The 55,922-nt window shown below is 57.4% G+C and carries 59 protein-coding genes (2 of these 59 only partly in view); 45 read left to right on the top strand and 14 right to left on the bottom strand.

The genetic code is table 11. The features are described from left to right. Window positions 1–120, top strand: partial view of a hypothetical protein gene (locus ACZ5PA_RS07080; protein ID WP_464929642.1) — the 3' end only. It extends 330 nt beyond the left edge of the window; only the last 120 of its 450 coding nucleotides appear in the window; the start codon falls outside the window, past its left edge; the stop codon is at window positions 118–120. Here the strand turns inward: ACZ5PA_RS07080 and ACZ5PA_RS07075 are convergent. Together ACZ5PA_RS07075 and ACZ5PA_RS07070 are read right to left on the bottom strand one after the other, a co-directional pair. Beyond that, window positions 117–962, bottom strand: coding sequence for a methyltransferase domain-containing protein (locus ACZ5PA_RS07075; RefSeq protein ID WP_464929641.1), 846 nt, complete (start codon window positions 960–962; stop codon window positions 117–119). The two genes, ACZ5PA_RS07080 and ACZ5PA_RS07075, sit on opposite strands and share 4 nt — an antisense overlap. Continuing rightward, window positions 963–1,286, bottom strand: coding sequence for a hypothetical protein (locus tag ACZ5PA_RS07070; RefSeq protein WP_464929640.1), 324 nt, complete (start codon window positions 1,284–1,286; stop codon window positions 963–965). Between the two features lie 104 nt (window positions 1,287–1,390). Here ACZ5PA_RS07070 and ACZ5PA_RS07065 point away from each other — a divergent pair, with 104 nt between their 5' ends. Together ACZ5PA_RS07065 and ACZ5PA_RS07060 are read left to right on the top strand one after the other, a co-directional pair. Next, entirely contained in the window at window positions 1,391–2,521 is a 1,131-nt protein-coding gene (locus ACZ5PA_RS07065) for a radical SAM protein (RefSeq protein ID WP_464929639.1), read from the top strand. A 2-nt stretch (window positions 2,522–2,523) separates the two neighbouring features. Next, window positions 2,524–3,711 carry an MFS transporter gene (locus ACZ5PA_RS07060; RefSeq protein ID WP_464929638.1) on the top strand — a complete coding sequence of 396 codons (1,188 nt, stop codon included), beginning with the start codon at window positions 2,524–2,526 and terminating at the stop codon, window positions 3,709–3,711. On the opposite strand, the gene ACZ5PA_RS07055 is transcribed toward ACZ5PA_RS07060, so the two are convergent. Next, on the bottom strand, window positions 3,679–4,713 hold the full coding sequence (locus ACZ5PA_RS07055; protein ID WP_464929637.1) for a M20/M25/M40 family metallo-hydrolase: 1,035 nt from the start codon (window positions 4,711–4,713) through the stop codon (window positions 3,679–3,681). The two genes, ACZ5PA_RS07060 and ACZ5PA_RS07055, sit on opposite strands and share 33 nt — an antisense overlap. 116 nt (window positions 4,714–4,829) lie before the next feature. Here ACZ5PA_RS07055 and ACZ5PA_RS07050 point away from each other — a divergent pair, with 116 nt between their 5' ends. The 8 genes from ACZ5PA_RS07050 (at window position 4,830) to ACZ5PA_RS07015 (ending at window position 10,055) form a co-directional block, all read left to right on the top strand. Further along, complete coding sequence (locus tag ACZ5PA_RS07050; RefSeq protein ID WP_464929636.1) at window positions 4,830–5,078, top strand: hypothetical protein; 249 nt, start codon at window positions 4,830–4,832, stop codon at window positions 5,076–5,078. A gap of 204 nt (window positions 5,079–5,282) precedes the next feature. After that, the gene (locus ACZ5PA_RS07045) at window positions 5,283–5,816 is read left to right on the top strand and encodes a hypothetical protein (protein WP_464929635.1); all 534 of its coding nucleotides are present in this window, start codon (window positions 5,283–5,285) and stop codon (window positions 5,814–5,816) included. Further along, window positions 5,813–6,868, top strand: coding sequence for an N-acetyl-gamma-glutamyl-phosphate reductase (argC, locus tag ACZ5PA_RS07040; RefSeq protein ID WP_464929634.1), 1,056 nt, complete (start codon window positions 5,813–5,815; stop codon window positions 6,866–6,868). Before ACZ5PA_RS07045 ends, argC begins: the two co-directional genes overlap by 4 nt. Then, entirely contained in the window at window positions 6,865–7,644 is a 780-nt protein-coding gene (locus tag ACZ5PA_RS07035) for a [LysW]-aminoadipate/[LysW]-glutamate kinase (protein ID WP_464929633.1), read from the top strand. The genes argC and ACZ5PA_RS07035 overlap by 4 nt, the downstream gene beginning before the upstream one ends. A gap of 38 nt (window positions 7,645–7,682) precedes the next feature. After that, complete coding sequence (locus ACZ5PA_RS07030; protein ID WP_464929632.1) at window positions 7,683–7,868, top strand: alpha-aminoadipate/glutamate carrier protein LysW; 186 nt, start codon at window positions 7,683–7,685, stop codon at window positions 7,866–7,868. A gap of 69 nt (window positions 7,869–7,937) precedes the next feature. Beyond that, window positions 7,938–9,137 carry an argininosuccinate synthase gene (locus tag ACZ5PA_RS07025; protein ID WP_464931235.1) on the top strand — a complete coding sequence of 400 codons (1,200 nt, stop codon included), beginning with the start codon at window positions 7,938–7,940 and terminating at the stop codon, window positions 9,135–9,137. A gap of 125 nt (window positions 9,138–9,262) precedes the next feature. Then, a complete protein-coding gene (locus tag ACZ5PA_RS07020; RefSeq protein WP_464929631.1) occupies window positions 9,263–9,427 on the top strand; it encodes a hypothetical protein in 165 nt (54 codons plus the stop codon). Window positions 9,428–9,491: 64 nt separating this feature from the next. Continuing rightward, the gene (locus tag ACZ5PA_RS07015; RefSeq protein ID WP_464929630.1) at window positions 9,492–10,055 is read left to right on the top strand and encodes a sirohydrochlorin chelatase family protein; all 564 of its coding nucleotides are present in this window, start codon (window positions 9,492–9,494) and stop codon (window positions 10,053–10,055) included. Here the strand turns inward: ACZ5PA_RS07015 and ACZ5PA_RS07010 are convergent. The 5 genes from ACZ5PA_RS07010 to ACZ5PA_RS06990 all read right to left on the bottom strand — a co-directional run bounded on the left by ACZ5PA_RS07010 (window position 9,999) and on the right by ACZ5PA_RS06990 (window position 13,988). Continuing rightward, window positions 9,999–10,271 (bottom strand): hypothetical protein, encoded by a 273-nt coding sequence (locus ACZ5PA_RS07010; RefSeq protein ID WP_464929629.1) that lies wholly within the window; start codon window positions 10,269–10,271, stop codon window positions 9,999–10,001. The two genes, ACZ5PA_RS07015 and ACZ5PA_RS07010, sit on opposite strands and share 57 nt — an antisense overlap. Next, window positions 10,271–11,251, bottom strand: a complete 981-nt coding sequence (locus ACZ5PA_RS07005; protein WP_464929628.1) for an isocitrate/isopropylmalate dehydrogenase family protein — start codon at window positions 11,249–11,251, stop codon at window positions 10,271–10,273. The genes ACZ5PA_RS07010 and ACZ5PA_RS07005 overlap by 1 nt, the downstream gene beginning before the upstream one ends. Window positions 11,252–11,272: 21 nt before the next feature. Further along, entirely contained in the window at window positions 11,273–11,947 is a 675-nt protein-coding gene (locus ACZ5PA_RS07000; RefSeq protein WP_464929627.1) for a DUF6884 domain-containing protein, read from the bottom strand. Window positions 11,948–12,073: 126 nt separating this feature from the next. Next, the gene (gene lysS, locus ACZ5PA_RS06995; protein ID WP_464931234.1) at window positions 12,074–13,480 is read right to left on the bottom strand and encodes a homocitrate synthase; all 1,407 of its coding nucleotides are present in this window, start codon (window positions 13,478–13,480) and stop codon (window positions 12,074–12,076) included. 25 nt (window positions 13,481–13,505) lie between these two features. Continuing rightward, window positions 13,506–13,988, bottom strand: coding sequence for a 3-isopropylmalate dehydratase small subunit (locus ACZ5PA_RS06990; protein ID WP_464929626.1), 483 nt, complete (start codon window positions 13,986–13,988; stop codon window positions 13,506–13,508). 154 nt (window positions 13,989–14,142) lie between these two features. On the opposite strand from ACZ5PA_RS06990, the gene ilvB reads away from it, so the two are divergent. From ilvB to ACZ5PA_RS06965, 5 genes are all read left to right on the top strand, one after another. Continuing rightward, entirely contained in the window at window positions 14,143–15,855 is a 1,713-nt protein-coding gene (gene ilvB, locus ACZ5PA_RS06985; protein ID WP_464931233.1) for a biosynthetic-type acetolactate synthase large subunit, read from the top strand. Further along, window positions 15,842–16,105 (top strand): ACT domain-containing protein, encoded by a 264-nt coding sequence (locus ACZ5PA_RS06980; protein WP_464929625.1) that lies wholly within the window; start codon window positions 15,842–15,844, stop codon window positions 16,103–16,105. The genes ilvB and ACZ5PA_RS06980 overlap by 14 nt, the downstream gene beginning before the upstream one ends. A gap of 28 nt (window positions 16,106–16,133) precedes the next feature. Further along, the gene (gene ilvC, locus ACZ5PA_RS06975) at window positions 16,134–17,120 is read left to right on the top strand and encodes a ketol-acid reductoisomerase (protein WP_464929624.1); all 987 of its coding nucleotides are present in this window, start codon (window positions 16,134–16,136) and stop codon (window positions 17,118–17,120) included. Further along, complete coding sequence (locus ACZ5PA_RS06970; protein WP_464929623.1) at window positions 17,117–18,004, top strand: branched-chain amino acid transaminase; 888 nt, start codon at window positions 17,117–17,119, stop codon at window positions 18,002–18,004. Before ilvC ends, ACZ5PA_RS06970 begins: the two co-directional genes overlap by 4 nt. 165 nt (window positions 18,005–18,169) lie before the next feature. Then, the gene (locus ACZ5PA_RS06965; RefSeq protein WP_464929622.1) at window positions 18,170–19,147 is read left to right on the top strand and encodes a GH12 family glycosyl hydrolase domain-containing protein; all 978 of its coding nucleotides are present in this window, start codon (window positions 18,170–18,172) and stop codon (window positions 19,145–19,147) included. Between the two features lie 61 nt (window positions 19,148–19,208). Here ACZ5PA_RS06965 and bgaS read toward each other — a convergent pair whose 3' ends face one another. After that, complete coding sequence (gene bgaS / locus ACZ5PA_RS06960; RefSeq protein ID WP_464929621.1) at window positions 19,209–20,693, bottom strand: beta-galactosidase BgaS; 1,485 nt, start codon at window positions 20,691–20,693, stop codon at window positions 19,209–19,211. 220 nt (window positions 20,694–20,913) lie between these two features. On the opposite strand from bgaS, the gene ACZ5PA_RS06955 reads away from it, so the two are divergent. Genes ACZ5PA_RS06955 through ACZ5PA_RS06930 form a run of 6 tightly spaced genes read left to right on the top strand, consistent with a single transcriptional unit; the run spans window position 20,914 to window position 28,296 of the window. Next, on the top strand, window positions 20,914–23,418 hold the full coding sequence (locus ACZ5PA_RS06955) for an ABC transporter substrate-binding protein (RefSeq protein ID WP_464929620.1): 2,505 nt from the start codon (window positions 20,914–20,916) through the stop codon (window positions 23,416–23,418). A gap of 40 nt (window positions 23,419–23,458) precedes the next feature. Further along, entirely contained in the window at window positions 23,459–24,469 is a 1,011-nt protein-coding gene (locus ACZ5PA_RS06950) for an ABC transporter permease (protein WP_464929619.1), read from the top strand. After that, the gene (locus tag ACZ5PA_RS06945; RefSeq protein WP_464929618.1) at window positions 24,466–25,326 is read left to right on the top strand and encodes an ABC transporter permease; all 861 of its coding nucleotides are present in this window, start codon (window positions 24,466–24,468) and stop codon (window positions 25,324–25,326) included. The genes ACZ5PA_RS06950 and ACZ5PA_RS06945 overlap by 4 nt, the downstream gene beginning before the upstream one ends. A gap of 2 nt (window positions 25,327–25,328) precedes the next feature. After that, window positions 25,329–26,312 (top strand): ABC transporter ATP-binding protein, encoded by a 984-nt coding sequence (locus ACZ5PA_RS06940; protein ID WP_464929617.1) that lies wholly within the window; start codon window positions 25,329–25,331, stop codon window positions 26,310–26,312. Further along, the gene (locus ACZ5PA_RS06935) at window positions 26,270–27,259 is read left to right on the top strand and encodes an ABC transporter ATP-binding protein (protein ID WP_464929616.1); all 990 of its coding nucleotides are present in this window, start codon (window positions 26,270–26,272) and stop codon (window positions 27,257–27,259) included. Before ACZ5PA_RS06940 ends, ACZ5PA_RS06935 begins: the two co-directional genes overlap by 43 nt. Beyond that, entirely contained in the window at window positions 27,256–28,296 is a 1,041-nt protein-coding gene (locus ACZ5PA_RS06930) for a hypothetical protein (RefSeq protein ID WP_464929615.1), read from the top strand. Before ACZ5PA_RS06935 ends, ACZ5PA_RS06930 begins: the two co-directional genes overlap by 4 nt. Here ACZ5PA_RS06930 and ACZ5PA_RS06925 read toward each other — a convergent pair. Together ACZ5PA_RS06925 and folE are read right to left on the bottom strand one after the other, a co-directional pair. Further along, on the bottom strand, window positions 28,245–28,922 hold the full coding sequence (locus ACZ5PA_RS06925) for an SDR family NAD(P)-dependent oxidoreductase (protein WP_464929614.1): 678 nt from the start codon (window positions 28,920–28,922) through the stop codon (window positions 28,245–28,247). The two genes, ACZ5PA_RS06930 and ACZ5PA_RS06925, sit on opposite strands and share 52 nt — an antisense overlap. Beyond that, window positions 28,919–29,479, bottom strand: a complete 561-nt coding sequence (folE, locus tag ACZ5PA_RS06920) for a GTP cyclohydrolase I (protein ID WP_464929613.1) — start codon at window positions 29,477–29,479, stop codon at window positions 28,919–28,921. The genes ACZ5PA_RS06925 and folE overlap by 4 nt, the downstream gene beginning before the upstream one ends. A gap of 109 nt (window positions 29,480–29,588) precedes the next feature. Here folE and ACZ5PA_RS06915 point away from each other — a divergent pair, with 109 nt between their 5' ends. Both ACZ5PA_RS06915 and ACZ5PA_RS06910 read left to right on the top strand, forming a co-directional pair. Continuing rightward, on the top strand, window positions 29,589–30,719 hold the full coding sequence (locus ACZ5PA_RS06915) for a homocitrate synthase family protein (protein ID WP_464929612.1): 1,131 nt from the start codon (window positions 29,589–29,591) through the stop codon (window positions 30,717–30,719). 35 nt (window positions 30,720–30,754) lie between these two features. Beyond that, window positions 30,755–31,405, top strand: a complete 651-nt coding sequence (locus ACZ5PA_RS06910; protein ID WP_464931232.1) for a cyclase family protein — start codon at window positions 30,755–30,757, stop codon at window positions 31,403–31,405. On the opposite strand, the gene ACZ5PA_RS06905 is transcribed toward ACZ5PA_RS06910, so the two are convergent. Together ACZ5PA_RS06905 and ACZ5PA_RS06900 are read right to left on the bottom strand one after the other, a co-directional pair. Continuing rightward, window positions 31,406–32,647: a 3-isopropylmalate dehydratase large subunit gene (locus tag ACZ5PA_RS06905; protein WP_464929611.1), complete on the bottom strand. Its 1,242-nt coding sequence runs from the start codon at window positions 32,645–32,647 to the stop codon at window positions 31,406–31,408. A gap of 28 nt (window positions 32,648–32,675) precedes the next feature. Next, window positions 32,676–32,963, bottom strand: a complete 288-nt coding sequence (locus tag ACZ5PA_RS06900) for a hypothetical protein (RefSeq protein WP_464929610.1) — start codon at window positions 32,961–32,963, stop codon at window positions 32,676–32,678. A gap of 82 nt (window positions 32,964–33,045) precedes the next feature. Here ACZ5PA_RS06900 and ACZ5PA_RS06895 point away from each other — a divergent pair, with 82 nt between their 5' ends. From ACZ5PA_RS06895 to ACZ5PA_RS06835, 13 genes are all read left to right on the top strand, one after another. Further along, window positions 33,046–34,377, top strand: coding sequence for a CaiB/BaiF CoA transferase family protein (locus ACZ5PA_RS06895; RefSeq protein WP_464929609.1), 1,332 nt, complete (start codon window positions 33,046–33,048; stop codon window positions 34,375–34,377). Next, window positions 34,374–35,531, top strand: coding sequence for a CoA transferase (locus ACZ5PA_RS06890; RefSeq protein WP_464929608.1), 1,158 nt, complete (start codon window positions 34,374–34,376; stop codon window positions 35,529–35,531). Before ACZ5PA_RS06895 ends, ACZ5PA_RS06890 begins: the two co-directional genes overlap by 4 nt. Before the next feature lie 99 nt (window positions 35,532–35,630). Beyond that, window positions 35,631–37,262: an acyl CoA:acetate/3-ketoacid CoA transferase gene (locus ACZ5PA_RS06885; RefSeq protein WP_464929607.1), complete on the top strand. Its 1,632-nt coding sequence runs from the start codon at window positions 35,631–35,633 to the stop codon at window positions 37,260–37,262. Window positions 37,263–37,284: 22 nt separating this feature from the next. Then, entirely contained in the window at window positions 37,285–38,799 is a 1,515-nt protein-coding gene (locus tag ACZ5PA_RS06880; protein ID WP_464929606.1) for a hypothetical protein, read from the top strand. A gap of 23 nt (window positions 38,800–38,822) precedes the next feature. After that, on the top strand, window positions 38,823–39,773 hold the full coding sequence (locus ACZ5PA_RS06875) for an NAD-dependent epimerase/dehydratase family protein (protein ID WP_464929605.1): 951 nt from the start codon (window positions 38,823–38,825) through the stop codon (window positions 39,771–39,773). Then, a complete protein-coding gene (locus ACZ5PA_RS06870) occupies window positions 39,757–40,848 on the top strand; it encodes a pyridoxal-phosphate dependent enzyme (protein ID WP_464929604.1) in 1,092 nt (363 codons plus the stop codon). The genes ACZ5PA_RS06875 and ACZ5PA_RS06870 overlap by 17 nt, the downstream gene beginning before the upstream one ends. A gap of 165 nt (window positions 40,849–41,013) precedes the next feature. Beyond that, the gene (locus tag ACZ5PA_RS06865) at window positions 41,014–42,372 is read left to right on the top strand and encodes a cytochrome ubiquinol oxidase subunit I (protein WP_464929603.1); all 1,359 of its coding nucleotides are present in this window, start codon (window positions 41,014–41,016) and stop codon (window positions 42,370–42,372) included. A gap of 1 nt (window position 42,373) precedes the next feature. Then, window positions 42,374–43,642 (top strand): cytochrome ubiquinol oxidase subunit I, encoded by a 1,269-nt coding sequence (locus ACZ5PA_RS06860; protein WP_464929602.1) that lies wholly within the window; start codon window positions 42,374–42,376, stop codon window positions 43,640–43,642. Window positions 43,643–43,843: 201 nt separating this feature from the next. Further along, the gene (locus tag ACZ5PA_RS06855) at window positions 43,844–45,529 is read left to right on the top strand and encodes a thermopsin family protease (protein WP_464929601.1); all 1,686 of its coding nucleotides are present in this window, start codon (window positions 43,844–43,846) and stop codon (window positions 45,527–45,529) included. A 22-nt stretch (window positions 45,530–45,551) separates the two neighbouring features. Beyond that, window positions 45,552–46,190, top strand: coding sequence for a peroxiredoxin (locus ACZ5PA_RS06850; protein ID WP_464929600.1), 639 nt, complete (start codon window positions 45,552–45,554; stop codon window positions 46,188–46,190). A 70-nt stretch (window positions 46,191–46,260) separates the two neighbouring features. After that, window positions 46,261–47,172, top strand: coding sequence for a VIT1/CCC1 transporter family protein (locus ACZ5PA_RS06845; protein ID WP_464929599.1), 912 nt, complete (start codon window positions 46,261–46,263; stop codon window positions 47,170–47,172). Next, window positions 47,172–47,807 carry a hypothetical protein gene (locus ACZ5PA_RS06840; RefSeq protein ID WP_464929598.1) on the top strand — a complete coding sequence of 212 codons (636 nt, stop codon included), beginning with the start codon at window positions 47,172–47,174 and terminating at the stop codon, window positions 47,805–47,807. The genes ACZ5PA_RS06845 and ACZ5PA_RS06840 overlap by 1 nt, the downstream gene beginning before the upstream one ends. Window positions 47,808–47,813: 6 nt before the next feature. Continuing rightward, on the top strand, window positions 47,814–48,146 hold the full coding sequence (locus tag ACZ5PA_RS06835; protein WP_464929597.1) for a hypothetical protein: 333 nt from the start codon (window positions 47,814–47,816) through the stop codon (window positions 48,144–48,146). A gap of 1 nt (window position 48,147) precedes the next feature. Here the strand turns inward: ACZ5PA_RS06835 and ACZ5PA_RS06830 are convergent, their stop codons facing one another. Further along, a complete protein-coding gene (locus ACZ5PA_RS06830; RefSeq protein ID WP_464929596.1) occupies window positions 48,148–48,492 on the bottom strand; it encodes a hypothetical protein in 345 nt (114 codons plus the stop codon). Between the two features lie 75 nt (window positions 48,493–48,567). Here ACZ5PA_RS06830 and ACZ5PA_RS06825 point away from each other — a divergent pair, with 75 nt between their 5' ends. The 8 genes from ACZ5PA_RS06825 to ACZ5PA_RS06790 form a co-directional block, all read left to right on the top strand. Then, a complete protein-coding gene (locus ACZ5PA_RS06825) occupies window positions 48,568–48,735 on the top strand; it encodes a 30S ribosomal protein S30e (protein WP_464929595.1) in 168 nt (55 codons plus the stop codon). Beyond that, entirely contained in the window at window positions 48,732–48,959 is a 228-nt protein-coding gene (locus ACZ5PA_RS06820) for a hypothetical protein (RefSeq protein WP_464929594.1), read from the top strand. The genes ACZ5PA_RS06825 and ACZ5PA_RS06820 overlap by 4 nt, the downstream gene beginning before the upstream one ends. Before the next feature lie 69 nt (window positions 48,960–49,028). Beyond that, window positions 49,029–49,523, top strand: coding sequence for a hypothetical protein (locus ACZ5PA_RS06815; protein WP_464929593.1), 495 nt, complete (start codon window positions 49,029–49,031; stop codon window positions 49,521–49,523). A gap of 22 nt (window positions 49,524–49,545) precedes the next feature. After that, complete coding sequence (locus ACZ5PA_RS06810; RefSeq protein WP_464929592.1) at window positions 49,546–52,209, top strand: ABC transporter substrate-binding protein; 2,664 nt, start codon at window positions 49,546–49,548, stop codon at window positions 52,207–52,209. A gap of 39 nt (window positions 52,210–52,248) precedes the next feature. Next, entirely contained in the window at window positions 52,249–53,355 is a 1,107-nt protein-coding gene (locus ACZ5PA_RS06805; RefSeq protein ID WP_464929591.1) for an ABC transporter permease, read from the top strand. A gap of 2 nt (window positions 53,356–53,357) precedes the next feature. Further along, the gene (locus ACZ5PA_RS06800) at window positions 53,358–54,755 is read left to right on the top strand and encodes an ABC transporter permease (protein ID WP_464929590.1); all 1,398 of its coding nucleotides are present in this window, start codon (window positions 53,358–53,360) and stop codon (window positions 54,753–54,755) included. A gap of 2 nt (window positions 54,756–54,757) precedes the next feature. Beyond that, window positions 54,758–55,756, top strand: coding sequence for an ABC transporter ATP-binding protein (locus tag ACZ5PA_RS06795; RefSeq protein ID WP_464929589.1), 999 nt, complete (start codon window positions 54,758–54,760; stop codon window positions 55,754–55,756). Window positions 55,757–55,761: 5 nt separating this feature from the next. Beyond that, window positions 55,762–55,922 carry the 5' end (the start) of an ABC transporter ATP-binding protein gene (locus tag ACZ5PA_RS06790; RefSeq protein ID WP_464929588.1) on the top strand. It continues 856 nt past the right edge of the window, so 161 of the gene's 1,017 nt are visible here — the first part of the coding sequence; its start codon is at window positions 55,762–55,764; its stop codon lies off the right edge, out of view.

Genomic DNA, 55,922 nt, shown 5'->3' with positions numbered 1-55,922 from the left:
GAGGTGTTGGTAGTCGAGGTTTATTGTCCGGAAACAGATAGGACGATAACCGTGAAGCTCAGGGGCAACGGGGCACCGCTAGAGGCGTTGAGGTATTTCAGATACAGCCGTTGCCACTAGGCCCTCTCCCATATGGCGAGGTAATACGGCGATTTTAGGTATTGTCTAACTCTCATGAAGCCCGCTGATGCCAAGAGGTTGTCCACGTCCCTCGCCGTGTAGAAGTTATTGGCGCCGCTCCACAAGAACAACGCCGCCAACGACGGCAACGCCGCCGCGTCCACGTTGCCCACGACCACCTTGGCGCCCGGCTTGAGCCTCTCGGCGAGGCACAACAGCTCCTTGTAGGGGCTCGAGAACCAGTGCAACGACTCGAGCAGAGCCGCAGCATCGAAACGGGCCTTGACTGCGCTACAAGCATCGGGCGCCAGCTCTGCGTACACGACCCCCATCTCCGCCAAGTCCTCCAAGACGTCCCTGTTCTTGTCGTAGACGTATATCACGAGCCCCAGCTTGTTGAGAGCCTCTAAAACTGGATAGACCTCGCCCATGTAGGGCGCTACGACGATGCCCGACGCGGCCTTCCCGAGGACTTCGGCGTAGGTCTGGACTACGATAGAGTACCAGAGCGAGGACACGGCGGAGATCCTTAGGAGCTCCGCCATTTCTTCCATCCTCTGAAGGGATCTCGTCACGGCGTCGTGGAACTCCACGAATTGAGCTCCGATATAGGAGCTCAACACCGGCCTTTTCGTCGCTCTTCGCGGGCGCCCCCTCTCGTCCACGAAGCCTCCCGCCAACAAGACCCTGAACAGCAGATCTCTGTACCTCCCCTTGAGCTGGTCCAGCCACATCAAGGCGTAGCTCGCGCTCGTGTCGACGACGTCCTTCACGGGCCCTATCAATAACAGCTTCCTCAAAAACGCAGACGACCTCTCGTCTTGAGAGAACAGATCGGCCATTCAGTCCCCTAACGCCGATTTTATCTTGGCGGCGAGCTCCTTGGGGTTACGCACAGGGCCGCTGTGGACTAATTCGCCGTTAGCCAACACTAGCGGGATTCTGCCCGTCCTATGTTTTATCATTAGATAAAGCCCTCTCAAGGACATCGGGCTCGTGAACCTCACGGGGACGTCTCCCAACATGCTCAAGGCGGCCATTAACGACGCGAAGTCGCTCCCCTCTTGTAGCTCCTCGGTGAGCTCTATCCTGAAAGCCCTGGCCACCTCATCGCATGTCCTACACACGCCTATTCTGGCGGGGACGAATGCCACTATTTCTAGCACATATTTAAGTGTCCAGATAAATTTAAACATAATAGTACGAGCTACACGACGTCGACGAGCTCTAGTCGGCCGAGAAGTTAAATAATCGTAATGAGGCCTCTCCAATGATACCTATCTCCGTTATGGTCTCGGGATCCGGCACGACGTCGTTTAGGATTAAGGGCCGATACGGCGTCGATAAGCCGAGCGATTTCGCCGCGCCTTTGAGGCCGGCAGTCACTTGGAACATAACGAGGCGGTGCAACCTCAGGTGCCTCCATTGTTATGTGGACGCGGGACTGCGCGATCCCGCCGAGCTCACGACCGACGAGGCTATGGACGTGGTGGACCAAATGGCGGAGGTCGGCGTGCCCATGGTCATATTCTCAGGCGGCGAGCCCCTCCTTAGGGAGGACCTCTTCCAGATAGCGGAATACGCCGGGAGCAAGGGCATTAAGCTAGTGCTCTCGACTAACGGCACGCTCATAACCAAGGAAGTGGCCAAGAAGCTCAAGGACCTAGGCTTCTATTACGTCGGCATTAGCCTAGACTCGGCGGACGAGGACTACCACGACGCCTTCAGGGGCGTGAGGGGGGCCTTCGCCGCCGCCCTCGCAGGCGTGAGGAACGCCATAGAGGCGGGCCTCGACGTGGGCCTCCGCTTCACGGTCACCTCTAAGAATATAGAGGAGGCGCCGAGGTATATAGACTTCGCCGCCTCGTTGGGCGTGAGGAGGGTCACTTTCTACCACTTATCCGCGGCGGGCCGCGCGCAGAGGATGGAGAAGGGGTGGTACTACACGCCGGAGCAGTACAAGGCCTTTATAGAAGCGCTTATAGATTACGCGAGGAAATACGCGGGCAAGTTGGAGATAGAGACGACCCTGGCGCCTTACGACGGGATCTACATAGCCGAAAAACTAGGCGGCTCCGAGGCGTATTTCAAGTTCGTTGAAGCGGCCGGCGGCTGCGGCCGTAAGATGATATCGATATACCCCAACGGCGACGTGTACCCGTGCCAATTCCTCGATTTCTACAAGCTCGGCAACGTGAGGGAGAAGAGGCTACGCGAGATCTTGAGGCCCGAGGCGCTCGAGCCCTTCGTGAACACGGACAAGTACCTAAGAGGGCCCAAATGCGGCGCATGTCGATATAAACAATACTGCAAGGGGGGAGATCGCGCAAGGGCGTACTACTTAAGCGGCGATATGTGGGGCGACGACCCCTTGTGCCCAATACCGAGCCTTTTGGGTTGAATATGGGCAGGGAGAGGCTCATCGCGGTGCTTTCGGCGTATTTGGGCTGGGTCATGGACGGCTACGACGCGTTGCTCGTAACGCCGATAATCCCCTTGTTGGGCTCCGTCTTCTTCCCAGGCCCCTACAGCTATCTGGGCGGCCTCTCGACGTTGGTGGCGACGTTGGTCATGAGGCCTCTGGGCTCCGTCGTCATGGGGTATATAGGCGATCGAGCCGGCAGAAGGGTCGGGCTACTCGCGACGACTCTCGGCTACTCGCTATCGTCCTTGCTCATAGCCGTGATGCCTCCCTACGACGCCGTAGGCGTAGTCGCGCCGATAGCGGTGCTCGCGTTGAGGTCGGTACAAGGCATCTTCCTGGGAGGAGAGTGGGGTCCGGGGACGGCGATGATAATGGAGTGGAGCGGGTGGAGGGGCGAGTTGGCCTCGGCCTTCGCGCAGACGGGCTACCCCCTCGGCGCTTTGTTGGCTAATATCGTATACGCCGTCATGTCGACGTCCATGGGCCTGGACTTCTCTGAGCTCGGCTGGAGGATCTACGTGGCCACGGGCGCCCTAGCCGCGTTGTTGGCGTTCGCCTTGAGGCGCAAGTCCGTGGAATCCCCTCTGTGGAGAAGGCCGGTGAAGAACCCGTTAACGGCCCTCTTCCTCGGGAGGAGCGTCGAGCTGGCCTACGCGGTGGCCACGACCACCGGGCTATTCCTTGTGTACTACTCCACCTACCTCTTGTATTCCCAATATCTAAAATACATAGGGATGCCCTACTTGACGCCTACGGTCATGACGGCATCCACCGCAGCCGCTGCGTTGGCGGTCTTCCTCGGCGGCGTCCTCTCATTGCCGTTCGGCCACAGAGCCGTCTTCGTAGGAAGCATGATAGCCGCCGTTGTGCTCGCGCCTTACGTGTTGATCGCGAAGCCCGCGCCGGCTACTTTGACGTTGCTAGCCGCCGTGGAGAACTTAGCCATGGGACTCGTGCCGTACGTCTTGACGAGGAAATTCGGCGTCGAGCACAGAGCGACGGGCTTAGGCGTGTCCTACAACTGGGGACTACTCGTGGGCGGCTGGGCCCCATTGCTGGTCGGGCTCCTCGGCCCTATGCCTATAGGCATGACCGTCGTCGCGTCTATAGGCGCGCTTACCGCTATCGTGGGCTTATTGGCTCTTGAGAGGACCCCATCTGCCTAGCTCCTCCACGGCGTACTTCAACGCCATCGCCGCCAGCTCCACGTCCCTCACGCTTATAGCCTCGTCCTCTGTGTGGGCAAGCCTGGGGTCCCCGGGGCCGAACGCAGCCATGTTCTTGGTCAAGGCCATAAGCAAGTTGAAGTCAGCAGTGCCGTATTTTTTGCTCAATTTAGGTTCAATCCCCACTTTGAGGAGGCCCCTCACCAAGGCCCTCGCGGCCGGGTTGGTGGGGTCCACCTCGGCGGGATCCGTACAAGTCTTGACGCGCGCCGGCAGCCCTCTGAGCAGCTCCTCGAGCTCCTCGCATTTATGCCCGGGTGGGATCCTGACGTCCAAGACCACGACGCACTCCACCGGGACCTTGTTCGGCGCATCGCCGCACTTCACGATTGTGGGCATCACCGAGAAGTCCTCGTACCTATCGCCGGGTCTTAGAACCTCCTTGACCTTGAGGTAGGCCGCGTAAAGCTCCTCGAAGGGGTTGCCGTAGATGGGGCTTGATGCGTGCCCGCCTCTAGTGCTTAACTTGAGCTCGACCTTGCCGCCCCCTCTATAGGCGTAGGCTATGTGTAAATTCGTGGGCTCGCCCACGTAGACGTAGTCAGGCCTCGGCGGCCCTCCCCTAATGAGCTCCTCGGTGCCCTCGCTGTCGTCCTCCTCGGCCGTCACGAGGGCCAGGACCAAGGTGCCGCGGGCCTCGGCGGCGCGGAAGGCCTCGAGGTACGCCACGAGGGGGCCCTTATCGTCCACGGCGCCTCTGCCCCTCACCACATCGCCCTCGTCCCTCACCTCTAGGCGGCCGACCACGGTGTCCATATGGGCGTGGAGCCAGACGACAGGCGCTCCCTTGCCCTTAACCGCAACGACGTTCCCCGCCCCGTCGATCCAAGCGTCGTCGGCGTGTTCCTTAACGACGTTTAGCAAGAACTTCGCCAGCTCCTCCTCTTCGTGGGAAGGGCTATATATGGACAACGCGCGCACTAAGAGCTCTTTTATATCCATGACGTGCTGAATAGCCTCCCTTAAAAGTCTATGAAATCGCTAAATAAATTTTATATACGGGATGTGTTTCAACGGCGCTCCGTAAGTTAGATATACCTCGACTCCGCGTTATACACATGAACTGCGTTACTCAAGTAAAGGCCAAGATCGAGGACAAAACGTTGTTGAAGTTCTGGTACTCGTTGGAGAGCTCCTACAGAGCCGTAATCGACACGCGGATGAGGAGAACGTTCGGCGTATCGTTCGAGGAGCTGGCGCTTAAGCGGCCCGGCGATGTTTACGACGCGCTCGTAAAGGCCGTAGGGCCCCACAACGCAGATGTCTTCATGATAATGTACGCCAATTGGCTCAACAAGGCCGACTAGTTTTTTGTCCCTCTCCACGAAAAGCTTATATATAGGGCCCAGCCTGGCCTATATGGAATTTTCGGGGAAAACGGGGCCAGCGGGGCGAGGGCCGTTATACTATCGGATAGGCCCGAGCTAGGCGAGAGGTTATTAGCCAAGTACTTATCGGCCCGCGGCCTCCTCGCCGAGATCATCGACGTAACCCAAACGCCCATAGAGGGGTTGGACGGGTCCATCTTCATCCGCACGAGGAACCAGTACTTAGGCGCGGCCTACGCCTCCTTGTTCCGCAAGGCGATAAACCAATCCCACGCCATATACAACGCGCTCAATAGACTAACTTGGCTGCCCAAGTTCGGTCCTCCTTTCGTCGTCTTGTCAAGCGACGACGCGGTGGAGAGGGTGGACTTCAAGCCGCCTTGGCTGTTAGCCACGGCGTGGCGCCTCGGACTAGACGGCATAGTGACGAGCGTCGAGGGGGCCAAGAGCGTGGTGGAACACCGCAACTACATGAGGAATCCCCTCTCCAAGATAAGCGTGGTCATGCCTAAGCCCAAGGAGGTGAGGAAGGTGTTCGCCGCGGCCGGGATCGACGGCATGGCCGGCGAGGTGTTGAGGTATTTGGGGCTCAAATACGCCGAGGTGTCCATAGGCGTATACGACGACGGCGAGCGCGTGGTGGACGTGGACCCGATCCCCGAGCTCGACGAGGCCAGGGCCAAGTTGTTGGCAGACGTGGCGTTGGAGGAGGCATGAGGGCTTGCATAATAGGCGCTTCGGGCTTCACCGGCGGGGAGCTGTTGCGCATATTGCTCCAACACGGCGGCGTCGAGGTGGTCTGCGCGACTTCCAGGAAGTTCAAAGGGGAGTTCGTGTACAGAGTACATCCCAACTTGAGGGGCTTCACGAATCTCAAGTTCGTGGAGCCGAGCCTCGACGCGGCTCTGAAAGCCGACGTGGTCTTCTTGGCGTTGCCTCACGGCGAATCCGTCAAGTGGGTCCCCCAGCTCTACGAACACGGGCTGATGGTGGTCGATCTGGCGGCTGATTTCAGACTGAAGGACCCCAACGCGTACGTGGAGTGGTACAAGTGGCCTCAACCGCACCCGTATCCCGACCTCTTGAAGAAGGCGGTCTACGGCCTGCCCGAACTACACAAGGATGAGCTGCCGGGGGCTAAGCTCATAGCGTCTCCGGGGTGCACCGCGACCGCCTCCATATTGGCGTTGGCCCCTCTGGCCAAACACGGCCTCCTGGGCTCGATCCCGCCCGTGATAGACGTGAAGATGGGCTCCTCTGGCGCCGGGGCCGAGGGCTCTGTGCTCGACATGCATAGCCACCGCACTTACGTCATAAGGCCCTACGAGCCCGTACATCACAGACATGCGGCCGAGGTGGAGCAAGAGCTCTCCAGACTCGCCGGGAGGGAGATCAAGGTGGCGTATACGCCCCACGCCGTCGACGCGGTGAGGGGGATATTGTCCACGGCTCACGTGTTCGTGGACAAGGACGTGGACGAGCCGACTTTGTGGAAAACGTATAGGTCTATGTACGGCGACGCCAAGTTCGTCAGAATAGTCAAGGACAAGCTCGGCCTAGCGCGTTACCCCAATATAAAATATGTATTGGGCACGAACCTCGCCGACGTCGGCTTCGAGATAGATACGAGGATGAGGAGGGTGGTCGCCTTCTCGGCAATAGACAACTTGGTCAGAGGCGCGGCCGGGCAGGCCGTACAAGCCTTCAACATAGCGGCAGGCTTCCCGGAGGACCAAGGGCTTAGGCACATACCCCCGCACCCCATATGATCGTGGTCAAGATCGGCGGCTCTGTCATCTGCAAGGACCCCTCCCGCGCTATCGAGGACTTGGCGAAATACGCCGGGGAGGCCGTGGCTGTGCACGGAGGCGGTTGCGCCGTCAACGAGCTGATGAGGGCGCTCGGCATTCAGCCGAAGTTCTTGACGCATCCTGGAGGCGTCGTGAGCAGATACACAGACGGCGAGACGTTGAGGGCCTTCGTGATGGCCATGAGCTGGATCAACAAGACGCTGGTGGCCTCCCTCATCGCTAAGGGCGTAATCGCGGTGGGACTCACGGGAGCCGATGGACTAGTCGTCAAGGCCAAGAGGAAGGAGAGGGTGTTGGTCGTGGACGAACGGGGCAGGCAGAGGGTCGTGGACGGCGGCTACAGCGGGAAAATTGTCGACGTCGACGTCAAGGCTCTGGCGCCGCCTCCCCTCAAGGTCTTGGCGCCCATAGCTGTGTCCGAGAAGGGGGAGCTCCTCAACGTCGACGGGGACCAGATAGCGTTCGAAGTGGCGACAAGGCTAGGCGCTAAGTTGGTCATATTGAGCGACGTCGACGGGCTCATAATAGGCGGCAGAGTCGTCGAGAGGTTGACCCCCGACGAGGCGGAGGAGTTGGCCAAGACTGAGGAGGTAAAAGGCGGAATGAAACGCAAGCTCTTGGCCGCCGCCGAGGCCGCGAGGAGGGGAGTCGAGACCGTCATATACAACGGCCTCGTCGAGTCCCCCGTAACCAAGGCCTTGTCGGGCGCCGGCACTCATATCGTTCCAAAATAGGAGAGAAAAATTTAAATATTAAGTAAAAATCCAAATTTATGGCAAAGATTAAACTAACTGCAATATGTAAAGTTTGCGGCAGCGAGATAGAGTTGCCTGAGGACGTCATGGACGGGGAGATAACCTCGTGTCCCACCTGTGGGACTAGATACGTGGTGCGGTTGAAGGACGGAAAAGTGGACTTGGAGGAGTTCAGAGGCGACGTGGAGGACTACGGAGAGTAACCCCGTTCTTTTTTAGAAAATTTTTATAAAGCTCCCCGATAGGGGACGTATGCCCTCGGGGCGAGGAAGATAAGCAGAATAGTTCTTGCCTATTCAGGCGGGCTCGACACGACCGTCGCCATAAGATGGCTCGCTGAGAAGTACAACGCCGAGGTCGTGACGGTCACAGTGGATGTAGGACAAGAGGAGGACTTCGCCGAGATCGAGTCGAGGGCCTATAAAGCCGGCGCCGTGAGGCATTACACGGTGGACGCCAAGAGGGAATTCGCCGAGGAGTACGTGGGCAGGGCCATTATGATGAACGGCATGTACGAAGGCAGATACCCCTTAGGCACCGCGTTGGCCAGGCCGCTGATAGTCGAGAAAACCGTCGAGGTGGCAAGGCGGGAGGGGGCCGACGCAATAGCCCACGGTAGTACCAGCAAGGGCAACGACCAGGTCAGATTCGACGTGACGGCCAAGGCGCTTGCGCCCGACTTGGAGATCTTGGCGCCCGCCAGGGTCTGGGGCATGGGCAGAGACGAGGAGGTCGAGTACGCCAGAAAGCGCGGGATACCGGTCCCGGAAGCCCACAAGAAGTACAGCATAGACGAGAACTTGTGGAGCCGCTCCATCGAGGGCGGGCCCGTGGACGACCAAAGGGCCGAGCCTCCCGAGGACGCCTTCAAGTGGACCGTGCAGCCCGAGAAGGCCCCGGACCAGCCCACATACGTCGAGATAGAGTTCTCCGGCGGCTTGCCCAAGTCGATCAACGGCGAGAGGCTCGACATGGTGTCGCTGGTGAAGTCCTTGAACCAGATAGGCGGCGCCGCCGGCGTCGGGAGGATAGACCACATAGAGAGCAGGCTCGTGGGCTTTAAGAGCAGGGAGGTCTACGAGGCGCCCGCCGCGGTGATATTATACGAGGCGCATAGAGATCTCGAGAAACTGGTGTTGACGCCCAGGGAGCTGAGGTTCAAACACTTCGTGTTGGATCCGCAATGGGCAGACCTCGTCTACCAAGGCCTATGGGTGGAGCCCCTGAGGCACTCGATAGAGGCGGCGGCGAGGGAGATGGAGAGGTGGGTCGAGGGATGGGTCAAGGTGAAGCTCTACAAGGGGTCCGTCCAAGTCGTAGCAAGGGACTCCAAATACGGGACCTATAACAAGGAGCTCGCCGATTATTCCAAAGGCTGGTATCCTAGCGACGAGGAGGCCAGAGGGTTCATAGAGATGTGGTCCCTACATAGCCTTACGGCTCTAGAGAGAAGAAAAATAAATAACTATTAATTCCATATTATATTTTTATTAAAACAAATGAAAATACATTAAATATGCTGTTACATTTGTATATATATTGGTAATATCTTGGAAGGAGCATAAAAATTATATAAAGGGAGGATAAACGCATTGCGATGGGGCAACGCAAGCTCTCCTCGGTCGTCTGTCCGAACTGCAAACGCCCAGTCAAACCACAAGAATGTAGTAGAAAGGCTCTCTCGAAGAGGTACGTGTTAGTGACCTATTGTTGTCCTCGTTGCGGCGCGGAGCTCCTCGCCGAGCATATAGAGATCGTTTAAAATATATAGATCATCGCGGCTTTTATGTAGTAGGCAGTTTTTTACTCCAAAACGGCGTTTGGTCGTGATCGCCTTGTTGTTGCACGGCTCCCGGGACCCCGGATACCTCGACTCGGTCGAGAAGTTCGCCAAGAGGCTGGGAGTCGGCTACGCTTTCCTCGAGAACTTCGAGAAGAGGCCGGGCGTCGTGTACGTGCCGGTCTTCGTGGCGAGGGGAGAGGATTACCGAAGAGCGGTCTACCTCTCGGGCTCGTCGACGCCTCCGCTCGCGAGGTGGCCAGGCTTCGGGGATTATCTGAGGTCCTTGAACGCCGATATATATATATTTCACGGAAGCTACGACGAGGAGTACATATCGGACGTGAGGTCGTTGGGGCTCCCCTACGTGTTCCTAGAGGGGATGCCCTCGATAACCCCCGAGTCGTGCGGCGATGTGGGGGCGCCCGTGGTTTTGACCAAGGGGGTGATCTACGAGAGGATCAAGTCGGCGTGGAGGGGCGCGGGGTGCAAAGGCATTCTCCTCCCGCCTTTGTTCGAGCAAGAGGGGTTTATCTCGTATTTCTCCAACGCCCTAAAACGCCTTCTGTCCGCTGCTGGCGGCAATTCTGATGAGCTCAGATCTATATAGATCGGCGACTTTGGGATACCTCTTCACGAACTCCTTAAACGCGGCTCTACAATCGCCCAGAGAGGCGCAGAGCTTGTCCAATGTTCTGCAAAGGACGTAGCACGCGCCCGGCGGGCCGAGGTGGGTTGAGGCCGAGTACAAGGCCCTCAAGAGGTCGACCTCGTCTTCGGCCACTTCGATGGGGAAGGAGGCGCCGCAGATAGAGGCGCAGTCCATTAAAGGCTCTCGACGAGCGTTGCTATATACTTACCCACCTCGTCGGTTGTGGCGCGCCCGCCGATATCGGGCGTGGCGACGCCGCGGCGTAGGGCCTCCTCGACGGCCCTCCTAATGGCCGAGGCCGCATCTTGGCGGCCCATCCACTCGAACATCATCGCCGCTGACAATATAGTGGCCACGGGGTTGGCCACGTTCTTCCCCGCTATATCGAACGCTGCGCCGTGCACGGGCTCGAACATGGCCTTGGAGTCGCCTATGTTGGCCGAGGGCGCCAGCCCCAAGCTCCCGGCCACCTGCGCGGCCAAGTCCGTGAGTATATCGCCGTACTGGTTAGTGGTCAAGACAACGTCGAAACGCGCCGGGTTGCGCACCAGCTCCATCGCCGCGGCGTCTACGTACATCTCCTCGACCTCCAAACCTTTCAACTCCTCTTTGGCGACGTCTCTGAAGAACGCGTCGACGATCCTCAACACGTTGGACTTGGTCACTATCGTCACCTTCCTCCTCCTCATCTCCGCGTATTTCCTCGCCATCTTGGCGACTCTTCTAGTCCCTTGTCCTGTTATCACCTTCAACGCTATGGCCACGTCGCCCACCTTATACTCGGCGCCCACGTAGACGTCCTCGACGTTCTCCCTGACGAAGACGCAGTCTATGGGCTTTATGGACGGGACTCCGGGCATGCTCTTAGCGGGCCTTATATTGGCGTAGAGTACGTACTTCATCCTAATGGCCGAGGTTACGTCGTATGCGGTCTCGCCGACCGGCCCCTTGAGCACTGCGTCCGCGGAGTCCACAACGCGCCACGCCTCGTCGGGCATCGCCTTGCCGTATTTCCTCAACGCGCCGTCGCCAGCCTCGACGAACTTCATCTCGATGGGTATCGAGAACTTCCTAGCGGCCGCCTCGACGACCCTCACGGCGGCCGACACCACCTCCGGCCCTATCCCGTCGCCCGGTATTACCGCTAGGCGCATATCGCATCAATATGGCCGTTTTTAATATTGCGCGCAGAAGGCCTCAGCCAACAAGCGCCGAGCGTTGGCCGCGTCGCGGCGCCTGGAGATCACGCCCTTATTCCTCACCACGAGGGCCCGAGGGGCCGGCCCCGCCAACCGCGTCGGCATAATCAACAAGGCGTTTTCGGCCGAGAGTAGACGTTCGAGGGCCGCGCCGAGCGCCTTGGCGTAGTTGCCTGGGAGAAACACGACTACGAATCCGTAACCCCTCTCTAGAAGTCCTAGGAACTTCTCCGGCACCCTCCTCGCCCTCGCCCATGTCCTCAACTCCTCATCGCCCATGCCGTTGAGCGTGGCCTCATACGGCACTATGGGCTCATTCGCTGATATTAGCCCATACCTGGCGCTGAGCACGAAGAGATCGACGTCGACGCACCTCCTCAAGTCCTCCGCCAACTCGTTGATCCACTTGAAAGACCCTCCGTAAATCTCAGCGGCGGGCTTAACGAATTCGGCCAAAGCCTCCCTATAAACGGCCTCCCGCTCTAGGTCAAAGCCGGGGACGCCTAAGCCGGCCGAGGCCAAGGCGGCCTTCACGACGCCCCAATCAACGTTCTTGGACTTAGTGCAATGCGTGATGACTAAAAGCCCTCCGTCCCGACGCCTCCGCAATATCTCCGAGGCCGGGATATCCTCCCAGGAGACGACCGGCACGTTCGTGGTGGGCTTCTAGTATATCAGCATTTGGCGCGCTCGCCGAATCGACGGCGTGTCCGGACGTCGCGGCCAACGCATAAGACCGGGCACCTATAGCGGGTGAAACAAGCCGTGTGTAGGCGGCTATCCCAGTTGTTTCAAAACGATGTTGGTCAACGTCGACTTGACCCCCTTCACCGCCCTCACGTCCTCTATTATTCTGTTGAGCTCCTCGGCGTTCTCTGCATATATTCTGGCGACTATGTCGTACTCGCCCGTTATTTCGCCGACTCCCAGCACGCCCTTTATCGCCGATATCCTCCTGGCCACGGACGTCGTGTATACGTTCTCGTCTACTTTGACCCATATATACGCCTCTATATGCTTATTCACTTGGGCCTTATACCTAACGCCGGTTATCCTCTCGAGGATCTCCAATAGGTCCTCGTCGCGTAGCCTACGCGCGTTCGTTGATTTCAACTCCTCCACTAGCTTGCCCAAGACCTCCTCGTCGACCTTAACGCCGAGCCTCTCCAGCCTGTGAGCCACGGCCTTCCTCCCGCTGTATTTGTCCAAGGAGAAGTCCCTCGTACGGCCCACGACCTCGGGCGGGAAGGGCTCGTAGGTCTCAGGGTTTGCCAAGACGCCAGCTTGGTGGACGCCGGCCTTGTGCGTGAACGCGTTGTCGCCGGTTATGGGGAAAGTGGGCATCTGGGCTATGCCGCTGGCCGCCTCTACCAAGGACGCCAGATAGGGCAACTTCGTGAGGTCGATCAACTTAACCCCCTTGTGGTAATAATAGGCGGCCGCGAAGACTTGGAGAGGCGTTATGCCAGCCCTCTCGCCTAGGCCGTTGACCGTCGTGTGGACCACGTCGGCTCCCCCCTCCACCGCCGCGAGGGAGTTCGCCACGGCCATGCCCAAGTCGTTGTGCGCGTGTATGTCGAGGCCTACGTCGGGCACGGCCTCCCTCAACTTCGAGAACAACGTCTTAGCCCTCTCCGGGGTCAACACGCCAACCGTGTCGGCTACGCTGATCCTATCGGCGCCGGCCTCCTTGGCCGTCTTCACCACTTGGACGAGGTAGTCGAAGTCGGCGCGCGTGGCGTCCTCGGCCGTGAACCTGACCCTTACGCCGTGGCTCTTGGCGAACTCCACGTGCTCGGCTATTATGGATAGGGCCTCCTCCCGCGATTTCTTGTGCTTGTGCTTCAAGTGTATGTCGCTGACGCCGTAGAATATGGCGACTCTATCGGGCTCGAGAGACGCCGCGTTCTCTATATCGGCCTTGACCGATCTGCTGTGGGCCACCACCTCGCTCTTGATCTCGCCATCTCTCTTCATGGCCACTATTTTCTTTATAGCGGATCTTATGTCGGGGGCCACATTGGGATCGCCCACCTCCACCATGTGGACGCCGGCGTCTGAGAGGGCCTTCGCGATCCTAATACGCCAATCCTCGGAGAACACAACGCCGGGCGTTTGCTCGCCCTCCCTCAACGTGGAGTCGAGAATCCTTACGCTTTCCCCGAACGCATAGCAGCAAAATATGGCGTCTATTTAAGCCTAGCGCTCGCTATTTAGACCTCTTGAGGTACTCCGTTAAGCCCCCCGCCCTTATTATATCTAGGACGAGCCCCGAGAGGGGCCTCCCCTTTATCACCTCGCCCGTGGTGAGGTTCACCACTTCGCCCACGTCGAGTTTGACCAACAACTCGTCGCCCTCCCTAACTCTGCCCCTCGCCGGCGCTTGGAGGACGGGCAAGCCCACGTTCACGGCGTTTCTGAAGAATATCCTGGCGAAGGACTCGGCGACTACGGCCTGGACCCCCGCTCCCTTTAGGGCTATGGCCGCTTGCTCGCGGCTACTGCCCATGCCGAAGGCTCTGCCGGCCACTAGGATGGCCCCTTTGGCCTTCTTCGGGAACTCAGGGTCCAACGGCTCCATGGCGTGTTCGCCTAAGATCTTGGGGTCCGTGTACACCAAGTAGCGCGCCGGTATTATGATATCCGTGTCTATCTTATCGCCGTAGACTATGGCCTTGCCTCGTATCTCCATAGGCGCTCTATCTATATAGTTTTTTAAACGTTCCCTCCTTCGGCGTCCTCTCCAGGAAGACAATGTTTAAATATAGGCTAAATAGCGCCTTTATGGATTCGGGGGTCGGTTCGGGGCTCGAGGGGATCGGCCAAATAGAGTCGTCGACAAAATAATAGACGCGCTGAGGGGGCTAGGGGTTAGGCATATCCTGGGCATAACCGGCGGCTCCATAATGGCGTTATTCGACGCGGCGTATTTCGTAGACGACATAGAGGTGGTGATGTTCAGGCACGAGCAAGGTGCCCTCCACGCCGCTGAGGGGTACGCGAGAGTCGCCGGGAGGCCCGCCGTCGTGGCGGCGACTAGCGGGCCCGGCGCCACTAACTTGGTCACGGGGCTGGCCGACGCCTACATGGACTCAGTGCCGGTGGCGGCCATAACGGGACAAGTGGCCACTTGGGTCTTCGGGAGGGATGGGTTCCAAGAGACCGACATACTCGGCGTGGTCACGCCGATAACTAAATGGGTGTATCAAGTCAAGAAGCCCGAGGAGGCAGTGCCGGCCGTCAGAATAGCCTACGAGATCTCGCGGCTGGGCAGGCCGGGGCCCACGTTGGTGGATTTGCCGAGGGATCTACAGCTGATGACGCCGCAAGGCGAGGCCAAGATACCGATCAATATATCCAAGTTCATACCCCCCAAGCCGAGGGAGGAGGACGTGGCCAAGGCGTTGAAGATCGTGCTGGAGGCCGAGAGGCCGGTGATATTGGTCGGCGGAGGGGTTCTCTGGTCGGGGGCCACCAAGGAAGTCTTGGAGCTGGCCGAGAGGCTTAACGCGCCCATAGTGTCTACTCTGCCGGGCAAGGCGGCTATACCGCACAACCACCCGCTCTACATGGGGCCGGCGGGCATGCACGGACGCGCCGAGGCCGACGCCGCCTTGGCCAACGCCGACGTGGTCATCGCCGTGGGCACCAGGTTCAGCGACAGAACGTGGGGGAGGTTCAAGGAGCTACAAGAGATGATAAAATCGGGGGAAATGAAAGTAATACATATAGACATCGACAAGAGCGAGATAGGCAAGAACGTAAAGCCTACTATCGGCATAGTGGCCGACGCCAAGTCGGCCTTGAGGGCCGTGTTGGACATGCTCCCGGCCGCCGCGGCGAGGAGCCCTAAGTTCTTGGCTTGGCTGTACTACATAAGGCGCCGCTACGAGGAGGCTATGGAGAAGGCCGCGTCGGAGTTCAAGTACTTCGCGCCCTGGAAGGTGTTGAAAGCCGTTAGGAGGGCGGCACCGCCCAACGCCGTAACCGTTACGGGAGTCGGCGGGCATCAGATGTGGGCCGAGATATGGTGGGAGGTCTACGAGCCCGGGACTTTCATCACCTCGGCAGGCTTGGGCACCATGGGCTTCGGCATACCCGCCTCGTTGGGCGCAAAGTTGGCCGATCGGTCGAGGCCTGTGATCTGTATAGACGGCGACGGCTCGTTCCAGATGACGTTCAACAACTTGGCGCTTGTGAGGGAGTACGACCTCCCGTTCGTGGAGATAATCTTGAACAACTCGTCGTTACAGTTGGTGAAACAATGGCAAGTGTATATGTACGGCAATAGGCAAATAGCTACTCGGTTCGTCAGGAATCCCGATTTCTTGAAGATAGGGGAGGCGTACGGGATAGAGGGGATAAGGCCTTCGACGTACGAGGAGCTGGAGAGGGCTGTGTCTTGGGCCGTCAGGAACAACGAGCCGTTGATAATAGACGTCACAGTGGACGAGGACAAGGACATAGTGTTGCCGTGGGTCAAGCCTGGGGATTGGTTGACGCAAGCCATACTGCCCAAGGGCATGGAGGACGTCTCGTTGAGGTATGAGCGCCATTAGCATCAAAATACCCCTGTCTGTGGACTACGTCGGGAGGGTAGTCAGCATAGTCAGAAGGGCCAAAGTGTTCGTGAGGCGTATGGAGATAGAGGCGAGGGACTCCGCGTATCAAGTGATGATAGAGGTGGAAGGGCCCGCGGACGAGATAAGCTGGCTTGTGGCAAAGTTGGACAAACTGCCCGAGGTGCTCGAGATAAAAGGACTACAAGCCGCGCATATCTCGGCCATAGCCGTCAGGGAGAGGCCATGAGGCTTAAAAACGCGACGTATTGAGAGCCATGGCGAGGATATACACAGATAAGGACGCCTCGCTCGAGCCGCTGAGGGGGAAGACCATCGCCGTCTTGGGCTACGGAATACAAGGCAGGGCGCAAGCGCTAAACCTAAGGGACTCGGGCTTGAGGGTCGTAGTGGGCGTGAGAAGGGGGAAGTCTTGGGACCAAGCGGCGGCCGACGGCTTCGAGGTGTACGAAGTCGGCGAGGCCGTGAGGAGGGCCGAAGTGGTCATGGTGCTTTTGCCGGATATGGAGCAGCCGAAGGTCTGGAGGGACCAAATAGAGCCTAACCTAAAGCCTGGCGCCGTCGTGGACTTCGCCCACGGCTTCAACATACACTTCGGCCTCATAAAGCCGCCTCCTAACGTGGACGTCGTCATGGTAGCCCCTAAAGGGCCGGGGAGGCTCGTCAGGGAGGAGTTCTTGGCCGGCCGCGGCGTCCCTGCGCTCGTGGCGGTGCACCAGAACTACTCCGGGCGCGCCATTGAGTACGCCTTGGCCATAGCCAAGGGCATAGGCGCTACGAGGGCCGGCGTGATAGAGACAACGTTCAAGGAGGAGACAGAGACCGACCTAATAGGGGAGCAGAACGTGCTTGTGGGAGGCCTTCTGGAGCTCTTGAAAAAGGGCTTCGAGGTCTTGGTGGAGCTGGGGTATCAGCCAGAGGTGGCCTACTTCGAGGCCATAAACGAGGCCAAGCTGATAATGGACTTGATATGGCAGAGGGGGTTCTACGGCATGTTGACTGGGGTCAGCGAGACTGCCAGATACGGCGGGCTGACCGTGGGGCCCAAGATCATAGACGACTCGGTTAAACAGAGGATGAAGGAGGCCGCGGCTAGGGTGAGGAGCGGCGAGTTCGCCAAGGAGTGGGTCGAGGAGTACTCGAGAGGCGCGCCGCGCTTGAGGGAGATGCTCGAGGAGATCAAGGGCCATCCGGCTGAAAAAGTCGGCGAGGAGATAAGGAAGTTGATGTTCGGCAGGACATGAAGGTCTGGCTAGACGGAAGGCTTGTGGACGAAGAGGAGGCCAAGGTGTCTGTGTTGTCCCCGAGCCTCAATTACGGCTTTGGGGTCTTCGAGGGCATAAGGGCATACTGGAACGGCGAAAATCTGCTCGTTTTCAGGCTCAAGGACCACATGGACAGATTGTTGAGGTCCGCGAAGATAATAGGGCTGGACGTGCCCTACTCCGCCGAGGAGCTCGCCAAGGCCGTCGTGGAGGTCGTTAGGGCCAACGGCTTCAAGGAGGACTTATACATAAGGCCCGTGGCGTATATATCGAGGCCTCAGATCAGCTTAGACGTAAGGGGGCTACAAGCGTCGGTCGCCATAGCCGCTATACCGTTCGGCAAATACCTCAAGGTGGAGGGCGTGAGGGCGACGGTGGTCAGCTGGAGGAGAGTGCACACGTCCATGATGCCGGTCATGGCCAAGGCCACGGGGATATACCTAAATTCCATAATGGCGGCCGTGGAGGCGAGGGCCAAGGGCTACGACGAGGCCATAATGCTCAACGCCGAGGGGAAAGTGGTCGAGGGCTCCGGGGAGAACATATTCGTGGTAAGGCGGGGCGTGTTGATGACGCCTCCAGTCGAGGACGGCATACTCGAGGGCATAACGCGGGACACGGTGATAACACTCGCGAACGACTTGGGAGTGCCGGTGCTCGAGAAGAGCATAACCAGAGAGGAGCTGTACTCGGCCGACGAGGCCTTCTTCGTGGGGACTGCGGCGGAGATCACGCCGATAATAGAAGTCGACGGGAGGGCCCTGCCCAAGGGGCCCATAACGCAGAGAATAGCGGAGGCGTATAGGAGGGTCGTCACGGGCAAGGAGGAGAAATACGCGCACTGGCTAACTCCCGTATACTAGATTCAAGGGTCCGTCAACAACGCCGTTGGTAGAGGTAACGTCGAGCGCGAAGCAGACAAGTGCGGCCCTCGTTCTTGAACGCGCGCCGAGAAGGGCGTTTACGATATAAGTAAAATTCGACTGCGCTAATACATAAAAAATAAAAATATGTGTTGTGTAAAACTCGTGCGTACGAGTCTATTAACAGGCATAATCGTAGTGGTTGTGGTAATAGCTGTAATAGCCGCTATCTCGACCATATGGCCTTTCGCCCTCGTGGCGATCCGCATCACGACCTCGGAGACTGCTACGGTTCAGACTGTCGCGGCGACTGCGCCCACGACGGCTGGGCCGGTATCTACTACGCACGCCACAAACCATATAAGCCCCGGCGGTGCCGAGACCGTGGGCTGCACGACGGTGAAATGGCCCGACCAGAGCCCAGTTCAAGTTGACCGTTATATTATGCAAATAAATATGTGGAACTTGAAAAACGCCTCGGGGAGGGCCGAGATGAGCTACTGCAACGGCGCCTTCGCCTATTCCCAAGACTTTACTGGCATAGTCGAGAAAAACCCGAACTCCTGGGTCGCTGGATATCCCGAGGTCTGGATCGGCTACAAGCCCTGGGCAGGGCTAAGCACGCCTGGGACCTCCTTCCCTTTGGTCGTCTCCGACGTCCTTAAATCGAACATAACTATAGAGGTCGAATACGAGGTGACCGTCCCTGACCAAACATTGCCGTTCGATTTCGCCTTCGATATATGGGTTACAAAGACCCCCTACCAGCGCAGTGTGGGATCAGGCGAGCAGGAGATCATGATATGGCTTTATCATCAACAGCTAAACCCCGCTGGATCGCAAATAGGCGTAGTGACTATCCCGATCTTCATAAACGGCAGCTTGGTCAACGCCACGTTCAAGGTCTTCAAACAACAGTCCATGCCTTGGGAGTACGTGGCCTTCGTCTTGGACCCGCCGCTGAGATCCGCCTCGATGGCTTTCAAGCTAGCCGACTTCGTGAGAGCCGCGTCTAGCATCACGGCGTTGCAAAACTACAATAACATGTGGGTCGACGACGTCGAGATAGGCTCTGAGTTCGGAAGCCCCTCGACGACTGAGGCCTCCTTCAAATGGACGTTAAAGTTCGATGTTAAGAGCTGAACTTACCCGCGCGGGACCTCGAGCGATAAAAGAAACGGGTTTTTCTCGATTTTGTCGAGAATTAGAGTAAAGTCCTAAGCGCTCTCTGGATCTCGGGCAACGCGGTCGGCACTCTCTCCAAGTGCTCCAGCTCGTCCGGTATGCCGTTGCTCGTCGCTATTTCTCTATAAATGTAGGCGCTCGGCCTCCAGTAGTGGCGCTTGGTGGAGAGGTCCACGTATATTAGGCCGAACTTCTTCGAGAAGCCCGAGGCCCACTCGTAGTTGTCCGTCAACGACCAATGGAGATAGCCCCTCACGTCTACTCCGTCTTGAATAGCGCGGTGTAGTTGGGATAGGTGGGATACTAAGTAGTAGGGCCTCCACCTATCGTACTGGTCCGCTATGCCGTTCTCGGTCACGTAGAGGGGAATACCGTAGCGCCTCCAAGCCCACGTCAATATGTCGTAGAGCCCCTCCGGGTATATCTCCCAGCCGAAATCGCTCACAGGTCTGCCGTCTCTGCTTATGGAGTTAGGCTCGCAGGCGAAACCGTAGCCGGGAACGCCGGCGTATCCGTCCCCCCTCTTGGCCACCACGCTCCTGCTGTAGTAGTTTATGCCGAGCCAGTCCAACCTGCCCTTTAAATCGCCTTGGGGCGCTCCGTCCAACACGCCCTTGGCCACGGCGTCTAGGAAGAACCACAAGGAGTCATGGGCCGCCCTCTCTGCAGCGGCCTTGTCGGCCTCGGTGAGCGGATACACCGGCGTGGCCGCGTAGATGATCCCCACGGGCTTTTTAACTACTAACTTTATAGCGTCGTAGGCCCGCGCGTGCGCCGTGATGAGGTTCAAGGCGGCTCTTCTGGCGTGTTGGAGGCTGAGATAGCCGGGAGGGAAGCCGGCCTTGACTGTTATATAGCCCAGGCTATATGTGACGTTCGGCTCGTTGAACGTCGAGAACTCGTCTGCGAGATCCCCGAACTTCCAAGCCACATATGCGGCGTATTTGGCGAACTCAACCACGGTCAACCCGGAGAGCCAGCCGACGTTCGTCCCGGAAAGGTCGCCGCGTCTGACCTTTATCGGGTCGTGGATCCAGAGAGGCATCGGCCAGTGGTATAAGTTCAGTATGAAGTACAGCCCCCTGGACTTTATATCGGAGAAGATCTCCCTGTAGTGGGATACGGCGTCCTTGTTGGCCAATCTATCGAGCTCCTCGAGCGTCCTCTCGGTTATGTCGATAGACACGACGCGGCCGTCCTTGATGTCGTAGTGGACCTTGACGTCGAAAGTAGGCTTGGGGAATATGCGCGACCACTCCGTGTTGAAGCGAATGGCGTTGAGCCCCATCTTGACAGTGTCGTCATGGAACTGCTTATAGAGATGCCAGTAGGCCACGCCGTTTTCTGGCAGATCGCCGCTCACTAGGCCGGCCGCTATGTTCTCGGGGTCGTGCACCCAAACGTACCAGTCCGTGTTGGGGTCCTCAGAGCCTGGCAAGCCCATCTCGAACTGGAAGCCGGCACCTGACCAGCCCCACTTGAAGCCGCCGGGAAACTTCTTCATAGGCTATAAAGGTAGCCCGGTTTTAAACGTTAATTATGAATATACTATTATGGGAATAATCGATCAATTGTATACAATATTTAATTATATTTATTTAAATAATATTATTTTTTATTAAAGGAAATAGTTTCTTTAGTTACAAAAATTTCTTTATAAAATTAGATTAATAATTTTACGAAAATAAATAGTAAAGCTTATATCTACGAGAGTTAATAGTTCTATGTCTCAACGATACGTAATAATTCTGTTACTAATAGGTATACTCGCTATCGCCGAGGCGTTTGCGCAGACGACCACTACCGCTATATCGCTTCCGAGAAACGAGACCCTCTATGCGGGCGGTGCGATGTGGTGGACGCCGACTAACTGGAACCCGTTGGCGCAGATTTGGGGCGGCGGCGCGGCCTACTCGGTCTTCGGCTTCGTGTACTGGCCGTTGTTCTTCTGGGATCCCTACGACGGCCTCCTATTGCCCGCGTTGGGTAAGTGGTACGGCTGGCAACTCTCTTCGTACTCGGTCAACGTCCCCTTAAGGATATCGGTGAGCGGAGGCACTGCTACTATAACCGTCAACGCGACCAATGTACAAGTATATACAACTACAATAAATCTGGCTAATATACCCACGGTCAATTGGCCGGCTTATATGTACATAGGTAATATAAGAGGGGGAACGCCTCAGTTCATAGGCATAACGGCCAGCGGCCAGGTCAAGGTCACCGTCGTCAATATCACAGTTGTGGTCGGCGCGACGAGCCAGAAGACCGTGACCGTGAGTAGCTCTACGCCTGTGTTCTTCAACGTGACCGTGGTATACCCCACTACGCTCCAGGTAAGCAACGAGTACACCCTATTGGCCTACTACGCGCCCGGCGATGTCTTCAAGATAACGTCGGTGCCTCGTAGCGGCCTTCCTGTATTCACGGCGCCCTTCAACGTTACGGCTTCCAAGTTCATAGTCATGAACTTAACTGGAGTGACCCAGACCACTTTGCCGGTCAAGTTAGATTTTGATAGGGCGTTCCTAGTGGTCACGCTATGGCCCGGCGAGTACTGGCAAGACGGACAGCCCATAACGAGCGAGGACGTGGTGTTCTCCTTCTACTACCCGTTACAGCACCCCGAGCTCGGCAACTCTTGGATATGGGGCCCGGCCGCCTACGGGGGCAACCTGATATCCGTAGTGCCCTACAACACCACGACGACGATCTTCGTATTCAACGGAACGCCCAACATGGAGGCCGTTTATACCGGCAACTTCTTGAGATACTACCCCATATTGCCCAAGCATATTTGGTACAACGTCACTAGCCCATTGACTTGGACAAACCCCAACCCGATCGGCAGCGGTCCCTATAAGGGGTACTATTTGGGCCAGACGGAGGCCGTATATGTGAGATGGGACGACTGGTGGGGATGGAGGGTATTCGGCATAGACCCCAAGAACGTGCCCAAGTACTTCGTTCAGCTCTACGTGACCTCCAACGCGCTGGTCCCGACGATGATCCAACAGAAGATGTTGGACTGGAATAGCTTCTTTGTGCCTAAAATAGAGACTTTCAGACAATACCAGCACTACACGTATCTGCCAAACCCGCCGTATTTCCTGCAGTTCCCGGCGGTCGGATTGCTGATAGCCAACAACACCTATCCGTGGAACATGTGCGCCGTGCGCCGCGCGGTGGCGATGGTAATCAACGCCACGCCGTTGTCGCAAGTAGCCGAGTTCGGATACGAGCTGCCGTGCAAGGATCCATTATGTATAACCGGGACTATCTTCGAAAGCGCTTGGGCGCCTTATATAAACTGGACGGCAGTTCAGCAATACGGCTGGAAGTACGATCCACAAGGCGCGGCCAAGTTGTTGCAAAGCCTAGGTTTCTACAAGGGGCCTGACGGCTACTGGCGTACGCCCAACGGCACAGTGCTCAGCTTGACCATAGCAGTGCCTTACGGCTGGACCGACTGGATGCAGATGGCCCAAATGATAGCGGACCAGCTGAACAAGTTCGGCATAAAGGCCGATGTAGCCACGCCGCAATACAGCGTGTGGTGGACTAGCATACAACAAGGCACTTTCTCGGCGGTGATATTCAACATGTTCTGGATGGGCCTCTCGCCCCTCCCCTACTTCCAAGTCGTGATGTACCCGACCGGCACCGGCGGCACGTTGGTGCCGCCCGGCACGGCCACGTGGGGCGATTACGAGAGGTTCTATAAGACGGGCATATACGACGTGTTCCAGAAAATAATGACCACGCCCATTACGGACTACAACACCTTACAGAAATACTACACCCAGCTCATAAAGGCGTATCTGGAGTGCGCCCCGGCGATACCCTTACTGTCGTCGGCTTATTGGTACGCCTACACTCCAGCCTATTGGGTCGGCTGGCCCAACGCGAGCAATCCGGCGCCTACGTTCGTGCCGGCATGGTCGCCGCCTGATGACGTATTGATAGTATTACACCTCAAGCCGGCCTCAGCGGCGGTCCAGACCGTGACCTATTCGACTACTGTGACTACTACCTACGCCACCACGATAATCTCGGGCACCACCACCACGGTACCCGTCACGGTGACCACACAAGTGCCCATAACCACCACTGTCACCACTGCGTCGACGGTAGTGATGTCCGTGGTCCCGGGCTGGGTATGGGGAGTTGTAGGAGTCTTAGTCGTGATTATAATAGTTGTAGCCGTATTAGCGTTAAGGCGCAAGTAGACACGAAAAATTTTTAAATATAAATTCCTTTTTTCTATCAATGTCAGTTTGGAAATACATTAGAAGAAGGGCTATTGAATACTTCATAGCGTGGTATATAGCGGTGAGCCTCGATTTCATATTACCTAGACTTCTCCCCATAGATCCCGTCAGAGTCATGATCACCAGGATAACGTCAGCTGGAGGGGCCTACATGACGCCAGAAGCCTTGCAGACGCTCGTCAACAGAATCGAGGAGATGTTCGGCTACAATCAACCGCTCTACATGCAGTATCTCCTCTTCATATGGAACGCCTTACACTTGAACTTGGGGATATCCGTATATCTCTTCGGAACGCCCGTCTCCTATATAATACTCCGCGCCTTGCCTTATGATATAATTCTACTTGTCCCCGCGATTCTCTTGTCTTGGTACGTCGGGAATAAACTCGGAGCCTATCTGGGCTTCGATAAAAGAGGCACGTTGACGGATAAGGTGGCATTGCCGGCGTTTTATACGCTGAGCAACGCGCCGTTCTTTTGGTTCGCCCTTCTGCTGGTTATGATCTTCTCGGCATACTTGCGCATCTTCCCGCCAACGGGCACGCCGTATTCTAAGATACCGTCGTTGACGTGGTCCTATATATCAGATCTTCTGTTGCACATGACCTTGCCCCTCTTAGCGCTTTTCGTGGTCTCCCTAGGCAGTTGGGCCATAGGCATGAGGCAAAACATGCTCGGCGAAGTCAGGAGCAACTACATGGCGTACGGGGAAGCCCTCGGTCTAACCCGAGGTATTTTGAGGCGTTATGCGTATAAAAACGCGATATTGCCGCAGATCACAGGCCTTGCGATTACTCTAGGCTATATAGTGGCGGGTAACTCGGTGCTCGAGTTCACCTTCCAGTACCCCGGCGTTGGCCTGCTCCTCGGCAATGCTATATATAATTATGATTATTTCTTGATACAAGGTATATTCTTCTTCGTAGTTACTATGGTAATAGTAGCGAATTTCTTAATAGAAATAATTTATGCATTCATAGATCCTAGAATAAGGGCGGCGGTGTCATGAGCGTCCCGCTATACGAGGAGCTCTTCACGAGCCTCTTCAGGGAGGGTTATTTTAGAGTAGGCCTAGCCATATTGGCGGCGTTAATAGCGCTGGCGGTGGTAGGCCACTTTACTGCTAAATACAAGCCCTTCGATGTAGTTGGACCATCGTATAGTCCTCCCGACCTTCAATACTGGCTAGGCACCGATGCGTTCGGACGCGACGTATATTCACAACTCGTGTACGGCCTCGGAAACAGCCTCTACATAGCCCTCATAGCGGCGCTCATAGCTACAGCTATAGGAGTGAGCATAGGCCTTATAGCGGGGTATTTCGGAGGTCTCACCGACGCTGTCTTGAACTTATTAACAAATACTATATTGACAATACCCAATGTAGTAATAATTCTACTAATAGCGATCTATATACCCAAACAATGGGTGACCACGACATTGCTTGGAGAATTGATAGGACTATTCTCTTGGCCTTGGTCTGCCAGAGCAGTGAGGGCCATAGCGATGAGCATAAGGGGAAGGGAGTTCATACTAGTGGCAAAACTCAGCGGCGAGTCGCCTATGGAGATCGCCTTCACCGAGGTCATGCCCCAAATGTTGGCATATGTATTCCTAGTGTTCGTCATCCAGTTCAGCGGAGCCATAGTCGCCGATATAGGCGTTGAGGCGTTGGGCCTTTTGCCGTATAATACAATGACTGTAGGCTTTATGCTATTCTGGGCGGTCCAGTTCAGCGCCCCCAGCTATGGCGCGTGGTGGTGGTTCCTGCCGCCGGGCTTGATAGTGATGTTGACGACGACCGCCCTCTCGATGATAGCGGTGTCGATGGACAAGGCGTTTAACCCGAGGCTTAGAGAGGAATAACTATGTTGGCCGCGAGAAATCTCAAGGCTTACTATTTCACGAGGAGAGGCGCCGTCAGAGCAGTAGACGGAATTAACTTAGAAGTTGATAGAGGCAGAATATTGGGAGTAGTAGGCGAGTCGGGTAGCGGCAAGTCGACGTTGGGCATAGCGTTGACGGCGATGGCGAAGCCCCCATTGAGAGTTCAAGGGTCCGTGTTGTTTAAGGGCAAGGACATATACTCGATGACGCCGGAGGAGCTGAGGGCTATTAGGGGCATCGGCATCTCGATAATACCGCAGTTCGCCATGGACGCCTTGAACCCAACGGCTAGAATCAAGGACCTAATAAGGGACCTCGTGGACTCGCATAAAGATTCGGTAAAATTCCACCCAGACGATATGCTTAGAAGAGCGCAAGAAAGGGCGTTGCAGATAGGGCTGCCTAAATGGGTGTTGGACAGATACTCCGTGGAGCTCTCGGGCGGTATGAGGCAAAGGGTTACTATATTATTGAGCACGTTGCTCGACCCCGAGGTGCTGATAGCCGATGAGCCCACGTCGGCGCTCGACGTAGTGATACAACGGTTGGTTATACAATATTTGCAGAACTTGTTCGAAGAAGGCGCCGTTAAGTCGATGGTCTTCATAACCCACGACATAGCCACGGCCTACCAGATAGCCACAGACATGGCTGTCATGTACGCCGGCCAGATAGTCGAGAGGGGCCCGGCGGAGAAGGTCGTCCACGAGCCCCTACACCCGTATACTAAGGGCTTGATGTCGTCCCTAGTGGAGCCCGGAATGAACATCAAGAAAATAAGGCTCGAGGGCCTCACCGGGGAGCCGCCTGATCTGTTAAATCCGCCCAAAGGTTGTAGGTTCTATCCCCGTTGTCGTTATAGAATGGATATATGTAAAGAAGAGGATCCGCCCGAAACTGATCTAGGAGGAATTAAGGTTAAATGTTGGCTCTATATAGGGAAAAAGGAGGCGGCGAGGCCATGAACCCGGGCGAGCTCATCTATGAGGTGAAGGGCCTCACGAAGGTCTTCACGTCGGGCTTCTTGCGCACAGTGAAGATATTAGCGCTGGACGGAGTCTACTTCGACGTAAAGGAAGGGGAAATCTTGTCGATAGTGGGCGAGTCGGGCAGCGGCAAGACCACGTTGTTGAGGATACTGCTCAAGGCGCTTGAGCCCACATCGGGCGAGGTGAAATACAGAGGGCGCCCCCTAAGGGAGTGGAAGCCGAAGGAGTATTGGCGAGAAGTCCAAGCCGTCCTCCAAGACCCCTACTCTTCCTTTAACCCATTCTATAGAGTAGACCGCATAATGCATAAGACTTTGCAGAAGTTCAAACCAGAGCTCTCAGAAGCCGATAGGATAAAGCTCATAGAACAAGCGTTGTCCTTCGTTGGGCTATCGCCCAGAGACGTGATCGGCAAATATCCCCATCAGCTATCGGGAGGTCAGCTACAAAGGGCGTCGATAGCTAGGGCGTTGTTGATACAGCCCAAGGTGTTGTTGGCAGACGAGCCGGTCTCAATGATAGACGCATCGCTCCGCGTATCCGTCCTCAACTTGTTGCACGAGATAAGGGAGAAAATGGGGCTTACCGTGCTCTTCGTAACTCACGACATGGGCCTTGCGTCCTATATAGGCGACAACGTCCTAGTGCTCTACAAAGGGCTCATGGTGGAGTACGGCCCCGTCGATGCGATCTTCAGCAAGCCGCTCCACCCGTACACGCAGTTATTGCTATCGTCGGTGCCCAAGGTCAAGGAGCGCTGGAGCAGCAAGATAACGAGCGTGACGATAGAGTTCTCGTTGGCGGGCAAGGGATGTCCATTCGCCGATAGATGCCCGTACGCGACCGAGACTTGTAGGAACGTGAAGCCGAGGCTGATCGAAGCAGAGAAGAACCACTTAGTCGCTTGCCATCTTTATGGATGACCGCGAGGACATTATTAGCCATCGTTGCGGTGCTAGTAGCCCTCATCGCAGCCGTATATGCGGGTCTACACGTCCGAATGCCCGGAAACCCCTCGGCGAACGCGACAACGCCTAACGCCATGTCGACGCCCTCATCGACACGGACTGTGGCCAACGCAACTACGACCTCGCGGCCTTGCGGCTCCAAGATCATATTTTGGCTAGTCCCTTGGGGGAGAGTAGACGTAGCCGAGTTGCCTGAGTGTTCTATCCCCGGCGTGGTCGTGGTCATACCTTGTACGCCCAACTACGGCGCCGATTTCAACCAGTTCGAGCTCTCCTTGAGCTTTATCCGACAGTACAAGCCCAGGGGCGTTCTCTTCGTGAACCTCTTCTGCGCGGCGCCTGACTGGAGGGGCAACTTGAAGAGCATAGATATCTCCTACGCCTCAACGTTCCTCAACGCTTTGAGGTATTATCTCGGGGAGGGCTCAGGCATCTATATAGGCTTCAGCGAGATGACAGCTTGCGTGGCCAACGCAACGTGTAGGTCTCAACTAGCGGCGGCCTACGGTCAGTTGAAGTCGCTCTTCCCGAGAGCCAAGCTCTACTACTACGGCACGTCGTCCGAGAAACCCTCCGACATCTTGGAATTGGCCAAGAGTGCCGGGCTGGACTTGGTGGGCGAGGACATATACGACTATGTGTATAACGGGACGTTGGCGGTCCCGGGCTACTTTTTGGAGAACCTAATGGCCTTGAAGTCGTCGGGGCTCCCCGTGATGGTGGGCGAGGTGGGGTTCAGATTATGCGACGCTCAGGGATACGTCCAGCCTTGGAATTGGAAACTGCCCATAAGGGAGCGGAACTGCACAGCCACAGTTCAATTCTACGAGGAGGCCTTATCGCAATTGGCCCCGTGCGCGGAATACGTGGGCATATGGGCTTGGAACGACCCCACATACGGCGTAGCCCTCTCCAAGGAGGTCCTCGGGTTCTTCGAGAACTACTTGAGGGCCTCGCCCCCGTCGACGACCAACACTTGCCCAGTTACGTAGCTCGAGGCAGGCGACAAGAGCCAATAGATCGCCTCGGCGGCCTCCTCGGGGCGCCCGAGCCTTCCCAGAATAGTCCTCTCCTCAAAACCCCTTAGCTCCTCCTCGGATATCCACGAGGTCCACCTCGTAGCTATGGGGCCGAGGGCTACGGCGTTTACCCTAACGCCTCTCAACGCCTTGGCGAGGCTCTTGGCCAACGCCACCAAAGCGCCCTTGGCTACTGCGTAGGGTATTCCGTACGTATCGCCGATAAGCGCCGGCGTGGAGGCCGCGAGGACTATCGAGGAGCCGGGCTTTAAATTCCCCAGAAATACCTTCACGACGTTGAAGGAGCCCACGACGTCTGTCTTGAAGACCTCCACGAAGTCCTCCTCGTCTAAGCTTGAGACGTTCTTGTTCCAGATGGAGGGATCGCCGTGTCCGTGGAGGAGCGCCAAGCCGTCGACAAGGCCGACCTCGCGCGCCGCGCCCTCGAGACATCCCAAGTCCAAGACGTCGCATGGATAATGCGCGTCGGCCTCGGACGGCCTTCTGGAAATCCCGATCACGAAATCGCCCTTGGCTTTGGCCAAACGCACCAACGCGCTCCCGATGCCGCCGCTGGCCCCCGTGACGATCAGCCTCATCTACAGGCCAACGGCCTCTTGCAGTCGAGCTCGACCCCTATATCGCCTCTGACGGCCTCCGTGATCATTGTGTGGTGCTCGTCCTTAACTCCTCTTATGAAGGAGCACATATGGACGCCGCACACCTTGACCTTGACCGACTTGGCTTTCAGCTTCTCCAACAAGAGGTCCGCGAGCCACTCGGTGAACCTCTCCTGCATTATGGGCCTCGCGGCCGCCCACTTCACTAGACGGATCACCTTGCTGAGGCCCGGCACGGCCTCTCCGGGCGTGTACGCGACCGATATGTTCAAGATTATGGGCAAGAGGTGGTGCTCGCACAACGAGACGGCCCTTATGTTCTCCACCACGACCGGCCCCACCTCGGCCTCGTACTCCAACGGGAAGAAGACGACCTCGGGAGGCGGCTCCCTCAAGCCCCTCGTCAGCTCCTCCATGGCCTTGACGAATCGCTTAGGCGTATTGGCCAGGCCCGGCCTGGAGACGTTCTCGCCAAGATATGAGAGAAGCGCTTCCGCCGCTGCCTCGGGCTTGATCTCGATTCTAGTTCTCTGCATACTACCCTCTACGATATGCTTATTTAAAACATGCAAGCACTCCGGATATATAGGTGGAAAAGCTTATATATAGGCTATTTCGCGGGTACATGAGTTCGGGGCTCGTCGAGTGAAGTTCTTCGACACGACTCTACGCGACGGCGAGCAGATGCCGGGCGTTTCTCTAACAATCGACGAAAAGGTCCAGATAGCCATGGCCTTGGACGATCTGAAAGTCGACTATATAGAGGCGGGCTTCGCCGCGGTCTCTAAGGACGAGGCGGAGGCCGTCTACAGAATAGCCCACGATGTGGCATATGCCGAGGTGGCGAGCTTGGCCAGGGCCAATAAATCGGACATAGACGCGGCCGTCGACGCGGGCGTGGACATGGTGCACGTCTTCATAGCCACGAGCGATATCCACATGAAGTATAAGCTGAGGATGACTCGCGACGAGGTTCTCGAAAGGATAGCCGAGTCCGTGGAGTACGCCAAGTCGAGGGGCGTGAGGGTCTTGTTCAGCGCCGAGGACGCCACCAGGAGCGATCTGGAGTTCTTGGTCGAGGCGTTCAAGACAGCCATAGACGCAGGCGCCGACGAGATAAACGTGCCCGATACGGTGGGCGTGGCGACGCCGAGCAGGATGAAGTACTTGGTGGAGTACTTGAAGGCGAGGCTCCCGCCCGTCCCCATGCACGTCCACTGCCACGACGACTTCGGGATGGCCGTCGCCAACACCGTCGCGGCGTTGGAGGCCGGGGCCGAGGTGGCCCAAGTGACCGTGAACGGCTTCGGCGAGAGGGGCGGCAACGCGGCGCTCGAGGAGGTCGCCGCGGCGGCCCGTTTCTTGTTGGGCTTCCAGACCGGCATAAAGATGGAGCGCCTCTACGAGACGTCGCGGCTGGTGGCTAGGCTATTCGGGATACAACTCCAGCCCAACAAGGCCGTGGTCGGCGACAACGCATTCAGCCACGAATCCGGCATACACGTACACGGCGTTTTGAACAACCCGTTCACATACGAGCCCATGATGCCCGAAGCCGTCGGCAACAGGAGGAGGATAGTGTTGGGGAAACACTCCGGGAGGCACTCGATAGAGTGGGCCTTGAAGCAGATAGGGGTTGAGCCGAGCCCGGAGCTGGTGGACTACGTGTTGAGGATGGTGAAGGAATACGCCGTTAGGAAGAGGCCGGTGGACGAGGTCGCCCTTAAGTCCTTCGTGAGCGAGTTTCAAAAATCGACGATCTACAACTTTTCGTGAAGTTAATAGACCTCTCGAGGGAGCTCCACAACGGGATGCAGATTTTCCCCGGCGATCCGCCCTATAGGCACGAGTACATATCGAGGGCCGAGAAGTACGGAGACGTCGCCTTGTCTAGGCTCGAGATGGGGAGCCATACGGGGACCCACATCGACGTGCCCGCCCACTTCGTGCCCGGCGGCGACACCATAGAGAGGATCCCCTTGGAGAGGTTCGTCGCGCGGGGACATGTGTTGGACCTCAGCTGGAAGAAACCCGGCGAGGCCATAACTGCATCCGATCTGCGCAAGTTCTCGGACAAAATATCGCGGGGGAAGGCCGTCATGATATACACGGGGTTCTCGTCCAAATACGGCACAGAGGAGTTCCTCTACAACTGGCCCTACTTGGACAGAAGCGCCGCGGACTATTTAGCCGAGGCGGGCGTGGCAGCCGTCGGCGTGGAGGGCATGTCCGTGGCGGGGTATTCGGGCGGAAGGGGGTTCCCCTACCCGCCCCGGGTCCCCAGAGAGGACGTAGTGTACGTGCACTACAAGTTGTTGTCCAGCGGCGTGATAATCATAGAGAACTTGACCAACCTAGACGCCGTGTTGAGGGAATGCGGAGGGGAGGCGCTCTTCGTCTTCGCGCCCCTCAAGATAAGAGGAGGGGAGGGCGGGCCCGCCCGGGTCTTCGCTATTTGTTAATCACAAATACTTCCTGGGATCCACGATTTTCCCCTCGAGCGCAGCGGCGGCGGCCGTGTAGGCGTTGGCCAAGTAGACCTTGGAGTCGTTGGCGCCCATCCTGCCCACGAAATTGCGGTTGCTCGTAGAGACCGCCACCTCGCCGGGGCCCAACACGCCGAAATGTCCGCCTATGCACGGGCCGCAGGTGCCGTATGTCACGACGCAGCCGGCCTTGGTGAGCACGTCCACGTAGCCTGCCTCAAGCGCTTGTCTGAACACGGAGTAGGACGCAGGTATTGCTATGCACCTGGCCTTGGCCTTGCCCCTCCTCAAGATCTTTGCCGCTGCCTCTATATCGCTAAGGCGGCCGTTGGTGCAACTGCCTATGAACACTTGGTCCACCTCGACCCCCTCCACCTCTGAGACGGCCTTCACGTTGTCCACGCTGTGGGGGGCGGCGACTAGGGGCTCCAGCTCGCCGAGCTCCACGACGTATTCATCTGCGTATTTGCCGCCCGGGGCGAAGTCTATCTTGGGCGCGGCGCCCCTGGTCCTCTCCAGATACGCCGTGGTCTCCGAGTCGGGCACGAACATCAAGGCGTCGGCGCCGAGCTCGGTGGACATGTTAGCCACCGTGGCTCTGTAGTCCATGGGGAACGCCGATGGACGCTCCACGTAGACGTCCACCGAGTAGCCGTTGAGGCCCTCGGCCTTGTACACGGAAAGGAGGTGCAAGACGACGTCCTTGCCGGTCACGGCCTTAGGCGGCTCCCCTCTCACGTCCACTCTCATGGGCTGCGGGACTACGAGCCAAGTCTTGCCCATCTTCAACATGGCCGCTATATCGGAGGCGCCCATGCCTTGCGCGAAGGCCCCGACCGCGCCGGCCGTGTTCGTGTGGGAGTCAGCGCCGAAGACGAACTGGGCGGGCAACGCGTACTTCTCGAGTATCAGCTGGTGCATTATGCCCTCGCCCACGTCGTGGAAGTTCTTGAGGCCGAGGGAGCGCACGTGTCTACGTATATAGACTTGTAGCTCGGCCGCCCTCACCGTCGGCGGCGGGGCCAAGTGGTCGAAGGCCACGACGAGTTTGTCCTTGTCGAAGACTTGGACGCCGCCCATCTTCTCCATCATCTCCAAGACGTGATACCCCGTGAGGTCGTGGAAGGCCACGAGGTCGGGCGCCACCTCGACTATATCGCCGGGCGAGGGGATCTTCCCTAGCTTCTTGGCGAAGACGTGCTCCGTCCAAGTAGGCATACGACGCCTCTATTTAGCATATATAAGTTTACCTCCCGCCGCCTAGGAGCCTCACTCCCAGCTCGGCGATTTTCGCTCCAGCGGACATCACGAACGCCGCGAGCAGAGCCCAGAAGGATAGATCCGCCATTTTGCTCAGCTGGCCCCCGTCTATTATCTTGACGTGGGCTGAGCCGTAGTCCAAGACGACGTCGTTTAGGGAGAAGATGTGGGGCGGCGACACGAGGCCTACCAACGAGGCGTAGACCATGTACACCGAGAGGAGTATCAACGCCATGCCAGAGCCGAGCAACGAGTAGCCGAGCGCCTTAGCCATGAGCGCGGATATAGCCGTGTATATATGGTTTTTCTACGGCTATAGATAACGATATTTTAATACCCTAGAAGTTCTCTATTATATGAACTATTTCAGAATAATAGAAGAGATTTTATCAAATGCAAGGGGATCTCCCCCTCTTGAGGGGATCAAGGTCGTGGAGTTCGCCCACTATATACTTGGGCCCAATATACCGAGACTGCTCGCCCAGCTCGGCGCCGAGGTCGTCAAAATAGAGCCGCCGCCTAGAGGCGATCGTTGGAAATACGCCTCTATGTGGGGAGGCAAGGGGTTCTACAAGGGCATGAGGATAGATTATCTCTACCTCAACTCGAACAAGTACTTCGTAGGCATAGACTTCAGGAAGGAGGAGGGAAGAAAGCTGGTGGTGGAGCTCGCGAAGAGGGCCGACGTGTTCGTGGAGAACATGGAGCCGGGCACGTTGGATAAGTACGGGCTTGGCTATCTACAGCTGAGGGAGGTGAACCCCCGCCTCATATACGTGAGCGCGAGCGGGTACGGCAATTGGGGCCCTCTGTCCAAGCTGCCGAGCTACGACATAATAGGCCAAGCCGAGTCGGGCATTATGGATATCACAGGCTGGGAGGACGGCGTTAACGAGGTGTACAGGTTGCCGGATTACCCGGGCGATTGGCTGCCCTCCACCATGGCGGTTTCGGCGATAATAGCTGCGTTGATTTATAGAGAAAGGACCGGGAGGGGCCAATATATCGATTTGTCCCAAGCCGCCTCTATGCAGAGGTTCATGTACCATTTCACGTATATGTCCCTAGTAGGGTCGAGGCTCAAGAGGAGCGGGTTCATAGACCCCTCGGCCTACGCCTCGGGCGTCTTCAAGACTGCCGACGGCAAGTTCGTCGCCATCGCTGCGATGACTCGGCGCCAATACGACGCGTTGGCCGAGGCCGTGCCGGGGCTTAGAGAGCTTAGAGAGGCCCGGGATCCCGAATCGCTCTGGAGGAAATACGAGATATTAAGGACGTGGGCCGCGACGAAGACGCTCGACGAGCTCTTGGAGTTCGGCAAGAGGGCAGGGGTCCCGATACAGCCCGTGCTCAACGACAAGGAGGTACTCGAGGATCCTTGGAGGGCTGAGAGGGGGTCCGTCTTGAGGATACGCGATAGGCTTTACGGCGAGATAGTGGTGCCGGGCCCCATAGTGAAGATGAGCGGAACTCCCCTATCTGTCAAGTGGGTGGCCAGGCCTGTCGGCTATCACAACAGGCTAGTGCTCACCAAGAAGCTGGGGTTGTCCGTGGGCGAGGTGGAGAGGCTCGAGAGGGAGGGCGTAATAGGCTATTGGGACGGCCAGCTGGGCAACACGCCGCCGCCGGGCTGGAGGGCCGAGGACGACCCGGTGTTCAGAGGCGAGGAGGACGAGGCGGGGCCATGAGCGACAGAGAGGAGGCCCTCATCAAGCTGTTCGGCGACAGAGACGCGAAGCCCTCGGCCCTCGAGGGGGTCAAGGCCTTGGAGATCTGCGGCGCCAACTTCGGTTGTAGGATAGCCGGCTCCATACTCGCGGAGCTAGGCGCCGACGTGTACACGGTGCCGGACGAGGACGCCAAGAGGATAACGCCGCACGGCGTTGCGATAGAGGGGATCGGCATACCGTATCTCCTGGAGAGTAGAGGCAAAAGAGAGGTATCGCTCGAGGAGGTCGATGGGCTGTTGCCCGAGTTGGACGTGCTCTTCGACGGCTTGGGGCCTGGCAAGCTGTACTCGATGGGCAAAGGGTATCCCCAACTCGCCGAGAGGTACCCGCGGCTTATATACGTAGCAATATCGCAGTTCGGCCATTTCGGGAGGAAGGCCGAGGAGTACGCCAACATGCCCGATTCTGATCTGACGGGCCAGGCCTACAACGGCTATATGGCCATGCTGGGCAACCCCAACCTCCCCGAGCCCTACTCCTACCCCATAAGGGCCGGGATATGGCTAGCGTGGGCGTTCGCCGGCGCCGCGGCCGCCCTATCCGCCCTAGCGGCGTACTGGGCGCGTATGAGGACCGGCAAGGGCCAATTCATCGACGTGGCCGTGAACGAGGTGCTCTCGGTGGTCCACCCGTACCAAATAGGCGCCCCGTTCGTGTTAGGCGCGCCGCGCCAGAGGTCGCCCACAATAGACGCCAATTTGCTCGTGACGTACACCACAGCCAAGGCGAAGGACTCCTTCGTGGCCCTCGCGACGGTCATATGGCCGGAGGTAGAGGCGTTTTTCGAGATAATCGGAAGGCCCGACCTAGCCGAGAGGTGGAGGAAGGCGCTCGAGGCGTGGGAGAGGGATCCTGCCCAGTTGAAGGAGTTGGAGAAGGAGGTCTTCGCCGAGGTGGCGAAGTTCAGAGGCGAGGACTTGGTCAAGGCCAGTAGGGAGAAAGGAAGGCCGCCTATAGCGGTTATAAAATCCATCGAGCAAGTGGCCGCCCAGCCCCATTGGCGCATGAGGGACGCAATAGTGGAGCTGGAGTGCCGCGGCAAAAGAATCCTGGCGCCGGGCACGCCGTTTATGATGTCTGAGACTCCGGGCAAGATAAGGCTTAAGTGTTAGCTATTAGCGATGCTTATGAAATAAACTTTTTATTTTAGTCGAAGAATTTTTCATTAAAAAACGAGAAAGAAAATATAAAATAACGATTCTTTTAGACACATGAATAAATTCACGACGCCGGCCACGGCCTTTGAGAAGATAAAGGACGGCTCCGTCCTGGCCATATCGGGCTTCAACGCCGCCACGGCGCCTTTCTACTTAATAGAGGCGTTGATCAAGTACTACCAAGAGGCAGGGAGGCCGAGGGATTTGTTCATAATATCGGACGCCTTGCCGGCAGTGCCGGGCTTTGGGCTCGACTCGCTCGGTCGTTTTATACTCGAGAACCCGGACCAGAGGCTGGTCAAGGGCTTTTTGCTCCCGTTTTATGGATGGGCCCCGTCGCTTCAAGCCGCGGTCTTGAAGAACCTGGTCGAGGCGTATACTTGGCCCATAGGCATAGTGACGAGGTGGTTCAGGGACGTGGCCGCTGGGGCGCCCGGCGTGATCACGAGGGTGGGCCTAGGCACTTTCATCGACCCGAGACAAGACGGCGGGATGCTCAACGATTTGGCCAAGGAGAGGAGGACCGCCGAGATCGAGGTGGTGACCATCGACGGGCGGGAGTACTTGTTCTACAAAGCGCCTAAGCCCAACGCGGCCTTGGTGAGGGCCACAACAGCCGACGAGCTCGGCAACTTGAGCATGGAGCGGGAGGCGATGTACGGATCCGTACTGGCCATAGTCCAAGCCACAAAGGCGCACCCAAGCGGCGTAGTCGTGGCCCAAGTCTTGCGCGTCGTGGCGATGGGCGAAATACATCCTAGGCACGTCTTCGTGCCCGGCCCTCTGGTGGACTACGTGGTCGTGTCGCGTAAGGGCAACGAGGCCGAGAGGTACCATTGGCAGACTTACAGCTTCGACTACAACCCGATAATAAGCGGCGAAGCCCCCTACCGAGTGACCTATGAGCCGCGCCCGCTAGACGTGGATAAGGTCATAGCCAGAAGGGTAGTCCTCGAGCTGGCGCGCTTGGTCGAAAAACTCGGCAGACCTATAGTAGTGAACTTGGGCATAGGCATACCGGCAGTTGCCGCCGACGTGATAAGGGAGGAGGGCATAGAGGAGTTCGTCCACATCACGGTGGAGTCCGGCCAATGGGGCGGCTACGCGCTCACCGGCGCCGACTTCGGCGCAGTGCTCGGACATTACGCCGTGGTGCCCATGCCGGACCAGTTCCTCCTCTACGAGGGGGGAGCCATAGACGCGACCTCGTTGGGCTTCCTCGAGGTCGACGAAAGGGGCGACGTGAATCCCGCGTTCATTCCGGGCCGCATGACGGGCCCAGGCGGGTTTCCCGTCATAGCCATAGGCTCCCCCAGAGTGTACTTCGCCGGCGAGTTCACGGCAGGTAAAAGAGCTATAGAGGTGTCGAATGGTTCCTTGAAAATTATAAAAGATGGAGATATAACAAAATTTGTAAAGTCTGTATACAAAGTAGTCTTCAGCGGCAAATACGCCGCCGAGGAGGGGAAGGAGGTGTTGTACATAACGGAACGCGTCGTGTTCAGGCTAGTGCGGGACGGCCTCATGTTAATGGAGGTGGCGCCCGGCATCGACCTAGAGCGCCAAATTCTGGCCAAAATGGGCTTTAAGCCCGTGATGGGGAAACTAGACGAGATGGACGAGAGGATATTCCGTCCCGGGAAGATGGGCTTACGGGAGGAGCTCGTAAGGACGTTGAAAAAATAATTAAGAGGGGCTCCCCCACCGCGTGGCTCGGCACTTGAGGCTACTCGGCGTGTTGACGTCTCTGGCTACCCTCGCGACCAGCTTCCTCTACAACCTCGCGATAACGCGTAAACTGCCCGTGGAGGACTTGGGCCTGGTGACTCTGCTCAACGCATCGACGGCGTTTTCCCTATTGCCCAACGCCGTGTTGGGCTTCGCGTTGCCCAGGATAACGGCTAGAGACGGCGGCCTCGACTTGAGGGCCGTCTTGGGCGCGACCACGGCGCTCTTCGCCGCGTCGGCCGGGCTCACTCTAGTCTACTTGGCGGCTGTGTGGGGGAGGCTGGGGGGCTACGGGCCGCTCGTGGCGTCGACGGCCTTGGCGACGGAGCTCTTCACGTACATCTCGTCCGTGTCCTCCTCGGTGCTCATGGTGAAGGACAGAGGCCGTTTCCTCTACTCCAGCTTGCTCCAAGCGTTGACGAAATTAGCAGTTATAGGGGGCATATACGCGGCCAAGTGGTCGGTGGCAGCGGTCTTGTGGGGCTCCGTCATCGTGACAGCCGCGCCCGCGTTGTACGGGCTCTATTACGCGTCGGCGTATCGCGCGCGGTCATCTCTGAGGCGCTATTTGAGGGAGATAGCCCACGCCTCCTGGGTGCCGCTCATGGGATATGCCTTGAACTCCTTTAGGTCCCTAGACGCGGCCCTCATAGGCGTATTCGGCACCTTGGAGCAGATAGGCCTATGGTACGTCTTCTTCATGTTGTCGAAGCCCTACGCCTTCTCCTCCATCATATCCAACGTGACCTACGGCGAGTTGCTAGAGGGCAGAGAGAGGGGCCTCTACAAGGACCTCTTGATGGTCATGTCCTTGAGCACCGCCATCTCGATGACCTATATATTCTTCGGGCCGTATTACGTCAACTTCCTCAGGCCGGGGCAACCCCAGTATATCGACCAATTGTTCTTCTCCCTCGTCCTTTGGTCCATCGCCAACGTTCTAGGCAATCTCAACTACTTCTTGACCAACATAATGCAAGGGGTAGATAAGAGGGATATCCAAGCCGGGGAGATAAGGGCTAGGTCCTACATCGGCAGCTTGGTCCTCTACGCGCATTTGGCCGAGTTAGTGTTCACGGCCGTGTACCTCGGCTCCTTGATCCCGTTGGTAGAGCTCTTCAAGGCTGCCGGGGCAGCGTACTACGCAATATCGGGCGTCGTGGCGGCCTCGTTGTCGGCCAATGCGGCCGCTTTGGCCTTCAGATTAGCGGTAATCGACAAGAGGTCGAAGGTAGTCGACTGGAGGCTCTTCCTCGCCGACTATCTCCCGCCGCTCGCCGCGTCCTCGGCCTTGTTGTATTTAATTTCCGGACTCCTGCGCATGCCTCTGAGCAGCTCCGTGTTGATCTCATTGGCGGAGGCGGCGATAGCCTTCTTGATAACGGCGGCGACGTACGTGGGGCTCTCCGCGGCCCTCTCGAGGAACTTCAGGGATTTGTTGACGGCCGCGTTGAGGGGGCTCTCTTCTATCCTCGGGAAGCTCGGCGAAAGGTAAATAACTAGTGCGCATTCCGTCTCATGAGGATCCTCGTCACGGGCGGAGCCGGTTTTATCGGAAGCCATTTGGTGGACAAGCTGGTCGAGATGGGCCACGAAGTGGTCGTCGTCGACAACCTATCGACTGGGAGGAGGGAGTACGTGAACCCGAAAGCCCGCTTGTTGGTCAGAGATCTTAAGGACGGCGGATGGGGCGAGGGCGTCGGGCGGGTGGACTCCGTCTTCCACTTCGCGGCTAACCCCGAGGTTAGAGTCAGCGCGGTGGAGCCCAGAGTCCATTTCGACGAGAACGTCTTGGCCACGTTCAACGTCCTCGAGTGGGCCAGGAAAAACGACGTGGGCGTCGTGGTCTTCGCGTCCTCCTCCACAGTCTACGGGGACGCGGCCGTCCTCCCCACGCCTGAGGAGGCCCCCATAGCCCCGATATCCGTCTACGGAGCCGCGAAAGCCTTCGGCGAGATTCTCTGCGGGACGTACGGGAGGTTGTACGGAGTCCGGTGCCTCGCCCTCAGGTACGCCAACGTCGTAGGCCCCCGCCTCAGACACGGCGTGATATACGACTTCATAATGAAGTTGAGGAGGAGCCCCGAGGTCCTCGAGGTGTTGGGGGATGGGACCCAGACTAAGTCCTATCTACACGTCTCCGACGCCGTGGAGGCCACCGTGGCCGCTTGGAGGAGGTTCTTGGATGACCGCTCGCCCTTCTTGGCCCTCAACGTCGGCAACAAGGACGCGGCGTCTGTTAAGGACATAGCGGCGGCCGTGGCCAAGGCCATGGGGCTATCCCCCAAGCTGGTCTTCAAGCCCGCTACTCCAGACGGCAGGGGATGGCCCGGCGACGTCAAGACCATGCTCTTGAGCATAAGAAAACTAGAGGAGTACGCCTCCTGGGCGCCGAGGATGGGGTCGAGGGAGGCCGTGGAGCGCGCCGCCCTCGAGCTGGTCAAGGAGCTGGATGTTCCGATGCCCTAGGTGCGGGTATAGAGGAGGCGGGAGGAGTTGTCCTAGATGCGGCTTCCCCTTGTTGCCGGAGCCGCCGAGGAGGCTAGAGGTGGACAAATCGGAGCCAACCTTGTGGAGGTACTCCTCGGCTATAGGAGTTAGGAAGGGCGTCTCGCTGGGTGAGGGCCTCACGCCGCTCAAGAGGATAGACGGCGTCTTGGTCAAGGACGAGTCGAGGAACCCGACGGGGTCCTTCATGGATAGAGGATCGGCGGTCTTGGCCTCAGCGTATGAGGGCGAAAAGGCGTCGTTGGGATTTCTCGAGGACTTCACGTTGTCTATAGCCACGTACCTCTCGGCGAAAGGGGTGAAGGTGGACGTCTACATAGACCCGGCTGCGGCCGCCTACGGGGAGTTCATACTGCTCGCCAGCTTGCCGCGCGTGGACGTGCACTTCGGCGAGGGCGCGATGTCTGACGTGGCCTACGGGGATCCCCTGTTCCTGGCCGGCGTGAAGACCATAGCCTACGAGCTCTACGAACAGCTGGGCGAGGTGGAAGCCGTCGCGATGCCCCTGGAGAGGGGCTTCCTGGCTCTTGCTATATATCAAGGCTTTAGGGACCTAGAGGAATGGGGCCTCGCGCAGATGCCCGAGCTGTTGCTCGCGGCCCACAAGGGCGCGTCCGCGTCGGATATAGCCTATTGGCTCGCGTCCAGAGGGGCCAAGATCGTCGAGGTGGAGGACTCGGAGGCCGTCGCCGCCTCGATAAGGCTCGCCAAACGAGGCTTGTACGCGAAGCCGCTCTCGGCCATGGCCTACGTCGTCGCGGCCGCCGAGAAGAACGCCGTGGCGATCGTGACGGGCACAGGCTTGAGGAGGCCTTATCTCAATAGACGTAAGCTCGGCGGTCTTCAGGCCCAGATATTGGAGTTGTTGAAGAACAAGGAGATGACCGCCTACGAGATATGGGACGCATTAGGGAGGCAGCCCACTCTACGCGGAGTCTACAAGGCGCTGGATTCCCTTAGAGCTAGAGGTCTCGTGACTTCCGATTTGAGAGTCATAGGTAGGAGAAAATTGAGGACATATAGGAGAAACGTCTAATCGCGGAGGCCTTGTTCCTCTACCTATTCTTCCGATTTGAGTAGAGAGAAAAATAAGAATATACAGGAGAAAAATCTAAAACTATTGATGTCATCGAATTGAGTTGTAGTACGGAATCTATTCCCTAATAAGTAAAATTTAAAAATGCAAAAGGTTCGTTCTAGTATGTCTCTCGAACTAGATCTTGCAAGATTAGTAAGCGCTATAGGAGTATTGGCGCACCTATCCTTGGCCTCGTCCTTCCTGGGCGCGATAGCCCTCGCGGTGATCGGAGAGTATTTCTGGTTGAGAAGACGCGATCAAGATTGGCTCAACTTAGCCAAGAAGTTCAACATAGTTGCCACCATCTTCTTCGGAGTCGGCGCTGCCTTCGGGACCCTCGTGGAGTTCGGCTTGGTCACGCTCTGGTCCAATTTCATAGCCATAATAGGAAGCGCCATAGCGTTGCCCTTCTTCCTAGAGCTGTTCGCCTTCTTGTTCGAAGTGATCTTCTTGCCCATATACACCTTCACTTGGAACCGTTTCTCTAACCAGTGGGTCCACTGGATTATAGGCGTATTGGCGGCGATAGGCGGCTACTACTCAGCATATAACATATTGGCGGTCATGTCAGCGCTCAGCGTGGCCCCGCCTGGCCTACAGCTTGTGAACTTGGCAAGTCAAGGCAAGAACATAGCGGGCGCCATCAATTGGCTGGCTGTTTTCCAGAACCCGACCGACGCGTGGAACATATTCTGGTGGGGCGCAAACGTCTTTATATTCCACGGCATACTCGCCGCTGTTATATTGAGCTGGTCGGGCGTAGCCGGAGTCGTCTTATACCTCTACTTGAAGGAGAAGAAGGACTGGCAGCTCAAGTTGCTCAAGGTCGTGGTCCCCACCATAGCCGTGTTGACGCTCATAGAGGGTGCCGTGCTCGGCCACCTCCAAGGCGAGCTCGTGTTGGAGCATGATCCTCTAAAACTCGCGGCGCTTGAGGGCATGTTCTGGTCCGGGCTTCGGGCCGATCCGTTGACCAGCCTCGTGGCGTACGGAACGCTGAATCACCAATTCTGGGGCTATTATTCTTGGCCTGCCGATATAAGGCCGCCGGACTGGGTGTACATATTCTACTTAGGCTTCATGGTAGGAGGCGGCGTACTGTTGGGTATATTAACCGCAGGCATAGGGCTCTATTTATTGTTCGGCTGGTTCAAACGCATAGTGCAGCCGTTGCTCAAGCCCAGCGTATACTTAATACCCATCCTCGCGGCTCTTGCAGCGATAGGCGGGGCCGTCTCGGCGGAGTCGGGCAGATATCCGTTTATATTAGTCCAATCGGTCCCGAGCGCCGACGGCCCGCCCGAAATAATCGGCGTGCCCGTGGGTCCCGGCGGCCTCTTCAACCCGACCTTGCAGCTATCGCCGTGGTTGGCCGCTTTGATAATAATAGTAGAAATCGCTATGCCCTTGTTGGCCGGCTATATGGTGTATTTGGCGTTGGCCAGGCCGCCCAAGATATTGAAGAGAGTAATAGAGTATTGATATGGACGCGGTAACCGCCATCACGGTCGGGCTGATCGCGTGGGCGTTCTCGGTGCACTTGCCGTTGGTCCACACCGTCTTGGGCCTCACGTGGCTTCTGCCCACTTTAGAGCTGATAGGCCTTAGGAAGAACGACGAGAGGTATTTCGAGATAGCCAAGGGCCTCTCCCGCTATTTGATATTCATATACGCCATCGGGGGCGTTTTCGGCACGATAATCACGGTGTTTCTGGCAGGGCTAATGCCCGTGTTTACCAACGCGGCTGGCGTGTTGCTCTGGCCTGTGTGGGGCGTGGCCATAGCGTTCGGCGTAGCCATATCGTTGCCGTTGATAGGCTTCTACTACCGCAGCTTCGGGAAAATCGACGAGAGGAGCCACATCGCGCTAGGCTACGGCTTAGCCGTGGCCACCTCCGTCATACCTGCCATGTTCAGGCTGGTGTTCGCGTTCATAAACTACCCCTTGGGCGTCACGGCTAAGCCGGATCCCAATTCCATCGTCGGGTTCGACTTGGGGATCGACCTCTGGCAAGCCTTGGGCAACCCGACCTACCCGCCTCTGCTCTTGGCCACACTCGCCGGGGCGATAGCCTTCACCGCCGTGTTGATATCGGCTATATATACGTGGAGATACGCCAAGACCAAGGCGGACCACTACAAGCTCGGTAAGGACTTCTTCGCAAAGGTCGGGCTCATATTCGGCGTGATATACGTGTTTGCCAGCGTCTGGTACCTCTACGAGGTGTACCAGTACAGCCCCACCGTGGCTTGGTCCATCTTCGGCTCTCCGCCGTCCTACCTCCCTGCTCAACTACAGCCCGTGTACCAGCCGACGCTTAACTTGAACTGGTTGTTCTACTTGAACATAGTATTGGGAGTGATAGTCTTGGCGTTCTTGATCTCGGCGCTGAGGTCCGTCAACGTCCCCCTCGCCGTTATCGCTTTCTTGGCAGTAATCGCCTTGATGATCGGCGCCGAGGTGATGAACGGCTTGGCGCATCTGCCCTACGCCATAGTGCCCTCGCCGCCCATCGCCGCGGCTTTGATAAACGCATACGGCGTCGACTTCGCCCTCAAGGTGGCCCAGACGTTGACCGTATCCGCCCTCATAACCCCGTCCATCAACTCGTTGGTGCAACTAATAGCGGCGCAGCCTTGGTTGCTCAGCCTTTCGCTCGCGATATTCGTGGCGTTTAACTTAATACTCTTGGGCGGCCTCTACATCTCGCTCGCTTGGCGCCCCGAAGTTAAACAACAAAGCACGTCCTAACGGACGTTATTTTTAACACCCCTCTTTTTTAGACCCTTTCGATTTGCCAGTGGCGTTTTGGACGCCGTTATTTCGACAACAAGTCTGTCGAACGCGTGCGCTTTAATGCTCCCATGGCCTCGAGGCGGTTCGCGGAACGCACGTCGCGATGCCCGCTCCTACCGCGGCGGAAACTCAATAAAACCGGCCTCCACCTCCTCGATGCGCGCTCTAGCGTTCCTCCTCTTGTTGGTCGCCCTCGCCTACGCCCAGTTGTGCGCAACCTACGCGGGGAGTTTCTTGCCCAAGGGGGTTTACTACGTCGAGTGGCGAGAGCCTACGGTCCTCTACGCGAACGGCTCCGTCGTAGTGTATCTGCCGGGGGAGGGCAACGGCGTAATCTGGGCGTCGGGGCCCGCGAACTCCTCCTCGCCCGTGAGGGCGATCTCTTGCGTCGGCCTAGAGCTCTTGGCGGCTAGGCTGAAGCCGGCCGATACGCCTTGGGGGCCCGCGGCCCCTTTAGGCCTAGCGTATTACGGGCTGGGGTTCTACAACGGCGTCCTCTTGCCGTTGCCCTACGAGGGCGAGGCCGTCAAGGGCTGTTTCGAGCTAAAGGGCTTCTCGGCCGTTAGCCGCTCCCCCCTCGGAGACGCCGCGGCCTACTCGATACAGTTGAACGCCTATGTGGAGGCATCAGGCCTCTACTGGGTTCAAGCCTTGATAAGATATAGGGAGGGCGCCTTTGAGTTCCTAGACAACGTGTGGAACATGACGACGTCGGTGTCCGCGTTGAGAGGGATCGAGGGGAGGGGCTACGTCGGTAGGCTGGGGCCCGACGAGTACTACTATTACTTGACGCAGATGCCCCGTCTCCAGTCGGCGTGTCTCGAAATAAGGGTCGACGGAAACGTCGTGGAGTTCCTAGTGAACGGCGAGTTGTTGGACGAGGTGCGCCTGCCGTCGCCTGGCCGAATCGTGGTGTTGCCGCAGGTCAACGCGAGGGGTCTCCCGATCGATCTAGAGCTCGTCGTCGGCGGCTACGGCGCCGATATGTACATGGCGGAGGCGCTCAACGGCTCCGTCCTCTTATCCCTCTACGTCTGGAACGGCACGGCCTTCTCTAGGCCCCCCGCTCTCTGGAGCTTAGGCCTTTCCACCAAGGAGTCTATCGTCGCGTCGGTCAGCTCGGCCGACGGCTCGGCGCTGGTGTCGCCGGGCGTCCCGGAGGCCCGCCAGTTGTACTTGGAGCCACCTTGTATCTACTTCCTCAACGGCACTGCCGACTGCGGAGGCCTCAAGTACTTGGTGGAGCTGGAGTTGCCCAACGGCACGTCGTATTTATGGGCGCCTCCCGGCCGCCTCTCGATCGAGCTCCCCGAGATACGGTCAGCCGACGTGGTGTACGAGCCGACCGCTCCGGCCGATCTATACGTGAGGGGCCCCGCTCGCGTGAAGCCCAGCTACAAAGCCTTTTACCTTCTGTTTATCAGGACAGCGACAGGAGTCGAGAAGGTCTGGGCGGCGCAAGGGACGTTTATAACTGCCTCGAACTTCACGTTTGTAAAAGACGGCGTGATCTACGCGGGCGATCGGCTGGTCTTCGACAACGGCTCGGCCGAGTTGTTAGTAGTGGAAGAGCCCGGGAACGCGTCCGTGTTGTACGTAGCCGTATATAACGGCACGGCGCGCGACCTCCTGGGCGTCCCCAGCCCTTTGTCCGTCGCAGTTCTCCAATGCGACGACAGGACGGCCTACGCGTTGGCCGGGCCGTTGGGCCGCTACAACGCCTCGATAGCCGATATCGCGGGGCTGTGCTCTGCGCGGGTCTACTCGCCGCCGATATCCCTCTACGTCTTGATCCCCGTATTGTTAATTTTATCGAAATTACTTCGGAGAAGAAAAATTTAAAAATAAGTTACGAGATAGGGGCATGCCTGAAGTAAAGGGTCCATACCTCGGGATGCAGATACCCGAGGATCTGTGCTTCAACACAGATATGGGGAGGAAATGCTTCAAGGACTATAAAGGCAAATGGCTGTTGCTCTTCAGCCACCCAGGCGACTTCACGCCGGTCTGCACCACGGAGTTCATAGCATTTGCCAAGAAGTACGAGGAGTTCAAGAAGAGGGGAGTCGAGCTCTTGGGCCTCAGCGTCGACACCGATATAAGCCACATCGAGTGGAAGAGGCAGATCAAACAGCTATGGGGGGTCGAGATACCGTTCCCCATAATAGCGGACGTGCCGGACTTCCAAGTGGCCAACTTGTTCAACTCCATACCTCCGGGCACCACTACCACAGTCAGAATGGTAGCCCTCATAGACCCCGATCTAAGGCTGGCGTGGTTCGCGTTGTATCCATTGAGCAACGGCAGAAACATAGACGAGATAATACGCGTCATCGACGCGGTGCAGACGACGTATAAATACGGCGTCGCCACTCCGGCCGACTGGAAGCCGGGCGACCCGGTGATAGTCCCGCCGCCGCACAGCTACCCCGACGCCGAGAAGAGGCTCAAGGAGCCCGGCATCGAGTGCAAGACTTGGTGGTTCTGCACTAAGCGCTTGTAAGCTCGCTCTGTTTTTTACCCCATCTATAGCCTATAACATGGTTTTTAAAAGGATATCGAATAGCTCCGACATGGAAGTTAGTTCTAGAAAGAATTTAGTTCAACAAATAGCGCATGAGTTCTGCGACGACGAGTACACGGATTGGAGAGTCTACAAGGCCTTGGCCAAAGTCGAGTGGAACAAGGCAAGGCGGGACGTGTTGAATCGGCTGTCCGAGACCGAAAGGCGCCATTTCGAGTTCTGGCTCAAGTTCCTCCGCTCCTATAGGCCCTCGCTGAAGGCCCGCGTTTATCCGTACTTGTTGACGCTCCTCCGCTTGCTCTTCGGGGCCACGTTCGCGGTCAAGTTGTTGGAGAGAGGCGAGGAGAAGGCCGCGGAGAGGTACAAGATGGCGTTGGACCTCATGGAGACGCCCGAGGACAAGAAGGCCTTGGAGCAAATAATAGAGGACGAGCTGGACCACGAGGAGGCGTTCGTGAAACAGCTCGACGAGGCCATCGTGAAGTACATGAGCGCCTTGGTGCTCGGCATGGCGGACGCAATAATCGAAATAACGGGGACCCACGCAGGCGCCTTGGGCACCACCAGCTCGACTATAATAACCGGCGTCGTGGGCCTCGTCGTGGGCGTGTCGGCCGCTATATCCATGGCCTCCGCCTCCTACTTACAGACCAAACACGAGACGGGGAAATCGCCGACCGTAGCGGCTTTAGTGACAGGCGTGGGGTACGTTGTGGCCGCTGCGTTGATGTCCTTGCCCTATTTCCTCGTGGACAACATATACGCCGCCTTCGGGGCCTCGTTAGCCGTCAGCGTCATGCTCGCGATGATGTTCACGTATCAAGGGAGCGTCTACACCGGCGCTAGCTTCTCGAGGGAGTTCGCCCAGACCGTGGGCCTTCTGTTAGGCGTCGCCGTCCTTGCGTACTTCATGGGCGATGCGTTGAGCTCGGCGTTCGGCATAAGGTCGCTCATAAAGTGATGTGGGAACTGCTCTACAAGAACGGAGAGTGGGTGAAAGAGGAGAGGCCGCACCTCCACGTGCCGAGGGGGCACATAGCGGTTAAGGTCAAGGCCTTTTTATTGGACGACTTCAGCGCGTGGGCGGTTGCGAAAGGCCTCGAGAGGATATCGAGATGGGCCTTCGGCAACGTGGTGAGCGGCGCCGAGACGGGGCAATACGTAGTCGCGCTCGCCGACAACGCAGCCGCCGAATACATCGCCGCTAAGATATATTTCCCGGCGCCGCGGGATCCCGCCGAGGCCCTCGCGCGCGTCCACGCGGCTTTGGTGCTCGAGGCGTTGGACCACTTGCCCAAGTACGAGCCCATCTTCGTGTCGGGCGACGACCCCAGGCGCGAGTACTTGGCCAAAATAGCCCGTATAGGCGAGGGGAGGCGCGGGGTTATTCTTCAGGGGGGCGTCCTCGCGGGCGGGGCCCGCGCAGTGGCCTTGACGAGGCTCTTCGAGGTCAGAGGGCCCGGGCTCGTGAGGGTCCTGGACGTGCCCAAGAGGAAGTACTACGAGGCGGCTAGGGGAGGGCCGAGGCTCCCCGTCAGAGGGCTCGACGAGGTGGCGCCCGGCTTTTGGCAAATTGTTGAAATACAGGGCATCTAAGGCTCCATGGACTCGAGCCTAGAGGCGTATATAACTATAGGGATGGGGGCGGCCTTGTTGGCGTTCGCGGTGGCCGCGGCTACGTTGTTGTACATCTCGGGGATACCCACGACGACTTTGACCGTCCAGACGAAGCTGGGACCTCTCCAGATACAAGACGTGCCGGATCCCTCGGCCGTCGCCGCGGCGGCTATTAAAGCCCTGGCCTTGTTGGTGCTCGGGGTGGTCGGCGGAAAGCTCTTGGAGATAGGGCTTAGGGAGAGGCGCGAGGCCAAGAGATACGCTGAGCGGCAAAGTTGGCAACAATATCAAGACCTATACTATCAACAACAGTACTAGGTCACCACAACAAGAGGAATCTAAACGCCCTTTTGGCCGCCCAACGGCCTATCTGCGTCAAGTACATGGCCAAGAACAAGAGAGACATGGCGGATAGGGCGAAGGAGAGCCAAGTGAGCGCCACGTACGCCGGCGGCGGCAACGCGACGCCGATAGCTTGTTGGGCGCCGATTAGTATTCGGGCGTAGAGCACGGGGCCCACCACGGGCACTAAGGACGCCATTAGGCCGAAGCTGGCGGCGAGGGCTAGCTCGACGGCCGCCAACACGTCGGCCCAAGTCGATGCGTGAATGGCATAGACGAGGTATATGGCCAAGGCCATGGCGAGCGTTAAGTACAACCTCATAGACCTAGACCTTGCGCTGAAATATATTGGTTACGCGCCGCGGATAAGTTTAAATACGCCGACGATAAAGCGCATATGCCATCGCATGGGAGCTTGACCAAGGCGGGGAAGGTCAGATCGCAGACGCCCAAGATACCGCCGAAGCCCAAGAAGAACTTAACACCGCGGAGGAGGAACTCGCGCAACTACCGGAGGAGGATAATCTACGCCGCGTCGGCGGCGCAGCCGGCTGAGGCCGAATGAGCGATATAGCCGAGGCCCTCCTCAAGAGGGCCAGGGAGATCGACTCGCTTTTGTCCAGCATCGCCGAACACCACCCTTATTGGCCCGCCGCGCATTATTTAACCCAAGCGCTACAAGCCCTCTTCGAGAAATGGAATACAGATTTCTCCGACGAGGAGCTCGACGAGTTGATGTGGTATATCGATAAAGCCAAGGACTCCTTGCAGAAGCTAAGGCGCACGTAATCGCGGATTAGACGAACGCGGGGCCGCATCCCGGCGGCTTGTGATATTAATATACCGAGAGGTGTAGGAGTGGCTCCGAGTACTATAGTAAAACTCGCCTACATCTTCGGCGTATTGGCCGCGGCGCTCGCCTTGTATTTGTTGCTCCGCCCCTACTCAGTTATTACGTATTACTCGGGTCCGTTGAGGCCCGGCAACTTCACCGTGGAAGGGGTCTTGTTGATCCACATAAACAACACCAGCGATAGGGCCGTACGCGTGCCGGCGATCGTGGGCGAGTCCATCTACGGCGTCTCGGTCGCGGAGAACATCACGTTATCCGCCCCGCCTCGCGGATCAGCGCTTTACAACTTTACCTTTGCTAAATATCTATATATACCGAATTCTACGGAGCAGGTAAATATAACTATACAAAGTATAAAAATACCACTTATTAATAAAATATTAACAGTATTAATGGTAGTGTTCTTTATACTTATGTTTGCATTCCTAGTTATTGGGTATCTATTCCAGATTACATATAAAATCGGAAATACTGGCGGAGCTATAAAGGAGAATAGTTAAAAAGCTAAGAGAATTATAATTCATGCTCGGGAGGAAAACGATACTCCTGGCCGCCGCTCTGGCCGCCGTCTTGGTGCTCTCTGCGTATCTCTCAACAGCCCAAGCCACTCCGATGCCGCAGACGGTCACAGTCACGGAGGTCCCGAACAATCAAGTCCCGCTCTACTTCCAGAGCGGCAAGATAGATCTACACCTTAACCCATGGGCGCTTCCAGTCGACGTGTTGACGCGGCTACAACAGAACCCCAACTTGACGTTGGTCAGCCCGGGCATGATATCCGGCTACGACCTCTTGTTCAACCCATACCCGAGCAACAAGACGTTCAACCCGTTCGCCTATAGGCAGTTCCGCTTCCTCATGAACTACCTAGTGCACAGGACCGCGATCGTCGACCAAGTGTTCCACGGCTTGGCGACGCCTATGATCGCTTGGCCCGGCCCGTTCGCCCTCGACAGCTACGTGCTCATAGTGCCGTTTGTTTCACAGTTTAACATCCACTACGATCCCACATATGTCAACGCGTCGATATGGGCTCTCTTTAAGCAGATAAACCAGACGGACCCGGTCTGGCGCGGCAGAATACTGTGGAGGAACGGCTGGTACTACATACCGCCCAACTCGACGACGCCTCAGCCCGTCACAATAATATTCTTCATAAGAAACGATGACCCCTATCGTTACCAGATGGGCCTTATGTTCTCCGAGGCCCTTCAAACGCTCGGCTTCCAAGTGAAGCCGATATACGGCACTTTGACCGACGCCCTCAGCACAGTCTACGGCTCCAACCCCGCCGATATGGAGTGGCAGATATACACTGAAGCGTGGAGCATAACGCCGATGCCTTGGGACACAGGCGCTGGAGCCAGCTTCTGTGCCTCTTGGTCCGGTAACATGCCGGGCTGGGGCGAGCCGGGCTATTGGCAGTACGCGAATGCTACTATTGACAACATAACGCAGATGGTGTCGTCCGGCAATTTCACGAGCCTCGACCAGTTCAAACAACTATCCCAGGAGGCCCTCTCCATGTGCTTCCAGGAAGCCGTCAGAGTGTGGCTAGTGGCTAGGTCGGCCCCCTATCCTATCGTCAACAACCTCAAGAACTACATGCCGGCTGTGCTCGGCCTGGAGACGCCATACGGCGTTAAGTTCGCCTACGTGCCCGGCAAGAGCACCCTCACCGTCGGCATGTTGCACGTCAAGCAATTCCCGTGGAGCCCCCTCGGCTGGATAATATCAATGGACGCATACACCGCCGACGACATTCTCGGGTGGCTCTTCGACCCGTTCATGGCCTATGACCCGTTCTCAGGCGAGCCCATGCCCTATAGAGGCTCGTGGTCCGTCCAGCTGAGCCCCAACGGGTCCGCCATATACCCAGTGCCGCCCGACGCGGTGGTCTGGAACGCCACCCTCGGCAAGTGGGTGACGGTGGGACCGGGCCTCAAGGCCAAGGCCGTGATTAGGTATTATTACAACGGCACTTGGCTGGGCACTAACTGGCAGAACGGCCAGCCCATAACCATGGCCGACGTCTTGATGTACTGGTACTGGACCTTCGACTTAGCACAAGGTGCGCCGGACTTCGGCGCCAATGCCAAGTACATAGGCGATCTACAAGGCGCGTTGCAGCCAGGCGTCAGCACCATAGTAGGAATTCAGTTCTTCAAGAACGGCACAGCGGTCGTCTACTCTAACTACTGGTTCCCCGATCCCAACATAGTGGGCTCCTACTATGCCCCCTACTACAGTTGGTCCGTCCCGTGGGAGATATACGCGGCTATGTTCCAAGCATTTAAGGACGGCAAATTGGCCCTCACGAGGCCTGAGGCCAGGTCGATGAAAGTGCCGCAAGTCGACCTAACGGCCAGCGACAGCGCTCAAGTCTTAGCGAGCTATCTACAGCAATGGAGCCGGACGGGCTTTATATGGAACAACGGCTCTTGGGCCTGCGTGCCCGGGATGGGTTGTGTGCTAAGCGCTAACGAGGCCGTGCAAGACTACAACGCCGCGCTCAACTTCTACAACACCTACGGCCATCTATTCATAAGTAACGGCCCGTATATACTTAAGTCCATAGTATCAACCACGCCGCAATCGGCGGTGTTCGTGCTCTGGAGCGGATACCCGTTCAACTACACCTATTGGTACCACAAGGTATACGGCGCAGTGCCTTACGTGCCGCCCAACCCGTTGGCCCAGATAGTGTCCATATCGCCGACGACTCTAGTAGTCGGCCAAGACAACACCGTGACGGTGACGGTTCAGGGAGTCGGGCTACCCATCGCGTATGTGTACGTGACCAACCCCAAGGGCCAAGTGGTGTTCGCCCAGACGGTCAAGTCGAGCGCTCCGGGCCAGTTGACCTTCACGATCCCCGCTAGCGCCGTCTCCACGCCGGGCATCTACACGTTGAACATGTTGTTGTACACCGATAAAGTGACTGTGCCGACCACTTATTCGGCCACGTTGGCCGCCGTAGGGGCCATCACCGTGACGACGAGCACCACAGCGACTGTAACCACGGCAACCACTATGACTACGGTGACTACGGCAACCTCGGCCACGACAGTGGTGACGACTGTGACCTCTACGACGCCTGTCGTGCCCGGCTGGGTCTGGGCCCTCGTGGCCCTAGTGGTGATCCTGATAATAGTAGTGGCGTTCTTGGCGATCAGAAGGCGCTGAGGGACAAAATAAATACCTCTTTTTTCCTATATATTTTCTATGGGTCTATTTAGGACCTTGACTCTGAGAGCCCTCAACTTGGTAGTGCTATTATTCGTGGTGCTGTTCGTGATATCGTACGCGTTGTCGGGCCCGGCCTCTAAATTGCTAGAGACCCAGATACAGACCGAGGCGCGCGCCTTGGTCTCGCAGTTGGCCAAGACGGGGCACTACACGCCGCAACAAATCCAAGACCTCTATAACAGGATAGTTCAAGAGCTCTACAAGTCGTACGGCCTTGACCAGCCGGTCTACATACGCGTGTTCTACATAATATACAACATGCTCGTGTTCAACTGGGGCTATTCGTATTTCCCGGATATATATGGGGTCTCCTCTGGCAGAGTGGCCGACATAATAGCATCGGCCCTCCCCGGCACGATACTCCTCGATACCTTAGGCATACTGCTCAGCGCCTTCATCGGGATTCAGCTGGGGCTGAGGTCGGCGCTTAAATATGGCAGCAAGACTGACCGCGCGGTCATGTACTACGGCGCCGTTTCCAACGGCCTGCCCCAGTGGTGGGTCGGGATATTGTTCCTCTTGTTGTTCAGCTTCTACCTTCAGACTATAAAATCGCCTATCTACTTCCCATCGGGAGGGATCCTGAGCCCGCAATACTACGCCATGTGGTTTAACTCCCCTCTGTCGGTCTTGACCAACGCGGGCGCCCTCGTTGACTTGCTCTGGCATTTCGCATTGCCGTTGGCCACCGTCCTCGTGGTCAACGTAGGCGGCTGGGCCTACTTCGCCAGGACAGTCACGTTGAATACGGCGCAAGAGGACTTCGTGGTCTTCGCGAGGATAAAGGGGTTGCCGGAGGGGCGAATAACTAGCAGGTATATACTCAGGCCCGCGGCGCCCGCGATAATAACCAGCATATTCTTATCTTTGCCCTTCATAATCTTCGGCGGTTTTATAATAACCGAGGCGGTCTTCCGCTGGTGGGGGCTGGGCTACGTCTACAACCTCGCGATATTCGCCCCGACGCCTGATCTGCCCGTCATAGTGGCGCTGACCTACGCGTCTACTTTGTTGTATATAGTGTTGGTGTTTGTATTGGAGATACTCTATATAATTTTAGATCCGAGGATCAGGAGCGAGTGATCATGTCTCGCCGGGAGTTCAGAATACTTGGGATGACGCCGGGGGAGATATGGCGAGGCTTCATATCGACGGCCACGGGAAAGGTGGCGCTCGCCTTCTTCGCGGTGATGGTGGCCTTCTCGGCGTATGCCCTCGTGGCCCTTCCGCCCAACTTCGGTGCGTTGTGGAACACGCCATCGTATTGGCAAGCTAATCCGAAATACGCGCCTCCTGCTTGGATAAACGCGTTCACGGGCAACGCCTATGCGCCCCAGCTGGTCATAAACGATTTCAACTTCACGAGCGGCTCCAGCGGAGGCGTGGAGTACGCCGTGGCGTCGTTCGCCGTCTACAACGAATACGCAAATCCCTGGAGGAACATATACATGATCGTAAACAACCCGGGCATCTACAACGCCACAGCCGTGGCGTACCTCACCGTCGTGAGGCCCGACGGGAGGACCATACAGCTGGGCCCCATAGCGGTCAACAGCAAGTTCGTCGCGTTGGGCCTCTCGCCTCAAGTGATATCGCAAGTCAACTCGTTCTACCAGAACAACTTCGGCGTCAACAACGCAGTGCCGCAAGGCTCCTCGGCCATACCCTACCTCTTCTACACCTTAAAGGACGGCGAGTTGGCGCCGCTGAAAGGCCCATATAAGTTCACTATTACTATCTACTCCTTCGGGCAGACTGCTGTGGAGAAGAAGGACTTCGTCGTGATAATGGAGGGCAACGTGTACGGCCTCATGGGAACCGATTTCCTAGGCCACGACCTCTGGCTGGGGCTTCTAGCGGGCTTCCCCATCGACCTCGCTGTGGGCTTGTTGACGGCGGCCATCGTCGTGGCCTTGGCCATCCTAATCGGCGTGATCTCGGCCTTTTACGGAGGGCTAATCGACGAGATACTCACGAGGGTCACGGACTTCTTCATTCTATTGCCGGCCTTTCCTCTGCTCATAGTGTTCTCCGTATTGTTCCAATGGAGCATATGGGACGCGGTCGTGTTCTTGGCGGCGGTCTCGTGGGGCGGCTCTGCTAGGATCATACGCGCCATGGTGCTCCAGATAAAAAGTTCCCAGTTCATGGAATCCGCGATGGCCCTCGGAGCCGGGAAAGGCTGGATATTGCGCAACCACGTATTGCCGATGGTAATGCCGTATACCCTCTATCTGTTCGTGGTCAACGTGCCGGGCGGCATCTTGACCCTATCTGCTATAAACTTCTTCAACTTGGCCGGCGCCGAGCTGCCCACGTGGGGGAACATTCTCGCATATGCCAATGAGTTCGGCGCATTGACCTCAGGGTACTGGTGGTGGGTTGTGCCGCCCGGGCTGCTCATCACGTTCGTGGCGGTGACGTTCATACTAGTAGCCATGGGCCTCGAGCCCGTAGTTAACCCAAGGCTGAGGCACGCGTGACCATGCCGCTCTTGGACGTCAGAAACCTCAAGCTCTACTACGGGACCGCCAAAGGCGTGTTGAAGGCGCTGGACGGCGTGTCCTTCGAGCTCGAGGAGGGCGAGACCCTCGCGGTCGTGGGGGAGACAGGCTCTGGGAAGTCGACGTTGGCTAAGGCCATAACTAGGGTATGGGAGCGTAACGTGGTGCTCGTGGACGGCGAGATATACCTAGAGGGCGAGGAGGTGCTCCACATGCCAGAGGAGAGGTTCAGGAAAGAGATCCGCTGGCGCAAGATCGGCATGGTGCCCCAGGCGTCGATGAACGCGCTCAACCCCGTGATCACCGTGGGCGAACAGATGGTAGAACCCCTGGTTCTCCAAGGCGTCCCGAAATCGGAGGCCCTCAAGATGGCCGAAGACGCGCTCGAGTCCGTGGGCCTCCCGAGGGACACTATTCGCCGCTATCCGCACCAGCTCTCGGGCGGCATGAGGCAACGCGTGGTGATAGCCATGGCCATAATGATGAGGCCGAAGTTGCTCATACTAGACGAGCCCACGTCCGCTCTAGACGTCATAACTCAAGCCAATATCATGAACTTGCTCAAGGAGCTCAAGGCTCGCTTGAAGCTTAGCTATATATTCATCACACACGACTTGGCCCTAGCCAGCGAGCTCGCGGACTCGGTGGCGGTCATGTACGCCGGCAAGCTCGTGGAGATAGGAAGCGCCGACGACGTCTACGCCGCCCCGGCCCATCCATATACGCAAGGCCTCATCGCCAGCATGCCCACGTTGAGAGTCGACAAACAGCTATCCTATATACCGGGCGAGGTGCCGAGCCTCATCAATCCGCCGAGAGGGTGCCGTTTCCACCCCCGTTGTCCCTACTACTCAAGCGACAAGAGCTTAAAGGGGCTTTGCGACGACAAGGAGCCCCCGGCCTTCGAGATAAAGCCGTGGAGCAACAGACGCCATCTGGCGGCTTGTTGGCTCTATCAATTTAAATCGGGGACTTCGTAGGGGCCATGGCGGTTAAGCTGGCCGAGGACGCGCCTTGGGTGCGCCCCGACTCGTTAGTGGTGGCGCATAGGCTAAGGCTCTGGTACTCAGTCAAGAAGGGCCTCTTCTCGAAACCCATCTACGTGAAGGCCGTCGACGACATAAGCTTGAGCGTGGCCAAGGGCGA

The organism is Thermoproteus thermophilus, from assembly GCF_055392855.1.
This window is presented reverse-complemented; position numbering and strand designations above follow the sequence as displayed.

Coding starts and splice junctions, on each gene's coding strand:
- ACZ5PA_RS06980 (WP_464929625.1), top strand. CDS start 15,842: ATGAGCGCCATTAGCATCAAAATACCCCTGTCTGTGGACTACGTCGGG.
- ACZ5PA_RS06890 (WP_464929608.1), top strand. CDS start 34,374: ATGAGCGACAGAGAGGAGGCCCTCATCAAGCTGTTCGGCGACAGAGAC.
- ACZ5PA_RS07060 (WP_464929638.1), top strand. CDS start 2,524: ATGGGCAGGGAGAGGCTCATCGCGGTGCTTTCGGCGTATTTGGGCTGG.
- ACZ5PA_RS06830 (WP_464929596.1), bottom strand. CDS start 48,492: ATGAGGTTGTACTTAACGCTCGCCATGGCCTTGGCCATATACCTCGTC.
- ilvC (WP_464929624.1), top strand. CDS start 16,134: ATGGCGAGGATATACACAGATAAGGACGCCTCGCTCGAGCCGCTGAGG.
- ACZ5PA_RS06900 (WP_464929610.1), bottom strand. CDS start 32,963: ATGGCTAAGGCGCTCGGCTACTCGTTGCTCGGCTCTGGCATGGCGTTG.
- ACZ5PA_RS06990 (WP_464929626.1), bottom strand. CDS start 13,988: ATGGAGATACGAGGCAAGGCCATAGTCTACGGCGATAAGATAGACACG.
- ACZ5PA_RS06955 (WP_464929620.1), top strand. CDS start 20,914: ATGTCTCAACGATACGTAATAATTCTGTTACTAATAGGTATACTCGCT.
- ACZ5PA_RS06840 (WP_464929598.1), top strand. CDS start 47,172: ATGTGGGAACTGCTCTACAAGAACGGAGAGTGGGTGAAAGAGGAGAGG.
- ACZ5PA_RS07075 (WP_464929641.1), bottom strand. CDS start 962: ATGGCCGATCTGTTCTCTCAAGACGAGAGGTCGTCTGCGTTTTTGAGG.
- ACZ5PA_RS06810 (WP_464929592.1), top strand. CDS start 49,546: ATGCTCGGGAGGAAAACGATACTCCTGGCCGCCGCTCTGGCCGCCGTC.
- ACZ5PA_RS06925 (WP_464929614.1), bottom strand. CDS start 28,922: ATGAGGCTGATCGTCACGGGGGCCAGCGGCGGCATCGGGAGCGCGTTG.
- ACZ5PA_RS07020 (WP_464929631.1), top strand. CDS start 9,263: ATGGGGCAACGCAAGCTCTCCTCGGTCGTCTGTCCGAACTGCAAACGC.
- ACZ5PA_RS06845 (WP_464929599.1), top strand. CDS start 46,261: ATGGAAGTTAGTTCTAGAAAGAATTTAGTTCAACAAATAGCGCATGAG.
- ACZ5PA_RS06885 (WP_464929607.1), top strand. CDS start 35,631: ATGAATAAATTCACGACGCCGGCCACGGCCTTTGAGAAGATAAAGGAC.
- ACZ5PA_RS07065 (WP_464929639.1), top strand. CDS start 1,391: ATGATACCTATCTCCGTTATGGTCTCGGGATCCGGCACGACGTCGTTT.
- ACZ5PA_RS07055 (WP_464929637.1), bottom strand. CDS start 4,713: ATGGATATAAAAGAGCTCTTAGTGCGCGCGTTGTCCATATATAGCCCT.
- ACZ5PA_RS07010 (WP_464929629.1), bottom strand. CDS start 10,271: ATGGACTGCGCCTCTATCTGCGGCGCCTCCTTCCCCATCGAAGTGGCC.
- ACZ5PA_RS06945 (WP_464929618.1), top strand. CDS start 24,466: ATGAGCGTCCCGCTATACGAGGAGCTCTTCACGAGCCTCTTCAGGGAG.
- ACZ5PA_RS06855 (WP_464929601.1), top strand. CDS start 43,844: ATGCGCGCTCTAGCGTTCCTCCTCTTGTTGGTCGCCCTCGCCTACGCC.
- ACZ5PA_RS06935 (WP_464929616.1), top strand. CDS start 26,270: ATGTTGGCTCTATATAGGGAAAAAGGAGGCGGCGAGGCCATGAACCCG.
- argC (WP_464929634.1), top strand. CDS start 5,813: ATGAGGGCTTGCATAATAGGCGCTTCGGGCTTCACCGGCGGGGAGCTG.
- ACZ5PA_RS07035 (WP_464929633.1), top strand. CDS start 6,865: ATGATCGTGGTCAAGATCGGCGGCTCTGTCATCTGCAAGGACCCCTCC.
- ACZ5PA_RS07030 (WP_464929632.1), top strand. CDS start 7,683: ATGGCAAAGATTAAACTAACTGCAATATGTAAAGTTTGCGGCAGCGAG.
- ACZ5PA_RS06870 (WP_464929604.1), top strand. CDS start 39,757: ATGTTCCGATGCCCTAGGTGCGGGTATAGAGGAGGCGGGAGGAGTTGT.
- ACZ5PA_RS06825 (WP_464929595.1), top strand. CDS start 48,568: ATGCCATCGCATGGGAGCTTGACCAAGGCGGGGAAGGTCAGATCGCAG.
- ACZ5PA_RS06795 (WP_464929589.1), top strand. CDS start 54,758: ATGCCGCTCTTGGACGTCAGAAACCTCAAGCTCTACTACGGGACCGCC.
- ACZ5PA_RS06930 (WP_464929615.1), top strand. CDS start 27,256: ATGACCGCGAGGACATTATTAGCCATCGTTGCGGTGCTAGTAGCCCTC.
- ACZ5PA_RS06850 (WP_464929600.1), top strand. CDS start 45,552: ATGCCTGAAGTAAAGGGTCCATACCTCGGGATGCAGATACCCGAGGAT.
- ACZ5PA_RS06805 (WP_464929591.1), top strand. CDS start 52,249: ATGGGTCTATTTAGGACCTTGACTCTGAGAGCCCTCAACTTGGTAGTG.
- ACZ5PA_RS06865 (WP_464929603.1), top strand. CDS start 41,014: ATGTCTCTCGAACTAGATCTTGCAAGATTAGTAAGCGCTATAGGAGTA.
- ACZ5PA_RS07050 (WP_464929636.1), top strand. CDS start 4,830: ATGAACTGCGTTACTCAAGTAAAGGCCAAGATCGAGGACAAAACGTTG.
- bgaS (WP_464929621.1), bottom strand. CDS start 20,693: ATGAAGAAGTTTCCCGGCGGCTTCAAGTGGGGCTGGTCAGGTGCCGGC.
- ACZ5PA_RS06835 (WP_464929597.1), top strand. CDS start 47,814: ATGGACTCGAGCCTAGAGGCGTATATAACTATAGGGATGGGGGCGGCC.
- ACZ5PA_RS06895 (WP_464929609.1), top strand. CDS start 33,046: ATGAACTATTTCAGAATAATAGAAGAGATTTTATCAAATGCAAGGGGA.
- ACZ5PA_RS06800 (WP_464929590.1), top strand. CDS start 53,358: ATGTCTCGCCGGGAGTTCAGAATACTTGGGATGACGCCGGGGGAGATA.
- folE (WP_464929613.1), bottom strand. CDS start 29,479: ATGCAGAGAACTAGAATCGAGATCAAGCCCGAGGCAGCGGCGGAAGCG.
- ACZ5PA_RS06970 (WP_464929623.1), top strand. CDS start 17,117: ATGAAGGTCTGGCTAGACGGAAGGCTTGTGGACGAAGAGGAGGCCAAG.
- ACZ5PA_RS06910 (WP_464931232.1), top strand. CDS start 30,755: ATGCAGATTTTCCCCGGCGATCCGCCCTATAGGCACGAGTACATATCG.
- ACZ5PA_RS06950 (WP_464929619.1), top strand. CDS start 23,459: ATGTCAGTTTGGAAATACATTAGAAGAAGGGCTATTGAATACTTCATA.
- ACZ5PA_RS06875 (WP_464929605.1), top strand. CDS start 38,823: ATGAGGATCCTCGTCACGGGCGGAGCCGGTTTTATCGGAAGCCATTTG.
- ACZ5PA_RS07005 (WP_464929628.1), bottom strand. CDS start 11,251: ATGCGCCTAGCGGTAATACCGGGCGACGGGATAGGGCCGGAGGTGGTG.
- ACZ5PA_RS06905 (WP_464929611.1), bottom strand. CDS start 32,647: ATGCCTACTTGGACGGAGCACGTCTTCGCCAAGAAGCTAGGGAAGATC.
- ACZ5PA_RS06940 (WP_464929617.1), top strand. CDS start 25,329: ATGTTGGCCGCGAGAAATCTCAAGGCTTACTATTTCACGAGGAGAGGC.
- ACZ5PA_RS06860 (WP_464929602.1), top strand. CDS start 42,374: ATGGACGCGGTAACCGCCATCACGGTCGGGCTGATCGCGTGGGCGTTC.
- ACZ5PA_RS06820 (WP_464929594.1), top strand. CDS start 48,732: ATGAGCGATATAGCCGAGGCCCTCCTCAAGAGGGCCAGGGAGATCGAC.